This is a genomic window from Mangrovivirga cuniculi (genome assembly GCF_005166025.1).
GTDB lineage: Bacteria > Bacteroidota > Bacteroidia > Cytophagales > Cyclobacteriaceae > Mangrovivirga > Mangrovivirga cuniculi.
In genome coordinates, this window is sequence record NZ_CP028923.1 from 2102747 (window position 1) to 2160417 (window position 57671).

51 protein-coding genes and 1 pseudogene (2 of these 52 running past the window's edge) are annotated in these 57671 nt (G+C 35.9%); 33 read left to right on the forward strand and 19 right to left on the reverse strand.

What is annotated here, in order from left to right:
• The 9 genes and pseudogenes from DCC35_RS09240 to manA form a co-directional block, all read left to right on the forward strand.
• Positions 1-1031 carry the end of a T9SS type A sorting domain-containing protein gene (locus DCC35_RS09240; RefSeq protein WP_137090515.1) on the forward strand. 1594 nt of this gene lie to the left of the window's left edge, so the window shows 1031 of its 2625 coding nt (coding positions 1595-2625); its start codon lies off the left edge, out of view; it ends in the stop codon at positions 1029-1031.
• 168 nt (positions 1032-1199) lie between these two features.
• Positions 1200-2372 (forward strand): glycoside hydrolase family 130 protein, encoded by a 1173-nt coding sequence (locus DCC35_RS09245; protein ID WP_317129007.1) that lies wholly within the window; start codon positions 1200-1202, stop codon positions 2370-2372.
• Complete coding sequence (locus DCC35_RS09250; RefSeq protein ID WP_137090517.1) at positions 2356-3780, forward strand: MFS transporter; 1425 nt, start codon at positions 2356-2358, stop codon at positions 3778-3780. The genes DCC35_RS09245 and DCC35_RS09250 overlap by 17 nt, the downstream gene beginning before the upstream one ends.
• A 20-nt stretch (positions 3781-3800) precedes the next feature.
• Complete coding sequence (locus DCC35_RS09255; protein WP_137090518.1) at positions 3801-4982, forward strand: AGE family epimerase/isomerase; 1182 nt, start codon at positions 3801-3803, stop codon at positions 4980-4982.
• A 66-nt stretch (positions 4983-5048) separates the two neighbouring features.
• Entirely contained in the window at positions 5049-5297 is a 249-nt protein-coding gene (locus DCC35_RS09260; RefSeq protein WP_175402772.1) for a two-component regulator propeller domain-containing protein, read from the forward strand.
• A gap of 191 nt (positions 5298-5488) precedes the next feature.
• The gene (locus DCC35_RS09265) at positions 5489-9082 is read left to right on the forward strand and encodes a two-component regulator propeller domain-containing protein (protein WP_137090520.1); all 3594 of its coding nucleotides are present in this window, start codon (positions 5489-5491) and stop codon (positions 9080-9082) included.
• A gap of 67 nt (positions 9083-9149) precedes the next feature.
• Entirely contained in the window at positions 9150-10433 is a 1284-nt protein-coding gene (locus DCC35_RS09270) for a glycoside hydrolase 5 family protein (protein WP_175402773.1), read from the forward strand.
• Entirely contained in the window at positions 10430-10942 is a 513-nt protein-coding gene (locus DCC35_RS09275) for a peroxiredoxin family protein (protein WP_137090522.1), read from the forward strand. Before DCC35_RS09270 ends, DCC35_RS09275 begins: the two co-directional genes overlap by 4 nt.
• A gap of 1 nt (position 10943) precedes the next feature.
• Positions 10944-12145 (forward strand): annotated as a pseudogene (gene manA, locus DCC35_RS09280) (mannose-6-phosphate isomerase, class I).
• A 55-nt stretch (positions 12146-12200) separates the two neighbouring features.
• Here the strand turns inward: manA and DCC35_RS09285 are convergent.
• Positions 12201-13136, reverse strand: coding sequence for a peptidoglycan-binding domain-containing protein (locus DCC35_RS09285; protein ID WP_137090523.1), 936 nt, complete (start codon positions 13134-13136; stop codon positions 12201-12203).
• A 329-nt stretch (positions 13137-13465) separates the two neighbouring features.
• Between DCC35_RS09285 and DCC35_RS09290 the strand changes: the two genes are divergently transcribed.
• On the forward strand, positions 13466-14065 hold the full coding sequence (locus tag DCC35_RS09290) for a DUF4136 domain-containing protein (RefSeq protein WP_137090524.1): 600 nt from the start codon (positions 13466-13468) through the stop codon (positions 14063-14065).
• A gap of 82 nt (positions 14066-14147) precedes the next feature.
• A complete protein-coding gene (locus DCC35_RS09295; RefSeq protein ID WP_137090525.1) occupies positions 14148-14936 on the forward strand; it encodes a porin family protein in 789 nt (262 codons plus the stop codon).
• Between the two features lie 66 nt (positions 14937-15002).
• Here the strand turns inward: DCC35_RS09295 and DCC35_RS09300 are convergent, their stop codons facing one another.
• The 9 genes from DCC35_RS09300 to DCC35_RS09340 form a co-directional block, all read right to left on the reverse strand.
• Entirely contained in the window at positions 15003-15320 is a 318-nt protein-coding gene (locus tag DCC35_RS09300) for a rhodanese-like domain-containing protein (RefSeq protein WP_137090526.1), read from the reverse strand.
• Complete coding sequence (locus tag DCC35_RS22050) at positions 15317-15535, reverse strand: T9SS type A sorting domain-containing protein (RefSeq protein WP_137092620.1); 219 nt, start codon at positions 15533-15535, stop codon at positions 15317-15319. Before DCC35_RS22050 ends, DCC35_RS09300 begins: the two co-directional genes overlap by 4 nt.
• Positions 15445-17130 carry a hypothetical protein gene (locus DCC35_RS09310; protein ID WP_137090527.1) on the reverse strand — a complete coding sequence of 562 codons (1686 nt, stop codon included), beginning with the start codon at positions 17128-17130 and terminating at the stop codon, positions 15445-15447. The genes DCC35_RS22050 and DCC35_RS09310 overlap by 91 nt, the downstream gene beginning before the upstream one ends.
• A gap of 1 nt (position 17131) precedes the next feature.
• A complete protein-coding gene (locus tag DCC35_RS09315) occupies positions 17132-17965 on the reverse strand; it encodes a PASTA domain-containing protein (protein WP_137090528.1) in 834 nt (277 codons plus the stop codon).
• 3 nt (positions 17966-17968) lie between these two features.
• Complete coding sequence (locus tag DCC35_RS09320) at positions 17969-19045, reverse strand: D-alanine--D-alanine ligase family protein (protein ID WP_137090529.1); 1077 nt, start codon at positions 19043-19045, stop codon at positions 17969-17971.
• Positions 19046-19095: 50 nt separating this feature from the next.
• Complete coding sequence (locus DCC35_RS22055) at positions 19096-19329, reverse strand: T9SS type A sorting domain-containing protein (RefSeq protein ID WP_175402774.1); 234 nt, start codon at positions 19327-19329, stop codon at positions 19096-19098.
• 140 nt (positions 19330-19469) lie between these two features.
• Positions 19470-21215 (reverse strand): zinc metalloprotease, encoded by a 1746-nt coding sequence (locus DCC35_RS09330; RefSeq protein ID WP_137090530.1) that lies wholly within the window; start codon positions 21213-21215, stop codon positions 19470-19472.
• Position 21216: 1 nt separating this feature from the next.
• Positions 21217-21495, reverse strand: a complete 279-nt coding sequence (locus DCC35_RS09335; RefSeq protein ID WP_137090531.1) for a NifU family protein — start codon at positions 21493-21495, stop codon at positions 21217-21219.
• Between the two features lie 8 nt (positions 21496-21503).
• Complete coding sequence (locus tag DCC35_RS09340) at positions 21504-22595, reverse strand: Mrp/NBP35 family ATP-binding protein (protein ID WP_137092622.1); 1092 nt, start codon at positions 22593-22595, stop codon at positions 21504-21506.
• A gap of 185 nt (positions 22596-22780) precedes the next feature.
• On the opposite strand from DCC35_RS09340, the gene dnaG reads away from it, so the two are divergent.
• The 6 genes from dnaG (at position 22781) to DCC35_RS09370 (ending at position 28922) form a co-directional block, all read left to right on the forward strand.
• Positions 22781-24736, forward strand: a complete 1956-nt coding sequence (dnaG, locus tag DCC35_RS09345; protein ID WP_137090532.1) for a DNA primase — start codon at positions 22781-22783, stop codon at positions 24734-24736.
• 113 nt (positions 24737-24849) lie between these two features.
• Positions 24850-26055, forward strand: coding sequence for a bifunctional 3,4-dihydroxy-2-butanone-4-phosphate synthase/GTP cyclohydrolase II (locus DCC35_RS09350; RefSeq protein ID WP_137090533.1), 1206 nt, complete (start codon positions 24850-24852; stop codon positions 26053-26055).
• Complete coding sequence (locus DCC35_RS09355) at positions 25994-26665, forward strand: hypothetical protein (protein WP_137090534.1); 672 nt, start codon at positions 25994-25996, stop codon at positions 26663-26665. Before DCC35_RS09350 ends, DCC35_RS09355 begins: the two co-directional genes overlap by 62 nt.
• Positions 26658-27443: a 5'/3'-nucleotidase SurE gene (gene surE, locus DCC35_RS09360; RefSeq protein ID WP_137090535.1), complete on the forward strand. Its 786-nt coding sequence runs from the start codon at positions 26658-26660 to the stop codon at positions 27441-27443. The genes DCC35_RS09355 and surE overlap by 8 nt, the downstream gene beginning before the upstream one ends.
• A gap of 303 nt (positions 27444-27746) precedes the next feature.
• A complete protein-coding gene (locus DCC35_RS09365; protein ID WP_137090536.1) occupies positions 27747-28400 on the forward strand; it encodes a hypothetical protein in 654 nt (217 codons plus the stop codon).
• A 141-nt stretch (positions 28401-28541) separates the two neighbouring features.
• On the forward strand, positions 28542-28922 hold the full coding sequence (locus DCC35_RS09370; protein WP_246070198.1) for a DUF1987 domain-containing protein: 381 nt from the start codon (positions 28542-28544) through the stop codon (positions 28920-28922).
• A 76-nt stretch (positions 28923-28998) separates the two neighbouring features.
• Here the strand turns inward: DCC35_RS09370 and groL are convergent, their stop codons facing one another.
• Positions 28999-30639, reverse strand: coding sequence for a chaperonin GroEL (gene groL / locus DCC35_RS09375; RefSeq protein ID WP_137090537.1), 1641 nt, complete (start codon positions 30637-30639; stop codon positions 28999-29001).
• A gap of 29 nt (positions 30640-30668) precedes the next feature.
• Entirely contained in the window at positions 30669-30947 is a 279-nt protein-coding gene (locus tag DCC35_RS09380) for a co-chaperone GroES (protein WP_137090538.1), read from the reverse strand.
• A 225-nt stretch (positions 30948-31172) separates the two neighbouring features.
• Here DCC35_RS09380 and DCC35_RS09385 point away from each other — a divergent pair, with 225 nt between their 5' ends.
• Complete coding sequence (locus tag DCC35_RS09385; protein WP_137090539.1) at positions 31173-31886, forward strand: hypothetical protein; 714 nt, start codon at positions 31173-31175, stop codon at positions 31884-31886.
• A gap of 61 nt (positions 31887-31947) precedes the next feature.
• Here DCC35_RS09385 and secG read toward each other — a convergent pair whose 3' ends face one another.
• From secG to DCC35_RS09415, 6 genes are all read right to left on the reverse strand, one after another.
• Entirely contained in the window at positions 31948-32292 is a 345-nt protein-coding gene (gene secG, locus DCC35_RS09390) for a preprotein translocase subunit SecG (RefSeq protein ID WP_137090540.1), read from the reverse strand.
• A gap of 5 nt (positions 32293-32297) precedes the next feature.
• Entirely contained in the window at positions 32298-33467 is a 1170-nt protein-coding gene (locus DCC35_RS09395; RefSeq protein ID WP_137090541.1) for a tetratricopeptide repeat protein, read from the reverse strand.
• Positions 33468-33503: 36 nt separating this feature from the next.
• A complete protein-coding gene (locus DCC35_RS09400; RefSeq protein ID WP_137090542.1) occupies positions 33504-34037 on the reverse strand; it encodes an LptE family protein in 534 nt (177 codons plus the stop codon).
• Positions 34021-35319 carry a sigma-54 interaction domain-containing protein gene (locus tag DCC35_RS09405; RefSeq protein WP_137090543.1) on the reverse strand — a complete coding sequence of 433 codons (1299 nt, stop codon included), beginning with the start codon at positions 35317-35319 and terminating at the stop codon, positions 34021-34023. The genes DCC35_RS09400 and DCC35_RS09405 overlap by 17 nt, the downstream gene beginning before the upstream one ends.
• A 15-nt stretch (positions 35320-35334) precedes the next feature.
• Positions 35335-36816: a tRNA (N6-isopentenyl adenosine(37)-C2)-methylthiotransferase MiaB gene (gene miaB / locus DCC35_RS09410; RefSeq protein ID WP_137090544.1), complete on the reverse strand. Its 1482-nt coding sequence runs from the start codon at positions 36814-36816 to the stop codon at positions 35335-35337.
• 128 nt (positions 36817-36944) lie between these two features.
• Positions 36945-37718: a YceI family protein gene (locus tag DCC35_RS09415; RefSeq protein ID WP_137090545.1), complete on the reverse strand. Its 774-nt coding sequence runs from the start codon at positions 37716-37718 to the stop codon at positions 36945-36947.
• A gap of 72 nt (positions 37719-37790) precedes the next feature.
• On the opposite strand from DCC35_RS09415, the gene DCC35_RS09420 reads away from it, so the two are divergent.
• Positions 37791-38303, forward strand: coding sequence for a gamma carbonic anhydrase family protein (locus DCC35_RS09420; RefSeq protein WP_137090546.1), 513 nt, complete (start codon positions 37791-37793; stop codon positions 38301-38303).
• On the opposite strand, the gene DCC35_RS09425 is transcribed toward DCC35_RS09420, so the two are convergent.
• Positions 38293-39681: a M14 family zinc carboxypeptidase gene (locus DCC35_RS09425; protein ID WP_137090547.1), complete on the reverse strand. Its 1389-nt coding sequence runs from the start codon at positions 39679-39681 to the stop codon at positions 38293-38295. The two genes, DCC35_RS09420 and DCC35_RS09425, sit on opposite strands and share 11 nt — an antisense overlap.
• Positions 39682-39717: 36 nt before the next feature.
• On the opposite strand from DCC35_RS09425, the gene DCC35_RS09430 reads away from it, so the two are divergent.
• From DCC35_RS09430 to DCC35_RS09495, 14 genes are all read left to right on the forward strand, one after another.
• Positions 39718-40233 carry a DinB family protein gene (locus DCC35_RS09430; protein WP_137090548.1) on the forward strand — a complete coding sequence of 172 codons (516 nt, stop codon included), beginning with the start codon at positions 39718-39720 and terminating at the stop codon, positions 40231-40233.
• A gap of 27 nt (positions 40234-40260) precedes the next feature.
• Positions 40261-40599, forward strand: coding sequence for a phage holin family protein (locus DCC35_RS09435; RefSeq protein WP_137090549.1), 339 nt, complete (start codon positions 40261-40263; stop codon positions 40597-40599).
• Positions 40600-40601: 2 nt separating this feature from the next.
• Entirely contained in the window at positions 40602-41090 is a 489-nt protein-coding gene (locus DCC35_RS09440) for a hypothetical protein (protein WP_137090550.1), read from the forward strand.
• 42 nt (positions 41091-41132) lie between these two features.
• A complete protein-coding gene (locus tag DCC35_RS09445) occupies positions 41133-42038 on the forward strand; it encodes a histone deacetylase family protein (RefSeq protein WP_137090551.1) in 906 nt (301 codons plus the stop codon).
• 43 nt (positions 42039-42081) lie between these two features.
• Positions 42082-42783, forward strand: a complete 702-nt coding sequence (locus DCC35_RS09450) for a rhomboid family intramembrane serine protease (protein ID WP_137090552.1) — start codon at positions 42082-42084, stop codon at positions 42781-42783.
• 48 nt (positions 42784-42831) lie between these two features.
• On the forward strand, positions 42832-43485 hold the full coding sequence (locus DCC35_RS09455) for an OmpH family outer membrane protein (RefSeq protein ID WP_137090553.1): 654 nt from the start codon (positions 42832-42834) through the stop codon (positions 43483-43485).
• Positions 43486-43619: 134 nt separating this feature from the next.
• On the forward strand, positions 43620-44123 hold the full coding sequence (locus DCC35_RS09460) for a hypothetical protein (protein ID WP_137090554.1): 504 nt from the start codon (positions 43620-43622) through the stop codon (positions 44121-44123).
• Between the two features lie 203 nt (positions 44124-44326).
• Positions 44327-46807, forward strand: a complete 2481-nt coding sequence (locus tag DCC35_RS09465) for a HEAT repeat domain-containing protein (protein ID WP_137090555.1) — start codon at positions 44327-44329, stop codon at positions 46805-46807.
• Positions 46808-46909: 102 nt separating this feature from the next.
• The gene (locus tag DCC35_RS09470) at positions 46910-48352 is read left to right on the forward strand and encodes a DUF4062 domain-containing protein (protein WP_137090556.1); all 1443 of its coding nucleotides are present in this window, start codon (positions 46910-46912) and stop codon (positions 48350-48352) included.
• Positions 48352-49854, forward strand: a complete 1503-nt coding sequence (locus tag DCC35_RS09475) for an nSTAND1 domain-containing NTPase (protein ID WP_137090557.1) — start codon at positions 48352-48354, stop codon at positions 49852-49854. The genes DCC35_RS09470 and DCC35_RS09475 overlap by 1 nt, the downstream gene beginning before the upstream one ends.
• A gap of 62 nt (positions 49855-49916) precedes the next feature.
• Positions 49917-51476 carry a hypothetical protein gene (locus DCC35_RS09480; protein WP_137090558.1) on the forward strand — a complete coding sequence of 520 codons (1560 nt, stop codon included), beginning with the start codon at positions 49917-49919 and terminating at the stop codon, positions 51474-51476.
• 43 nt (positions 51477-51519) lie between these two features.
• Positions 51520-52512: a porin family protein gene (locus DCC35_RS09485; protein ID WP_217495941.1), complete on the forward strand. Its 993-nt coding sequence runs from the start codon at positions 51520-51522 to the stop codon at positions 52510-52512.
• Complete coding sequence (locus tag DCC35_RS09490; protein WP_137090560.1) at positions 52509-53849, forward strand: hypothetical protein; 1341 nt, start codon at positions 52509-52511, stop codon at positions 53847-53849. The genes DCC35_RS09485 and DCC35_RS09490 overlap by 4 nt, the downstream gene beginning before the upstream one ends.
• Before the next feature lie 61 nt (positions 53850-53910).
• On the forward strand, positions 53911-57671 hold the beginning of the coding sequence (locus DCC35_RS09495; protein ID WP_137090561.1) for a PKD-like domain-containing protein. The gene runs 7642 nt beyond the window's last position; the window shows 3761 of its 11403 coding nt (coding positions 1-3761); the start codon lies at positions 53911-53913; its stop codon lies off the right edge, out of view.

A 57671-nucleotide genomic window follows, 5' to 3' on the forward strand; every position in this document is an offset into this window, starting at 1 on the left:
GGGCAGAAGATAATATTGGATGGTACGCAGAAACTAAGTCAGTGGTAATGTTGGGTACTTATGAAGGGAATGAACAAAATCAAGCTTACTTTAAACCAATTTATACTTCAACAGAAGCCTTTGAAAAATTCAATGTCTATGCAAATGATGGGAATATAGGAACTGCCTGGGAGAGTAAATCCACTGATTATGATACACTCGTGATTGATCTCCAATCCAATATGAGTCAAAATTTTGTTTCTATTCAGTGGGATTACTTATCAGTTTCAACATTTGAGTTTCAAGTTTCTGAAGATAGTTTGGTATGGCAAACAATCTTTGATGAAACCTATGAGCATAGCACCGAGGTGATTTATACAACAACTGAACCTGTCACAGGACGCTATCTCAGATTATTAATGGCCAGTAATGATGAAACCAGAAATTTTAAGATAAATGAAATTGGCTCAGAGTTTATTGAACAGAATCAACCTCCAGAGGTAATTAAGCCCATTGAAGACTTAACCAGTAAGCTGAGTAATGTTAAAAACATCAACAATTACATCAGGTTTGAAGATATTTTCACAGATCTAGAGCATCCACAATATTTAACTTTTCAAATTGAAAACACTAATGATAACCTCGTCAGACCTTTGTTTTCAATTGGAGATTTAGGGCTTAGCTTGATTTTTGAAGATGACCAGACAGGTTCTTCAGTCGTAACTGTTACCGCTGTTGATCCATTTGGTGCTAGTGTTTCAACATCCTTTAATATTGAGGTAGAGGATGATTTGCTTGGAATAGAAGAGGAGTTAAACGCAACAATAATTTATCCAAATCCTGTAGAAAAAAGGCTGACTCTTGATATGAGCCGCCAAAATGAAATTCCTGATCAAATAGCTATCTATAATTCAAGAGGGCAATTAGTAGATCGATATAGTAATGATAAGCCTATCAAAACTTTAGATATAGGAGATTATACCCCTGGAATTTACATTATTCAATTAACCTCTAAAAGTGAAAAGTCATTCAAAAGATTTATTAAAAGATGAGAAAAAAGTTATACATAAAAATACCTCATGTGGTTCAAATTTCAATAATGAATCTGCCAGAATCGAATTGGATACTTTTATCCGGCTATTCAAAATATTTAAGGGAATACCTCAATCTTAGTTACCAGATTATACCTGTACAGATTTTAGAAAAAAATTGCCAATCACATGGATAAAATTAAAAGACTTTTAAAAGAATATGAAGATCTTCTTTCCAGAAAGAACGAAGTGGTACAAGATACTGGAGTTTTTAAAAGATATAAACATCCAATAATTACCTCAGAGCATGTGCCTGTTTTTTGGAAGTATGATTTGAATCCGGAATCAAATCCATTGATGCTTGAAAGGCAGGGTATTAATGCTGCATTTAATGCAGGAGCCATGCTTTATGATAATAAATTTACTCTCGTTGTCAGGACAGAAGGCAATGACAGGAAATCATTTTTTGCAGTTGCTCAAAGCGAAAATGGCATTGATAATTTCAGGTATTGGGATTATCCCATCACATTGCCTCAGACCGATGAACCTGATACCAATGTATATGATATGAGGCTCACTAAACATGAGGATGGTTGGATATACGGTCTGTTTTGCACTGAGCGCAGACCAAAAGATGCGCCAGAATATGATCAATCTGTTGCAGAAGCAAAGTGTGGAATTGCACGAACCAAAAATTTAATTGATTGGGAAAGGTTGCCCGATCTTGATTCAGGGGATAGTCAGCAAAGAAATGTCGTGCTTCATCCGGAATTTGTCAATGGAAAATATGCATTATATACAAGGCCTCAGGATGGGTTTATTGATGCAGGAAGTGGTGGTGGAATTGCCTGGGCACTGATTGACGATATTGAAACTCCAATAGTCAAAGATCAGAAAATAATAGATCCAAAAGTATATCATACTATCAAGGAAGTGAAAAATGGGCAGGGGCCGGCACCAATCAAAACTGAACAGGGTTGGCTTCATTTAGCCCATGGAGTAAGAAATACTGCCGCTGGCCTGAGATACGTATTATATATGTTTATGACTTCTCTGGATGATCCTTCAGAGGTTATCTATTCTCCTGCCGGTCATTTCATGGCCCCCCAGGGAGAGGAAAGAGTTGGCGATGTTTCCAATGTCCTATTTACTAATGGATGGATAGTGAAAAATGGAGAAGTCTATATCTATTACGCTTCCTCAGACACAAGAATGCATGTTGCAACCAGCACAGTTGAGAGATTAATTGATTATTGCAAAAATACACCTGCTGATGGATTGACTTCTTATGCTTCAGTTAAAACACGTAATAATTTGATTAAAAAGAATTTAGAATATATGAAGAATGCAAAGCTTAGATAAGAAACATATAATAGGAAAATTACCAGTTTCCGAAAAAGTAGCTTACGGACTTGGTGATTTTGCATCTTCTATGTTCTGGAAGTTGTTTTCGATGTATATGCTGTTTTTTTATACTGATGTGTTTGGAATCTCAGCAGCTGCGGTGGGAACTATGTTTTTGGTAACCAGGATATGGGATGCAGCCAATGATCCGATCATGGGTGTTATTAGTGATCGTACAACAACAAGATGGGGCAAGTTCAGACCCTATCTTCTTTGGGTGGCAGTACCATTCGGATTGATAGGTGTTTTGACTTTTACAACTCCAGAGCTGAATGAATCAGGAAAGCTGGTTTATGCATATGTTACTTATACTTTAATGATGATGGTGTATACTGCCATTAATGTGCCATATGGTTCTTTAATGGGAGTGATGTCTAATGATGGAGACCAGCGAACATCGCTGGCTTCATGGAGATTTATCGGTGCTTTTTCAGGAGGATTGTTTGTTACCGCCACGGCAAACTCATTGATTGAATATTTCAGTAAAGGTAGCAGTGAAGCAGATGGCTTTCATGTTACTATTACAATATATGCAATCGTGGCGGTTGTGCTTTTTATATTAGTATTCCTTGGTACAAGAGAACGTGTAATTCCCGAACAGGAAAAGTCCGGAACGCTTAAGGATGATGTAAAGGATCTTTGGAAAAATAAACCCTGGTTTATCATGCTGGGAGCTAATATTTCAACACTCATTTTTATTTCGATGCGTGATGGATCCATTTTATTCTACTTCAAATATGTAGTTGGTGATCAGGTCGTTAATGTTTTTGGAAATACCTATGAATGGTCATCTGCAAATTTATCTTCAGCATATATGTCTATTTGGTTAGCCACTAATATCGTTGGTGTTGTTTTAGCTAAACCACTTTCATCTCGTTTTGGAAAGAAAAATACTTTTATTCTTTCAGCATTGACCTCTGCCATATTCAGTTTTATTTTCTTTTTTGTTGACTCGAATCAGATATTCACTATTTATGGACTAAATATTCTTCTTGGGATAAGTTCAGGGATTGTATTGCCCCTTGGATGGTCTATGTATGCTGATATTGCAGATTATTCTGAATGGAAGACCGGAAGACGAGCTACCGGCCTGGTGTTTTCATCAGGGTCTATGTCTCAAAAATTTGGTTGGACAATCGGAGGAGCACTATCTGGCTGGATGCTTAGCGCCTTTGGTTTTGAACCCAATGTTGAACAGACAGAAACGGCTATCCTGGGTATTCGACTTATGATAAGTGTGATTGCTGGCCTGGGAGCGTTAATGGCATTTCTTTTTATTCGCTCATATAAGCTGGATGAGTCTACCATGTCAAAAGTAAAACAGGATTTAGTCGAAGAGAAAGAAAAGGATTTTGTAGCAGCATAGACTTGAAATGATTGATTTATATGATAGAAGACTTAAAACCTTTCGAGTTTAAGAATGAACTCATCAATATATTAGATTATTGGTCCTTTAATATGGTTGACAAAAGCCATGGAGGTTTTTATGGTAGAATCGATGGGGAAAACCAACTACAAAATAAAGCTGATAAAAGTGTAATATTAAATTCACGAATTTTATGGACATTTTCAGCTGGCTTTAACTTAATTCCTGACGGAAAATATAGAAAATTAGCGGATAGAGCCTTTCATTATATTCTTGATCACTTCATAGACCGGGATTTTGGAGGAGTTTACTGGCTTTTGGATTTTAATGGTAATCCTGTAGAATCAAAGAAGCAAATATATGCTCAGGCTTTTGCCATTTATGGATTGACTGAATATTACAAAATCACTCAGGAAGAAAAAGCATTAAGTACTTCTATAGATATTTACAATCTAATCGAAAAGCAAGCTTTTGATTCTAGCTTCAATGGATATTTGGAAGCATTAGATAGGAAATGGAATCCTATGGAAGATGTAAGATTAAGTGAAAAAGACCTCAATGCTCAAAAAACTATGAATACTCATCTTCATATTCTCGAAGCTTATACAAATTTATATCGGGTATGGAAGGATGAGGACTTAAAATATAAATTAAAGGGCCTTATTGACTTAATGATCAATTTGTTTGTATCTTCCGATTACCATTTTAATCTATTTTATGATAAAAATTGGAAGCTCCTTAGTGATGAGTTTTCTTTTGGTCATGATATTGAAGGTAGTTGGTTGTTATTTGAAGCTGCAGAAATCATTGGTGAAGAAGAGGTTATTAAAAAGGTTCATAAGATTGCTATTGATATGGTCAATGCTTCCCTGGATGGAATGGATGACGATGGCGGTCTAATGAATGAAGGAGATGAAAATGGAATCACAGATTCTGATAAACATTGGTGGCCCCAGGCAGAAGCACTGGTTGGATTAATCAATGCCTGGCAATTGTCAGGGAATAAAAAGTATTTGGAACAAGTTTCAAAATCCTGGGTTTTTATTAAAAATAACCTTATTGACAGGGAAAATGGAGAATGGTTTTGGAAAATATCCAAAGAGGGGATAATAGATAAAAGAGAGGATAAGGCCGGACCATGGAAATGTCCATATCACAACGGTAGAGCCATGATTGAATGCTATATGCGATTGAATAATTAGTTATATAAGTGTATGAGAGCCAGTTTGTTAATTTGTCTTAGTGCTTTTTTTTTCTCAGCATTAAATGTGATTTCTCAGACCGATATCAGGTTTGAAAATATGGGAATGGAACGTGGGCTTTCAAATATGAACACTTCCTGCATAATACAAGATTCACTGGGGTATATCTGGGTTGGTACTGATGATGGGTTGAATAAATTTGATGGATATGAGTTTACCACTTTTACCTATGGTTCAAATGATAAGGAGAAATTAAATATAAGTAACAACAGAATTTTTGCCTTGATCGAGGGGATTCAAGTAATCTTTGGATAGGCACTTACGATGGGCTAAATAAATACGATAGAAGATTAAACCGATTTTTTACTTTTAGACCTATTTCGCAAAAAAGTAATTCTGATGCTAATATCATTTATTCGCTTTTTATATCAGAAAATTCAATTCTTTGGGTAGGTACTGGGGCCGGATTATTTGCTTTCGACACTCGAAAAAACAGTTTTATAGATTTGCCGGATAGTTTTCAGTTATTAAATGATCAAACTATTCATAGCATATTAAATGGACCTGATGGATCATTATTTATTGGTTCAGAAAAGGGAATTTACACCATAAAAAATAATCAAATTGAGCTTTTAAATACAAAATTATATAGTTCAAAAAAGGTTATATCGCTATTATTTGACAAAGACAATAATTTATGGGCAGGACACTTTAATTCGGGAATAAGTATTATCGATTTTACCGATTCATCTAGTATTTTTCTTCGCAAAGGTCCTGAAAGCTTGCTTCCTGATAATTATATATATGATATTACTCAAAATGAAGCAGGTGAAATTTGGGTTGCCACAGATAATGGACTATCGCTATACAAGGGAGATGGAGTATTTGAAACTTATAGTAGTACAGTTGGTGATATTTATAGTCTGTCGAGTAATATAATTACAAGTATTCTTATTGATCATCAAGAAAGAATGTGGGTATCCACGCGACTTGGAGGTATCTGCATGTACGATCCTTACCGACATCAATTTAATCACATTAAAAAGAAAGGATATGAACCCGGTAGTTTATCGAGTGATAAAATTACAGGTTTTACTGAGACACAAAACGGGAAACTTGTCATAGGAACTGATGGTGGAGGGGTAAATATCTATAATGAGCAGAATCATACTTTTGAAAAATTAACCAGGAATAATAATGGATTGGCCAGTGATAAGACGTTATCCTTAAAATATGATAGCAAAGGAAATCTCTGGATTGGTACGTGGGGGAATGGCTTAAATAAGATTTCTCCTGATGGTCAAATCACTCATTACATTCACAATGAAAATGATAAGAATTCTATAACGGATAACAATGTCTATGAGATTTTCGAAGATTCCAAAAAAAATATCTGGATTGGAACATGGGGAAATGGAATAAGTAAATATGATCCGGTTAATGACTACTTTATAAATTATACACACGATCCTGAGAACGCTGAATCTTTTGCCGGATCAGCAATAAATCAGATAGCAGAAGATTACAATGGAGATTTATTAATAGTCACGGAATTTAAAGGGTTAGACAGATTTGATCCTGAATCCGGGAAATTTAAGCATTATAAAGCGGGAGATGAAAAGTCAATTGCACTGAATGCCCTCAATAGTGTTTTGGTGGATAGTAAAAACAGAATTTGGGTTGGAACAAATGGGGCCGGGCTCAATCTCTACGATAGAGAAACTGATTCATTTAAATTATTTACAACAAAAGATGGTTTACCCAATAATGTGATTGTTGGTCTACTTGAGGATAATAAAAGTAATATTTGGATTAGTACAAACAGGGGAATATGTAAATTTGACCCCGTACTAAAGACGTTTCAGAATTTTGATGTAGATGATGGATTGCAAGGCTATCAGTTTATGCCTAGAAGTTCATATAAACTTTCGGATGGGCGATTAGTATTTGGAGGGAATAACGGCTTTAATCTTTTTAATCCCTATGAAATAAAGACAGACAGTAATTCTCCGAATGTCTATCTTTCTGGAGTCAGTTTATTTCATGAACCACTTACAATAGGAGGGAATCACGATATACTTAAAAATAGCCTGCTATATACTAAAGATATAGCCCTGGAAAATAACCAGAATTTTTTTACGATCCATTTTACAGGTATAAATTTTACCTCTCAAAATGACATAGTTTACGCCTATCAAATGTCTAATTTGAATAATAATTGGGTGTTTTTAGGGAAAGAAAGATTCATATCATTTACAACCTTAAAACCCGGTGATTATACCTTTCGGGTCAGGGCTTCCATTAATGGAAGTGACTGGTCAGAAAATCCGGCAGAATTATCTATTAAAATTTTGCCTCCCTGGTGGAAAACTATCTGGGCATATATATTATTTAGTGTATGTTTTATATTGCTATTAGTCGGGTTCAGATATCTAATTATAGCCAGAACTACTTATAAGAATAATTTAAAACTTGCAAGGCTTGAAAGAGAGAGCCTTGAAAGTACTAATAAAGCCAAGCTTCAATTTTTTACTAATGTGTCTCATGAGTTCAGAACTCCTCTCACTTTGATTTTAGGTCCTGTTGAAAATCTTATTGAGGCAAGCACAGATAATTTCACGAAAAAACAACTTAAGATCGTTAGAGGAAATACTTCGAGGCTTCTTAGGCTAATAAATCAATTATTAGATTTCCGTAAAGCAGAATCGGGTAACCTAAAGATTAATGTGGCAGAAGGGAATTTTGTGAAATTTGTTAAAGAGATTAAATTATCGTTTGATTCCAGGGCTGAAGAATTAGGTATTGAATTCGATATTTACAGTTCTTCCAATATAATTGATCTTTATTTTGACAGAGATCAATTTGAAAAAATCTTATACAACTTACTTTCTAATTCTTTTAAAAATACACCCAAAGGTGGGGAGGTAACGATTAAAATAATTGAAAACCAGGAAACTGTTGACCTGATTGTAGAGGATAATGGGATTGGTATTCCAAAGGAAAATTTTGATAAGATATTCACAAGATTTTATTCTGGTGAAACAGAATTTGAAGGAACTGGTATAGGATTAGCACTGGTTAATAGCCTGGTTCGTTTGCATCATGCGGAAATTACTTTTAATAGTATACAAAATGAGCTAACGCAATTTAAAATTACCATAAAGAAAGGTCGAGGACATTTTAATGATGACCAGATAATTGACGATTTTAAAAATAGTGAAAGAATCGAAAAATACCTGGATGACGCATTGAGTTTAGAAGGAGTAGTTTCTAATGAAGTTGAAGTTAACAATGTTGATATAAAAGATCTGGATAAAATCCTTATAGTAGAAGATAATATTGATGTCAGGTCATTTATTAAATCTACGTTTTTAGGAAAGTATATTGTTTTAGAAGCATCAAATGGTGAAGAGGCTCTTGAGCTTGCAATTGATGAAGTCCCTGATTTGGTGATTAGCGATGTGATGATGCCTGTCATGGATGGGATTGCTCTATGTAAAAACCTGAAAACAAATACAAAAACCTCTCATATTCCGGTTATTTTACTTACTGCACGTACATCTTTAATCTTTGAAACTGAAGGATACGAAAGTGGAGCGGATGATTACATTTCAAAGCCTTTTTCCAGTAGTTTATTAAAAGTACGAGTGAATAATTTAATTCGGCAGAGGAAAAAGTTACGTGAAATTTTTAATGACAGAAATGACCTTCAGTTAGAACCAGGTATGGTTTCTTTTACCTCATCAGATGAAGCTTTCATACAAACAGCATTAGATAGCATAGAAAAAAATATGTCTAATTCTGACTACTCCGTTGAAGATCTTGGAAAGGACGTAGGATTAAGCAGGATGCAGTTATATAGAAAATTAAAAGCTATGTTAGGGCTTTCAGGTAATGAATTTATAAGGAATATTCGCCTGAAAAGGGCAGCTCAATTACTTAAAACAGGAGAGTACACAGTTTCTGAAACAACATATCTTTGTGGGTTTTCTGATCTTCAATATTTCAGGAAGTGTTTTAAAAAGCAATTTAAGGTCAATCCATCAAACTATAAAGAAGAAACGCATGATGGTTTAAACCAGAATGAAGACCAATTGTAAAATTCACCTATCAAATTTGGTAGATATGACCTCCTTAAAGTGCTTTAAATTTAAAGAATTTCGTGGCATGAGATTCATTGTTTTTTTAGGTCTGTTTTTAATAAACATTTCAACTTTTTCTCAGGTAACTGATTTCATAAGGGTTGATTCTGGTCACTTCTATAAAGGAAATGTAAAATATAAATTCCTAGGTGCAAATTATTGGTATGGAATGTATTTAGGAATGGAGTCAGGTCCTGGAGATCGTGATCGCTTGATTAGGGAATTAGATCATTTGCAATCCCTTGGTATCAAAAATCTTCGGATACTGGGGTCCTCAGAAGGCAGTGGGAAGTATCAAATATCTCCTCCATTATTAATTTCAAAAGGAAAATATAATGAAGAGGTTTTTAAAGGATTAGACTTTTTATTAAATGAATTAAGAAAGCGAAACATGACCGCTGTAGTGGTATTGAATAATTTCTGGATGTGGAGTGGAGGTATGCCACAATATGTATCATGGGCTGAAGGTTCAGATATTCCATTACCTGATATCGAAAATGGAGATAGCTGGGATCCGTTTATCAATTATTCCGCATCGTTTTATAAGAGTAACAAGGCTCAAAGGCTTTATAGAAAAAATTTAAGGGAGATAATTAATCGTATAAATTCAATAACAGGTGAAAGGTATAAAAATGACCCAACTATTCTTTCCTGGCAATTAGCTAATGAACCAAGAGGGTATGACTATAAGAAGGATTACAGATCATGGATTAAAAATACCTCTGAATTTTTAAACCGGATTGATAAAAATCATATGATTTCTTTGGGTGCAGAAGGCGACACCGGGTCAGATCAGGCAGGAGTTGATTTATATAAAGACAATCAATTTGAGGCTATTGATTATGCTACTATTCACCTTTGGATACAAAACTGGAGCTGGTATGATCCTAATAATCCTGAGACATTTTCCAAGGCTCTTCAAAAAGCTGAAAAATACCTTGATAGTCAATTAAAAAAAGCTAAAAAATTAAACAAGCCTGTAGTTATAGAAGAATTTGGTGTTAGCAGAGATAATGCTGATTTTTCGATTACTTCTTCTGTGCACTATAGAAATAGGTTTTATGAATATGTATTTGATTATGCCTATCAAAATATTATAGATGGAGGTTTAATTCAGGGAAGTAACTTTTGGTCGTGGGGAGGAGAGGGTAACCCTTCTAAACCTGGGCAAATGTGGGATAGGAATAGTGATTTAACAGGTGATCCACCACATGAACGACAGGGGTGGTATTCAGTTTATAACCATGATACCACTACTATTAGCATTATTAGAGAATCAGCATTTAAAATTAATGAATTATCCAGATGAAAAAGATTTTTAAAACAGCCATATTGATCTTGTTTGGTATCGCAATAATTTACCAATTCTATATTTTTATTAAACCTGATGAGTCAAATAAACCTTCTATACCGGATATTTCACTAGTTCTTTTAGATAATAAAAAAACTTCTGTTTCAAGCTTGGGAGATGATAAGCATACTATTGTATTCCTCGTAAATACACAATGCGATTACTGTAAAAAAGAGATAAACGAGCTTGAAAATTATATTGATAGGTTCGTAAATACAGAAGTCATCTTTATTTTATTCGAAGACCTGGAAGTAATAAAAGATTTTAAAAATTCTATTCTTCCTCAAGAGAATTCATTTATCACCTTCGCCCAGGCATCACGTGAAGAAGTAAAAACAGTTTTAGAGAAGGAATTAGTTTACCCATATATGTTGTGGTATGATAATAAAGGTATTCAAAAAGTTCAGCATAGAGGATTGTATCCTATTGCAAGAATAATCGAATCGATAAATAATTCGCATGATTGATATGTCTTTCAGGATACCAGATATTTTTAAAATTAAAGGTGTTATACAAAATTATCCCTGGGGAGGTGAAAGATTTATTCCTTCTTTATTGGAGATTCAGCCTAATGGTAAACCTTTTGCCGAATATTGGATGGGCACGCATATGAAAGGCCCTCAACGGTGGAGGATACTGATCAATCTCTTCTGGATTTAATTGGAAATTACCCAGTTGAATTACTGGGCGATTTGGTATTTAAGCGATTTGGCAGGCTACCATTTTTATTCAAGGTACTGGATGTAGCCGAAATGTTATCTATACAAGTTCATCCTTCTAAGAAAGCAGCTGAAAAGGGCTACAATATTGAAAATAAAAAGGGGATACCCTTAAATTCACCAAATAGAAATTTTAAGGACGACAATCATAAGCCTGAAATTATGGTTGCCCTAAGTGATTTTTGGCTGTTACATGGATTTTTGCCAGAGAAAAATTTAAGAGAGAACTTGAAACGGGTTCCTGAATTGAATCACCTGTTATCTACATTTGAAAATGGCTCTATTGAAGAATTGTACCGACAAGTGATGCATGAACCACAGTCAGTAACCGATAAAATTTTATCTGCATTAAAAAGCAGACTTTTATCAACTAATCTTGAATGGGATAAATCGAGTCCGGAATTTTGGGCGATTAAAGCTTTTAAATCTTTTTGTACTGATAATAAAATGGATAAGGGAATATATTCCATCTTCCTATTTAATATTGTACAAATCAATCCCGGTGAGGCTATATTTCAGGATGCCGGAATTCCCCATGCATATTTAGAAGGTCAGAATATGGAATTGATGGCTAATTCTGATAATGTATTACGAGGTGGCCTTACACACAAGTTTGTAGATGTACCAGAGTTATTGAATAATATTAAATTTGATTCTACTTTACCTGTTATTTTGAAAGGTGAACTACAACCAGATTCTATTGAAAAAATTTATAGAAGTACTGCAAAAGATTTTGAGCTAAGTGAGCTTCATTTACCTACGGATAAATTATATTCTTCAATTTCTATCAATTTAGAACTAATGATTGTGATCGAAGGAGAGGTGGTTTTTTCTGGTGATTCATTAATTAATCTGCAAAAGGGAGAAGTTGCTGTAGTAAAAGCAGGTACTAGCTATACAATTAAAAGTAATCATAAAGCAACTATCTATAAAGCAAAATGTCCGTTGTAATTTTATATCACCAAATTAATTGGAACTAATAATTTTCGCGAACATTTGAATAATATTAATATTTCTCTGGCCACTTTATCCCTAATGCTGAGGCCGTAATGGGGCCAACAATACCATCATCTCCATTCAAACCAAAGTTTGCCTCCTGGAATTCTAAGACGGCTCGCAGACTTCTTGATCCGAAATCCCCGTCAATTCTTCCTTCATAAAAGTTTTTGTCCTTGAGTATTTTCTGTACTTCCTTAACTAATTTCCCTTGAGATCCATATCTCAATCTGGGTGATAGCTTTTTGTTTCCTTGGGTAGCTACCTTCATAGCATCCTTCCCTGTTAATAGTAAATAACTGAAAGAATTCTGGTCAATATTATACGCATTTTGTCTAAAGTACTTCCACGGACCGGTTTCAGGGAGTAAGTCCAAATTGGGATCTACTCTTCTTCTACATTTTGGATATCCCACAATTACCTGGCAGCCCGCACTTGCGAAATTCTGATCATTAGCACTCATACACCATGCAGCGTGAATATTATCGTATGGTCTGCCGTATTCCACCCTGTCGTCATTATCATAGTCAGCATCGTCCATAGTTCTTCTTACGGGTAATTTATTGTCTTGTCTGAATGCTTCATGGCCGGTTGGCTTCCCTGCTTTATGCCAGCCTTTTCTATAGTCATTGTAAAATCCTGTAAGTAACATATTAGTTCCTAAACCTCTTCTTGAAATAGATTTCAGAACGTGATTGGAATGTGGTACAGTACTGCCTGGAAATAGAGCAATTCCCTTTTCCTGGTGGTATTGTCCTATTATACAATTGGGGTGTATATGATCATAATTGGTTATTTCAATTGAATGCTCAGATTTAAATTCCATCGAATCATCTGATACAATGGTACAACCCCTAAGCCCAAAAAATATCATTTCCTTATCTGGTAATAGAAATTGGTTAATGATAGACAATTTTTGAACATGTGAATCTTTAAAATTAAACATAGTATTTTATAGTAATAATGCGATTATAATCTGACTCAAATGGAATTCAATAAGTATTGTTTTGCAGATATTTTTAATTTCTTTAAAAACCAGCCAATATTAAATACCCAAGGTTGGGTATATTTTTTAAGATTTTTGTAGTCAAATGATTTATGAAGTGCTTTTTTATTAAGGAGTAATAGAAATTATTTTCAGTACATTTTTATGAGAATAATCTGCCGATTTGTCGTTGATTTGACATTATTTATTCTGGATTTTATGTTGTTAGTCAAACAATTAAATCTTAAATTATGTTATAGCCGTAAATAGTTCTAAACACCGAAAGTATTATGAAAAATAGATCCATCAACCTACTAGTGTTATTATTTGTCGTTTCCCTTATATTCTCGGGATGTTCAAATTATAATGAATACGTAACCGATTCAGATTATTCTTATAAGGGAGTTTTTAAGAAGTATAGAACTTTTGCTTTTGTTGACATGTATTCCGAAAATCCGGTAGATACTACACTTGATAATATGATACGTGATGAAATTTTCTACAGGATGAATGTCAGAGGTTATAATTACAAGGATAAGAACCCCAATATTCTGGTATTCTATAAGTTATACGAAGAAGATTTTAAGTATACAGGTTATAATCAACCTGAATTAGAATATTATGTAAAATATCAGCCTGAAGATGAGGAAGAGATTGAAAATAACAAGGATACGTATGATCCTGTGAAAATTCCTTTAGTCAGGGGTACAATGCTAATCCAGCTCATGGACCGTAAAAAAGGTGCTACAATCTGGCAGGGATATGCAAGTGGATTATATGCCGGGACTTATACTGATAATCAAAAAATCGTAAAAAATGCAGTTCGATCAATTTTTGATCGATATCGCTTATTCGTCGAAGAACAACAAAGAGCTTCAGGGACATATTAAATATTCGTTCTTCAGAATTTTATTACCTTAACATAAAAAAGTACAATTGATTTTATATATTTGAAATCAATTGTACTTTTTTATGGTTAGGATTTTCTACTTATTCATTGCTTTATTAATTTTTATTCCAATTAGTACTTTTGCTCAGCTATATGCAGGGCCTGAGATTGGGGTAAGTCATGGTTATACTTATATTGGAAGTAGTTCTGAAAGAGAACTCTCTACTTTTGGCTTTAAACCTGGATTTTCTGCAGGACTCTCTGTCCATTACGATATCTCAGATGTATTTGCAATTCAAAGTGGAGCCCTATTTACAGTAGAAGGCAAAAGTCAGACTCAGACTGAGTTAAATTACACAAATGAAGCAAATTATCGATATCTTGATTTTCCTTTGAATTTAAGGATTAGCATACCAACCGGTAATAGCAGATTCTTTTTTAGCGTAGGACCTTCTTTAAATGTTTTTCTGGGTGGAAGTGGAACAATAACTCCTCAGATAGGAAGTCCGTTAACCTTTGAGGAATTAAACTATAATTTTGAAGAAGGACCAACGGATGGTGATAGGACTACATTTAATCCTTCTGATTTAAATAGGGTAGGATGGAGTATGAATATTGGGCTTGGGTACTTTTATAAATTTGAGCAGGGATATATCGTCTCTATTGAAGCTCAATATAGGAGAGGGCATTCTAACATAGGAAGATATGACGAGATTTTTGTAGATCCATATGGTGAGTTTTTGAATGTGAAATATGACATCGAAAGTTCTCCTCAATCCATATACGTTGGCGTTACTTTACTTAAACAGGTTAAGTTTTTTCAAATACAGCGTAAAAGTCACAACAGAAGATCAACTGGGCCAAGAAGATAAATATAAAGGCTGTTAAGCCAATATATAACAATGGCTGGCAGTATCTGAATACTTAAACCGAATAGATTAGATGGAATTGAATTCGTAAATATCTTTCAATGCAGTAATTCCACCTTCAAGATTTTTTACGGAAGTAAAGCCATTAGCCTTTAGCAATTTCATAGCTATTAATCCTCTTTTTCCTGTTTTACAACAGACTACAATATCGTGATTTTTATACTGGCTTATTTTGTCCAGGTTTTTTGGTAATTCATATACACTAATATGCAGAGTCCCTACCGGGTCTTCCTCATGCTCCCACTGCTCTCTTACGTCAATTGTTATCAATGAAGCTTTCTTTTCTCTTAAACTCAAATATTCTTTCGATGATAAGTGGTTTTTCATTGAATTATAAATTTTAGCTGAAAAGGCTTTTTATTATTATCATATCCCTTAAATATATATAGCCCCTCAGGTAGATTATGCAAATTTATATAATTTCCTTTTACATACTTATCGTTTTCAAGTATCAACTGACCCTTAATGTTATAAATAGACCAATTATAAACCGATTTTGAAAGCTTAATATATTCTTTTGAAGGATTCGGATATATTTTAATGGTATTTGAAGGGGGGCAGGAAAACTAATTCCGGTAATTATTTCTTGTTTACCAAATACCGGTCTTATCATTATACTACCCTTGATATCTCTATTTTTTTGCCAGAACCCATCCAAATTCACATAAATTTTTTCACCATTATTTGAATTTTTATCAAGACCAATCGGTAATCCGAAATCAGCAAACTTTTGAAAGCCTACGTAAACAGTATCTTCAACAACTAATGGATCGATTTTATATCTCGCTGGAGAACCATCCTCGGGTAAAATTACTGAGGAAGATCTGCTGTTTTGGTTAGTAGTTAAGTCTGTAGAAATATAAGGAACTATTAGTTCGCCCGGATTATTCAAAAAATAAATATCTATTGCTGTTAAAGTATCAGGAAAAGGAATAATGTACTCAGCCGCAATTATTGATCCACTACCATTGGCTTGAAAACCTGATTCAGGACTGTGGTCGTCATAAGCATAATAATCGATAAAAGGATAAACTACACTTACAGTATCATTAACTCTGAAATCAACGGTATTGTAAAAAACAGAGTCATCTGGTTGAGAATAAAAGAACCCTTCAATAAAAAGACTGTCACTATCGTGATTGGCGATATATTCATTTAGTTTTGAAGATTCTTTTTCAGGAATTGAATAGAATAATTTTTGTCCGAGTCTTGAAAATATAGTGTCTTTTACTATTGGTTTTTGTAAAGAATCTATAATTGTTCCTGTTTCCCTATCTAATAGGTTCATGCCATACTCAACAACTCTTAAGCTTGAAGATAAATTTTTGCCAAATACTCCGTTTGGAGATGTGTTTTGAGGTAAATTTTCTTTAAGATGATCGATTGGGATAGAATAGTATTGATCAAATAATTGTCCGGGAAGGCTCACTAGTGTTCTGTCCGGATAATCACCTTCGTTACCATCCTGGCTACTCAGAAGAGTTACGTAATCAATATTCCAGGCATCAAAAGGTCCGGAAAGATTTCCGTAATTTCGAAATCTGAACATAAACTTCTGATGGAATAATGAATCAGGAATTTTAATTGATTTATAAAAGAAAGTATCCGTTTGGGTTATTTCTGACCCGGATATACTCAATGCATTAACCCAATTTTCAGATTGAGTTAAAAATTCAATTATTAGTGAGTCCTCACTGTCGGGTATTTCTCCAAATCCTTGTTTTTGATAGTAAAACCCAAGGTAAGTAGAATCTCTTTGAGTTTCAGGTATCACACTTAGATCAAGTATGTTTGAAGTGAGTTCGTCAGCATATCCGTTAGTATTCGCATTTGTGTATGCGCTTCCGTTTCCTCTGGTTCCATCAAGTCTAATACTCCCAATGGAAGGTATATTCTCTCCACCGGTCTCTAATAATTCGACATTTTCAGTGACTAACCACAAGTCTTGTTTAAACCCTGTTCTGTGATCAGAAAAATCATCAAAAAAAGGGATTTGATTTATTATTGTATCATTATTTTGCCGTGACCTTGATGAAATTTTTGTTTCTGCGGTACTAATAATTACTTCCTCAATCTGGGAAAATGATTCATTCCAGAAAACAATAAATATGGATATGGTCAGTAGATACTTAAACATATTATTCAAAATCAGGGGATTCTTCTCCGCCTGAATTCATGAGCCTCATTTCTTCAATAGCCGAACTGTCAACCTCAACAATCCATAGATCAATCAATGTACCAGTATATACTTTTTGACCTGCCGGAGGCATTTGTCTTAAAACAGTACCAGCGCCAGCTGAATCTGCAGGAACTGATTGCTGGAAAATCTCACCGATTTTTAATCCTGAACCTAATAGTATTGTCTCTGCTTCAAAATAATTTAACCCTTTTATATTCGGATTATCAATCGGAGCTCCCTGGTCTCCAACTACAAGATCAACAGGTGTGCCTTTATATATCATAGTTCCGGGCTCTATGGTTTTTCCATCAATTTGCTGATCCAGAACAAGATTAGCCATTCCGGGTTCGTAAATTATCTCGCCAACCTCAAGACCATAACTTTTCAATTCCTTCATTGCGCTTTTCACACCGGAATCGACCAATTTAGGCATTTTTATTTCAGGCGGATGAGAGGCATTGAGGGTTAAGGATACCACTCTTCCTTTTTTAACCTTAGTACCTGGTTCCGGATATTGTTTTAATACAACCTCGGCTGGAAAATTCTTATTGAAATCAGAATCTGGTTTGATTTCATATTCCAGGTTTCGCGATAAAAGGTCTTCCTCTAGATCCTCTATAGTTTTTAAGGTCACGTTAGGTACGGTTATAACCTCTCCATGTAGTGTGATTTTTGGTAAAACCACATGAAATACCAAATAAAGAATAAGGAACGTTGCAATAAAAATGAGCCCTATATTAAGTAACAGGCCTTGCAATGTGTTTGTCTTTGGAAAAAATTTCTTAAAATTCATATTTTACTCTAATCCTGAATTAAAGTTAGTTTTTAAACGAGTTTTTCTTTCAAATCTATATATAGCCTCAGATATAATTGTATCGATGAGACTGGTAAAAGTGTATCCATCATGTTTCCACATCATCGGAAACATAGAAGAATTTGTGAACCCGGGGATGGTATTGATCTCATTTACGTAACACATACCCTGATCTTCCTGATAAAAAACATCTACCCTGGCAAAACCCTGGCAACCGACCGCTTTAAAAGCATTAATGGATAAATGTTTGATCGTATTTTCTATGTTTTCCGGTAGTGAAGCTGGGATTTCCAGTCTTGCAGCTTTACTATCTACATATTTGGCCTGAAAAGTATAAAACTCATATTCTTTTTCAACAACAATCTCACCAGGCACTGAGGCTTTAATTTCATTGTTTTCTACGAGTACACTACATTCAAGTTCTCTTGCCTCTACAAATTCTTCAGCGATTATTTCATTATCATATTTAAACGCTTCTTTTAATGCAGTTTTAAATTCTGATTTTGATTTGACCTTTGAAACGCCAACAGAGGATCCAAGATTAATTGGTTTAATAATAAAGGGAAGACCTAATTTATCTTTAATAAATTCAAATTCAGGATCGTCCTGGTAAGTGAAATACAAATAGTCACAAACAGGAATTCCTTGCTTTTCAAGGATTTGCTTTGTAAAAAACTTGTTCATCGCTATAGAAGAACCCATTACATCAGATCCCGCATAAGCTGTTCCTGTTACCTCCAATAGTCCTTGAATATTGCCGTCTTCTCCGTCTGTTCCATGCAATGCAGGGAAGGCAACATCAAAAATTAAGTTTTCCTCTTCTGAAGTTGAAAAGGACATTTGACCATTATGAAGTTGCAGAGACAGTTTTAAGCCCTTAGTTATATCATTACTAACCTCATTTGTTAGATACCAGCCACCGTTGGTGGATATACCTATACAATAGATTTGATATTTTTCTTTATCAGCTGCTTCAAAAATATTTTTAGCAGACCTGATGGAAATATCATGTTCTACAGATTTCCCTCCGTATAAAAGTGCTACTTTCTTTTTTTGCATTGATAATTTATAACTGGATGGCTAAAATATTAAAAAATACTCTATATATATTACTGCCTGATGATTCTTTTAGTAGTCGTGAAAGTTTCTCCTTGAATTTGAATAAAATATATTCCTGAACTTAAATTTCTCAAGCTTTGACGATAATTTTGATTGAGCACATTTTCAATGCGATTTTCTTCCAGAACTTGACCTCTGCTATTTATGAGCCTTATATTGAGATCTTGTGTTTCGTCCAGATAGAACGAGATATTAGTATATTCAACTGAAGGATTTGGATACACTCTTACATCCGGTTCATTTAAAAATAAAGGATCAGGATTATTGCCCAGAAATAATTCAACGTTATCGAAATATAAATTATTACTTCCATTATTAATTCCCTGGAAGGCCAGCCTTAAATTGCTTTCACCCGTATAATTAGTCAGGTCAATATATAACCTTCTCCAATCAGAGACTGAAGATGGTTCCCATGTCCCCTGAAGGGTTCAGAATTTAATGTATTTGCTGAAATAGTAGCTAAATTCACATCAAACGTTTCACCACCATTAGTGGATAATAATACATTTAAAATATCGGTAATTGTTCCTGAAGCCGGGCGATAACTCACATCAATAAAAACTGAGGCTTCTTCAGTTTCGGAAAGATCAAATTCCGGAGTAATGATCATCGGGTTTCCAATTGTCTCAAATATATTATCAAAAGTTCCGACAAGGCTGGATTCACCAACTGGAGAAAATACTGAATTAGTAAATTGCCACTTTAATTCGTTTTCTTCATCGATATTTAACCAATTTGTGGGACCTTCAAACCGCTCTCTGAAAGGTGCAATTAATTGAAAAGGATGATAGTAGAAGGACTTGACTTTAAGGTTATTAGTTAGATTTTCATCCTCAGGGAAATTAATCTCAATTGAAATTTGTTGCTTGAAATTTTCAGACTCGAGTAATGTTAAGTCAACTCCCGACACTAAAACAGATTCACCGGCTGGAATTGGTGATGTTGGGGTAAGAGTTACCCTATTTAATCCTCCTATTATATCAATAGTGAAATTATCAACAGCTGTTTTGCCAGCATTAATAATTTCAAACTCCGGAGCCAAAGTTTCATCAGAATGTACTAATCCCGGATATAGAATATCACCCACTCTAAGATCATTATTATATTCTTCGGGCTGGATCAATCCCGGAGAATTTAACAGACTTGCTCTTCTTGGACTTTCATTTAGGATAATATGCATACGTGATGATTGATCCACAGTGAAAATATTCATGCATTCATCTCTGGTATAGTCCATGTAGTTTTCAAACATATCTTCGCTTCCACAAGTGAAGCTGTTTTCCGGACAACCATTAGTAGAAGTTAATTGATCAGGCGTATCGTTAACGTAATCACTGGCAGAACAGTCTCCATCACCCCAAACATGTCTTAATCCAAAAAAATGACCTATTTCATGGGTTAGTGTTCGTCCTTTACTGGATGGGACTGTATTAAAGCCTGTACCAAAATATTCGTAATCGATAACTACCCCGTCTGTAAGCCTGTCATCTTTTGCACTTTCTAATCCAGGCAGATCGCTGACCGGAAATTGGGCATAACCTATTAAAGTAAAACTTAATTCAGCAACCCAGATATTCAGATAATCTTCAGCTGGCCAATAACTGGCAGCCTTAAGTTCAGATTCATCAGATTGGCTTAATGAATATGAATTCTGAGGACCCTGTGTTCGTATGATTCCTGTGGTAGGAAGTCCATTTGGATCTTGCTTTGCTAGAACAAATTCAATCTGGGTATCAGCTGCAAAGGGTTTGAAAATATTCCTCGTGAAGACAGAATCAGCATTCATTCTTCTGAAATCTTCGTTCAACGTTTCAAGTTGATTAAGGATTTGTTCCTGAGGTATATTGCTTTCTATCCCCAGGGACTCTCCGTTATGTACAATGTGAATTACAACGGGAATTTGAACAACATTTTCCTCGTTGGTTTTAAATATTTCTGTTGATTCTGATTCCTTTTTATTTATCCATCGCTCAAAGTTTAAGACCTTTTTTTGATAGGAATCCCCATATTTTTGCTTTGATAATAAAACAGTTCCGCACTTTTCCTGGGAAAAGGCACGGAACTGAATCAATGTTATTATCAGAAGAGCTAAAAAATTAAATCTTACCATTTTAAATCATAGTGTCGGGTAATTTGGCTTGAGGATCTCCAGGTTTGGTAATATTAATTGCTTCCACACCGTTAATTTCAGGAACTGCTTTTTTTACAGCTTCCTCAACTCCGGCTTTGAGCGTCATTGTGCTCATCGGACAACTCCCACAAGCGCCCAATAACTCGATTTTAACAATATTATCCTGGTTGATATCCAACACCTTTACATCGCCACCATCAGCCTCTAAGTAAGGCCTTATATTATTGATAGCTTCTTCAACTTTTTGTATGAGTGTCATATATAGAATTACTTGAGTTCTACAATTTTAGTTTTATCCTGTTTAGCATTTCTGATTGCTACTTCCTGGGCCAGACTTCTTGCAAGTGCTCTGAAGTCGTCTGCAACAGGAGAATCTTTCATTGTTACAGGATAACCTGAATCACCACTTTCACGGATACCCATTACCAGAGGAATTTCTCCAATAAACGGTACGTTATTTATTTCTGCGAATTTTCTTCCTCCGCCTTCTCCAAATATATGGTATTTATTATCTGGTAATTCCTCCGGAGTAAAATAAGCCATATTTTCAACAATTCCCAATACAGGTACGTTGATTTGTGGCTGCTTAAACATTGCCAATCCTTTTTGTGCATCCGATATAGCAACCTTTTGGGGAGTAGTAACAATTACTGCTCCTGTAACAGGCACAGTTTGTACTAAGGTTAAATGAATATCACTTGTTCCTGGAGGGAGATCAATTAAAAGATAATCTAATTCACCCCATTCTGTGTCTGTAAAAAATTGCCTGAAAGCTGAAGAAGCCATAGGACCTCTCCACACAACCGCCTGATCCGGAGGAGCAAGAAAACCAATTGACATTAATTGAATCCCATATTGCTCTAATGGTTGCAATAAGTTTTTACCATTGACTTCTCTTACACTTGGTTGTTCTTTTTCACAATTAAACATTGTCGGAATCGAAGGACCAAAAATATCTGCATCGATAACTCCAACTTTCGCCCCTTCATTTTTAAGTGCAACTGCTAAATTGGCAGTAACAGTAGATTTGCCAACTCCTCCTTTTCCTGAAGCCACAGCAATTATATTTTTAACCTGAGGCAAAACAGGAGAGTTATCTCTTATAGTTGTTACTCTTGAGGTCATGTCAATATCTGCCTCAACATCAGAGCCCAAATGTTTTTCGATAGCTTTTAAACAATCATTTTTGATTATTTCTTTTAACGGGCATGCAGGCGTGGTTAAAACAACTTTGAAGCTAACTTTTTTATCTGTTATTGCAATGTCTTCAATCATGCCTAATGTAACCAGGTCTTTCTTGAGATCCGGGTCGATAACCTCTCCGAGAGCACTAAGTACTTTTTCCTTCGTTATTGCCATATTATTCAATTGAACTTCTACTTTGGTAACGTTTGACTTAATAATAAGTTTAAACAAATTTGGCGCAAGTTAATCATATTTTTTTTCACTACTACATGAAATTAATTTCAATCAAAAAACATATTGGTTAATTTTGTATTTTGCGGAAGACGCAAAGCTAATAGCGCATTTAAAAGGGAGAAATATTGAAGATCTCAGATGATTCTATAGAAAAAGTTAAATCATACGTCGATATTGTTGATGTTATTGGGGAATATGTCCAGTTGAAAAAGGTTGGGCAGAATTACCGTGGTCTTAGTCCCTTTACCAATGAAAAGACTCCATCATTTTACGTTTCACCCTCTAAAGAGATATTTAAATGCTTTAGTTCGGGTAAAGGAGGAGATGCAATAAAATTCATTACTGAATTTGAAGGTGTAGGATATCTGGAAGCAATAAAAATACTTGCTGATAAATACGGTATCGAGCTTGAGATGGAAGAACTTTCTGAGGAAGCCATCCAAAAACAATCAACCAGTGAAAGTCTTTTAATTGTTCTAAATCATGCTGCTGAATATTTTCATCAAATGCTAAAAGAAACCGACGAAGGCCGATCTGTAGGCCTTTCGTATTTCAGGGAAAGAGGGTTTAATGAAAAGATCATAAATGAGTTTGGATTAGGCTACAGTCTTGATAAATGGGACGGGCTCTATAAAGAAGCTTTGCAAAAAGGTTATCAGGAAGAATATCTGGATAAGGCAGGTCTGATAATTAAAAAAGAAGAAAAAGCTTATGATCGTTTTCGCGGCCGTGTGATGTTTCCTATTCATAACGTTAGTGGAAAGGTTATAGCCTTTGGCGGAAGGGTAATCAAGTTAGATCCTTCAAAAAAGCAACCTAAATACGTGAATTCCCCTGAAACTGAAGTCTATCATAAAAGTAAGATACTTTACGGTATTTATCAGGCTAAACAAGCTATTCGTCAATTTGATGAATGTTACCTGGTTGAAGGATATACTGATGTTATCTCCATGCATATGTCGGATGTGGCAAATGTGGTGGCTTCGAGTGGTACTTCATTGACCGATGAGCAAATCAGGCTTATATCCAGGTACACTAAAAATATTACAGTTCTTTTTGATGGAGATGCTGCCGGAATTAAAGCAGCCATGAGGGGAATAGATATGATTCTTGAGAAGGGACTGAATGTAAAAGTCCTGGTATTTCCTGAAGGTGAAGATCCGGATAGTTATAGTCAGAAGCTAGGAACGGAGGAGTTTAAGAAATTTCTGAAAGAAAATGCCACTGATTTTGTCTCCTACAAATTAAAAATATACTCTGAAGAGGCGAAGGTAAGTCCTCAGGCAAAAGCAGACTCGATTAAAGCAATAGTAGAAAGTATTGCAAAGATACCAGATCCGATTAAAAGAACTGTTTATACTCAACAAGCGGCAACACATCTCAATGTAGATGAAGATTTATTAATTGCGGAAGAGAATAAGCTTATTATTCAGAAAAGAAGAAATGAGCAGAAACAGTCCGCAAAGGATCGATTCAGGCAGGAATCGGATGAGCCTGTTCAAAAAGAAGAGAAAGCTACGGAAGAGGACAATCTTGTACTAGCTTCCCATGTAGATAACTATATCGAATCACAGGAATCGGAATTGATAAGGGTACTCATTTCTTATGGTAATCACGAAATGGATGATGAAGGGACCCTGATAAGTCATTTTATTCTGGAGGAGCTAGAGGATATCGACATGATTACTCCGGAGTTTCATGCTATTCTGACGCAATACAGAGAAATAGTCAGCGAAGGAGGAACTCCTGATATTAGTTATTTTATGACCTTTGGAGATGAGGTATTACAGCAAAAGCTGGTCAATATGTTTATTCAGCCATATGAAGTAAGTGAAAACTGGCATAAGAAACATTTGATCTTTGTACCGACTGAGGAAGAACAATTGCATAATGTTATTAACAGTGTGATATTGCGGTTGAAATTAGCTTATGTTAAAAAAATGCTTCATGAAAATAAAGAAAAATTGAAGGAGCTAAAAGGTGATGAAGAGATCATTCATAGCATGCGAATTCAGAAAGAATTAAAAGAATTAGAAAGAGAATATGCAAAAGCACTTGGTAATGTGGTGATTTTCAAGTGAAACAGTTTAAAGAAACCGTATTTTCATACAATCGTATGATATAGATGTGATTCATATTTAACTTTAAACCCAATATTTAGTTAATATATATAGTAATAAGAACTCAATAAACAATGTTAGATAAAATAGAAGATGCCATAGAGGCGATTAAAAGGGGAGAGGTTGTAATTGTTGTGGACGATGAAGACCGTGAAAATGAAGGTGACTTTGTATGCGCTGCTGAAAAAATCACTCCTGAGATAGTAAACTTTATGGCAACCCATGGACGGGGATTAATTTGTGCCCCACTTATAGAGGAAAGATGTGAAGAGTTAGGTCTTGAACTAATGGTGGGGAAAAACACTGCTGCTTACGAAACTCCATTTACAGTGTCTGTTGATTTGATCGGACACGGTTGTACAACCGGAATTTCGGCATCAGACCGTGCCAAGACCATTCAGGCCCTGGTAAATCCGGATATTGATCCTGAAGAATTAGGTAAGCCAGGCCATATTTTCCCGTTAAAAGCTAAAAAAGGCGGAGTCTTAAGAAGAGCAGGCCATACTGAAGCATCAATTGACCTTGCCAGGTTAGCAGGTCTTTCACCTGCTGGTGTGTTGGTAGAGATCCTTAATGAAGATGGTACAATGGCACGCCTTCCTGATCTTCGGAAAGTTGCAGATAAATTTGGTCTATTATTAGTGTCAATTGAAGACCTGATCAGGTATCGATTACAAAAAGATAGCCTGATTAAGAAGGAAGAAGTTGTAAGTATGCCAACAGATCATGGTGATTTTATGTTGCATCCTTATGTTCAGACTAATACCGGAGATATTCACATGGCATTAGTGAAAGGAACGTGGGAGCCAGATGAACCGGTCATGGTAAGGGTACATTCAAGTTGTGTAACCGGAGATATTTTCGGAAGTTGTCGTTGTGATTGCGGTCCTCAACTTCATAAGGCTATGGAGATCGTAGAAAAAGAAGGTAAAGGAGTAATAATTTATATGAATCAGGAAGGCCGTGGAATTGGTCTGATCAATAAGTTAAAAACTTATAAACTCCAGGAAGAAGGTATGGATACCGTTGAAGCTAACTTACATCTGGGATTTAGTATGGATGAAAGAGATTATGGTGTTGGTGCTCAAATAATCAGGGATTTAGGGATTAAAAAGATCAGACTTATAAGCAATAACCCGAAAAAAAGAACCGGTCTGATAGGGTATGGCCTGGAAATTGTGGATACTGTACCTATAGAAGTAAAACCGAATCAGCATAATGAGAAATATCTTAAAACTAAGCGAGACAAAATGGGACATTCAATCCTTAAAAACCATTAGACTTGCAGTTATAATATTTTTTGGATTTTTATTTACCAGTAATAGTTTATTTGCACAACAGTTTCCATCTGAAACTTTCCATCCCGGAACAGCAATTCTGGAAGGTGATAAAAGAGTCAGTGGAAAGCTAAAATATGATCTCGAGAATAATATAATTCAGGTTATTAATAAAGGCGTTGTACAAACTTATACATCACAAAAGGTAGTTTTTTTTATTATTGAAGATCAGATTTTGGGTATAACCCGAAAATTTTATTCTCTTCCATATGAAAAAAATAATTATCGGGCAATGATGTTTTTTGAATTATTGGTTGAAGGAGATCTGACCCTGCTTGGAAGGGAATATATAGATACCCGAACCACAACCTCTAATAATAGCTTTTATTACAGAAGTTATTGGGTTGAAAGTTATGTTCTCCGAACTAATTTTTATTTCTTGAGAAAAGGAGGAGATATTAATTTTTTCACACCCAAAAAGAGGGAGCTTTTCGATGTTATGGCCGACAAATCCGAAGAGATTAAACAATATATTAAAAAAAGAAAATTTGATATCGACCGTCCGGATGATTTGATTGATATTACAAAATTCTACAATAACCTTAATGAGTAATACGAAAGATAAAAAACCACTTATCCTGGTTTCTAATGACGATGGTATCACTGCTAATGGCATAAGAAAGCTGGTTGATTTAATGAAGCAGATAGGTGAGGTTGTTGTGGTAGCCCCCGATAGTCCTCAATCAGGTATGGGACATGCTATCACAATTGGTAATACACTCAGATTGTTCAGGGAAAGAATTTTTCCTGAAGTTGAAGCATATAAATGTAGCGGTACTCCGGCTGATTGTGTGAAATTGGGTAAACACCATGTTTTAAAAGACCGGACGATAGATCTTGTTGTCAGTGGTATAAATCACGGGGCAAATACTTCAATCAGTGTTCTTTATAGTGGAACTATGAGTGCTGCAATAGAAGGAGCGATAGAAGGTACACCTGCTATCGGTTTTTCCCTTTGTGACTACGATCCGGAAGCCGACTTTGATCATGCTGATGAGTGGATATTGAAGATCACAGAACAAACCTTAAAAAGAGGATTGCCAAAATATACTGCGCTTAATGTAAATATACCTCCTAAAAGAATTGAAAAGGTAAAAGGTGTAAAAGTGTGCAGGCAGGCAAATGCTAAATGGGAAGAGGTTTTTGATCAGCGAAGAGATCCGACAGGCAAACCATATTTTTGGTTAGGAGGAAATTTTGTTAATTTTGACAAAGGAGAAGACAACGACGAATGGGCAATTGCTAATAATTATATTTCTGTGGTTCCCTGTCAGTTTGATTTAACCGCACATCACGCAATAAATTACATGAATGAAGAGTGGGAATTGTAGTAATAAATTACATTATATTTCAGATTTTCATTTTAAATAGTATTTTTGCTAGATAATTCTAGTTGTAAATTGTTTATTAAGGGTTAGAATATAATAAACGCTAGTTTTTTTAGTTAGAGCATATAAAGGCATCGGAATTGAATGAGACCATTTAGTTTGGTTATTTTTTTTGTATTAGCAGCGTTGTTATTACAGAGTTGTCAGGAAAAGATGATTTGCCCCGCGTTTCAGAGTTATTACATACTCGATGAAGATGAACGCGCGGCGAGGTTTTCTTATTTCGCTGACAGCATATCCCCAAAAATGACTGCATCAGTCAAAAAAACTGACTATGGTCTGATTGCTCCTTCAATGTATTTTAATCTTATCAAAAGAAACGAATACAAGAAGAGAAGTGCTGATATGCGCACAATTCCAATGGAGGTAGTCTACCCAAAAGAGAAAGAAGAAGATTCTGTATTTCAGATTGATGATGGTGATATACCAAAAACTCAAAAGGAAAACAGATACGAGATGGATGCTGATATTGACAGGCAGTTAATTGATACAGCTTCTTACTACACCCCTGAAGAAGAACCTATCCTGGCTGATGAAGATCAGCAGAAAGATAAATATAATATCGATCAGATGAGTTATATGTGGCTCATCGGAAATGATATACTTGAAAAACGCCAGATGAAAATTGATTCGGTATGGACTGATCACCTTGAAAAACAAGAGGAGTTAAACGAAAAGTTCAGGGAAGATGATGCCTTTGATGAAGAGGGAGGTTTAGGAGAGCCAATGGGAGATGCTGTTGAAGAAGAGGCTCCTGAAAAGAAATGGTGGCAATTCTGGAAAAAGTCTGGCAAGAAGAAAAAGAAGAAAAGAGATGAAGAGGAGGAAACTCAGGAAACTGAAGCAATTCCATTTGATCAGGAAGAACCAGTAGAAGAAGAGGATGATGACGGGTTTTAATAAATACTGCTGCTCATTAAACTTTAAATTCCTGCCATTCGTCGGGAAAATTTCCTTGTTTACATATTAACCAAACTTATATTCTCAGCTCTTTTAGATAATTAATATCTTTCGGATTCAAAATCATTAATATTCGAATTTATGATGCTGGATCTAAATATCTTACCTTCTCAGAGAACACCTCTGATAGATTATAAGCTTGAAAATAATAAGATCACTATATCCGGTCGATCGATCCCTGAAAATGCAATTGATTTCTTTAACCCTCTGTTTAAATGGGCTGATTCCTTTTGCTCAGATCCAAACAGGAATAAATTAAGTATAGACATAAATCTTGATTACTTTAATACAAGTAGTAGTAAATGCCTAATCGAATTTTTCCGTAAAATGGAAAGGTGTAGTAAAAAAGGAAAAGAAGTAATTGTTAACTGGATTTACGATAGTCAGGATGAAAGTATGTACGAAACCGGAGAGGATTTTATGCAAATAATCAACCTTCCTTTTAATATGAAATCTATTTAATTAATATATTGTTACAATAAAAAAGGGCGATCAATTGATCGCCTTTTTTTATAAGATGTATTTTTGAATTCTCAGATTACATCATTCCTGGCATTCCGCCACCCATTCCTGCTGGAGGCATTCCGCCGCCACCTTGCTCTTCTTCAGGATCATCAGCTACGACACATTCCGTAGTTAACAGAAGTGATGCAATTGACGCCGCATTTTCAAGAGCTAACCTTGTAACTTTAGTTGGATCGATGATACCAGCAGCATAAAGGTTTTCGAATTTATTTTCTCTGGCATTGTAACCGTAGTCATCTTTACCTTCTCTTACCTTTTGAACGATTACTGAACCTTCACCACCTGCATTGAATACAATGGTTCTTAAAGGAGATTCTAAGGCAGAAAGTACAATGTTGACTCCGGTATTTTCATCTTCATTACGTCCTTTGAGATCTTTGATTGCTTCTACAGCTCTGATCAAAGCAATTCCACCACCAGGAACAATTCCTTCCTGTACAGCAGCTCTTGTCGCGTGAAGAGCATCGTCTACTCTGTCTTTCTTTTCTTTCATTTCTACTTCTGTAGCAGCTCCGATGTAAAGGATTGCTACACCACCAGAAAGCTTAGCTAATCTTTCCTGAAGCTTTTCTTTATCATAGTCTGAAGTAGTGTTATCTATTTGAGCTTTGATCTGATTGATACGAGCGTCAATCTGGTCTTTATCTCCAGCACCGTTAACGATAGTTGTGTTATCCTTATCGATGTTCACTTTTTCAGCCTGACCAAGCATGTCGATCGTAGCTGCATCAAGTTTATAACCTCTTTCTTCAGAGATTACAGTACCACCTGTTAACACAGCGATATCTTCTAGCATTGCTTTTCTTCTGTCTCCAAATCCAGGAGCCTTAACAGCAGCAATTTTCAGAGATCCTCTGATCTTGTTCACTACGAGTGTCGCAAGAGCTTCGCCTTCTACGTCCTCTGAGATTATTAATAGAGGTTTTCCTGTCTGAGCAACCTGCTCAAGAACCGGAAGTAATTCTTTCATTGAAGAGATCTTCTTATCGAAAATAAGAATGTAAGGGTTCTCCAACTCAGCTTCCATTTTCTCTGTGTTAGTTACAAAGTATGGAGAAAGATAACCTCTGTCGAACTGCATACCTTCAACAGTTTTAACCTCTGTTTCAGTACCTTTTGCTTCTTCAACAGTAATTACTCCGTCTTTTCCTACTTTGTCCATCGCATCAGCGATCATTTTACCGATCTCATCGTCGTTGTTTGCAGAGATAGTACCTACCTGAGCGATTTCGCTTGAGTCGTTAATATCCTTAGAAATTTTTCTAAGTTCTTTAACTACCTCAGAAACTGCTTTATCGATACCTCTTTTCAGATCCATCGGATTAGCTCCTGCTGCTACGTTTTTAATACCAGCGTTAAAAATTGCCTGTGCCAAAACAGTAGCTGTAGTAGTACCATCACCAGCATCATCTGCTGTTTTGGAAGCAACTTCTTTTACAAGCTGAGCTCCCATGTTTTCTACCGGATCTTTAACCTCGATCTCCCTAGCTACAGAAACACCATCTTTTGTAATTGTTGGTGCTCCGAATTTTTTGTCTAGAATTACGTTTCTACCTTTTGGTCCAAGCGTTACCTTAACCGCGTCTGCAAGTTTGTCAACTCCTTTTTTCAGAGCTTCTCTTGCAACTGTGTCAAATAATATTTCTTTAGCCATGTTTCTTAAATTTTAATAAACCCTTGATTTTATAGTATTGCGAAAATGTCAGATTCTCTCATGATGAGATAATCTCCACCATCAACAGTAATTTCGGTTCCTGCATATTTTCCATAAAGTACAGTATCACCGACCTGAACTGTCATTGGTTCATCTATTTTACCGTTACCGACCGCTACGATCTTACCTTTCTGTGGTTTTTCTTTTGCAGTGTCAGGAATGATAATTCCAGATGCTGTTTTTTCTTCCGCTGCAGCAGGTTCTACCAGAACTCTGTCTGCCAAAGGCTTAATGTTAAGTTGTGACATATGTGTATTGATTTTAAGCGTTGTTATTGCTAAATTTTACATGGTGCATTGTGCACATTATGTGCCAAATGAAATTATTCCGTTCAAACGGTCATTTTTTCACTTTTTAGTCATTTTTCATGTCATGGTTTTTATTGGTGGTATGAAAATAGTGACAAATAGACATGAATTCTGGTAGAAATTATGTCAGTATTGTAAAAACGTGTCATTGAAACTATTAAGCCCATGAAAACATTAAGCCCTAACTGGATTACCGAAAGTCCGATTGACTTTGAATTCAAAAAGTATACCCTCCTGGCATACTTACAACGCATTGAAAAATTTTTTAATGAATTTAAATTGTATCCTGCCTTTTCTGATTTGATCTTTCATTATAAAAATTTGCATACACTTAAAGAAAATAAGGAACTCCTGAAAGAGTCTTTTCCTAAGGAAATTTCTATGGAAGATTTTCTTAAACTTAAATTGGTTTATAAAGAAATACTGGACGATGATGAGATAATTAAAGCAATTGAAGATTTGATTTACTTTTCAATGCCTCAAATGAAGATCTGGCTGGAAAGGGGAGAGGAAATTTTTATATCAGTTGGAGAGGATATTAAAATAGAACCTGTTGGGATAGTTCCTTTGTACAAGGAGGAAGGATATTTAGTATTGCAAATGTTTAATGGTAGAAAAAAAGTTTTTAGATATAAAACCGGCATATTTGAACGGTCCGAGGATACTTTTCGCGGACTGAATTTAACCTTTTTAAAAGATATTGAGCTCGGGATAGGAGATACTATAGAAGGTTACAAAGTTCGTTTGGCCAGATTGAATAAAGAACTTCCAAATCCTGCAGTATATTTTATTTCAACTAGAAGGAATTTACCATTTGAGGAAACTTTAATGCCAGTTATAAAATTAAATTTCCTGAAGTATATTTCTCTTGCTTCATAAAGTAAAGGCATAAAAAAAGCCCTGATCTGATCAGGACTTTCTTAATTAAGTATTTAATTTCTTATTGAACTGTATCTGATTCAAGTTCCGCAGGAGAAGTCAATTCATCGTTCTGAGGAATGACTGCCGGAGCTGCCTCTTCCTGTACCGCTTCAACATTCGTACTTTTTACCGTGTCACCGCCTTTATCAATGAATTGAGCACTTACTAAAGCCAAAGCAACTATAAATACTAATAGAGCCCAGGTCGTTTTCTCAAGAAGGTCAGTTGTCTTTTTAACACCCATCATTTGATTAGCCTGTCCGAATGTAGATGATAAACCACCACCTTTAGAATTTTGAGCCAAGATAACCAACACCAACAATACTGCTGCGACAATAATTAAAGAAAGAATTAAAATATACATGTTTTTTATTTTTCCAGCTTACTAATTTGACTTGCAAAGTAAGCCTTTTTTTGTGGATATTTCCAAATTAATTTTTTATAAATTTCAATAGCTTTTTTAGTCTTACCTTGCTTAGCATAAATGTTAGCAAGAGTTTCTGATACAAGGTTCTCATTTACTGAGGTGCTGTCTTTGGCAAGATCTCTCAATTCCTCATCGGTAAGTTCTTCCTGATCTTCAGATTTGAATCTTTCTATATTAGGACTTCGACTAATAAAAGAATCAATAATATCCTTTTGTCTGTCTTTTTTATCCTTGTCTGATTCCTCATCAGAATATTGTTGAGATTTCTTTTTAAGGCTATCCAGAAGAGAACCTTTTGATTCGGGCTCAGGCTTTTCTTTATCTTCAGGGGTATCTTTTACCGACTCTGCTTTTTCTTCATCAGTTTTACCTGAATCTATGTTAGAATCTTCTTTGTTTGCATCGTCAGTTTCTATTGGCTTTTTTTTTTCTTCCTCTTCTCTTTCTTCTTCCTCCGATTTTTGTTCACCAGATTCACCCATGCTCTCTTTAAGTGAGGCAAGGTTAGCCATTAATTCACTGTATATGTCATCGCCATCTTCACTATCTTTAGACTCTTCTTCATCGGTTTCTTCTTCACTACTATCTTCAGTAGTTGATTCTTTACTTTTTACAGCTTCATCTTCATCCGAAGGAAAATCATATCCCGAAGTCCACTCAGAATTATCCTCTTTCTGTTGCGATTCATCTTCATTTTCTTTTTCAACATTATCGGAATCATCTATAATGGTATTTTCCTCACCTGATGCCGAATCCTCATTAGATTCAAACTGTTCTTCATTTTTTTCTATGACGATCTCAGCATCTTCTACTACATCCTCTTCTTCAAAAGTCGAGGTTGAATGATCTTCCTGTTCAGATTCAGAAGATTGAGATCCGGAGCTCTCCATATATTGTTTTAAAACATCCCTGTCATAAGTATATATTGCTGCCTTATGAAGGGCATCCTGAGAGTCATCCGCTCCTTTATGCTGTTTAATTTTAGCAACAAGTATGTGAAGAGCCTGGTAGTAAGGATACCTGGCTGCCAGATCTTGAATTTCAGAGAATTGATCGTCAGAAACTCTTTCCGGATCGTTTAAAAAGTTAATTAAGTCGTGTTTAGAAACCATGAATTTTAAAGTCTTGGCTTAAAAGAATAAAAAAAATCACCAATTAGCAACTGATGTATTGAAAATATCCAATATTATCTGTTCAATTATATTATCTACATACTGTTGTTCATTCGCATTTAGCGGTGCAGTATTAGGGTCATAGTCTTCGTAAAAACTAAAGGACCTATTAGAGAAATTCTGCGATTCGTCATAAGTATTAATGAATGTTGCAGTCACTGTTATTGTTAATCTTTCCTGAGCAGCCTGATCTATGTTGTTATTACCGGTGCCAGCGCTTACACCTCTTAATGAAGCTCTGTAGCCTGTTATTGAGCCTTCTAATTGAAGGTCACCTCCATAATCTACGATCGATAAATTGGAGTTTCTCTGAAAATATTCTTTCAATTGTTCAGTAAATTGTTGTGCAATCGTGGGAGGACCCTGTCCGGTGTCGTTAAAGAATGTGCTGATCGAAATAGTCTTTACTTCAGGACCGATGCTAATTCCGGTAAAAGAATAGTTTACAGAACAAGCGTTGAGTATGAAAAATAATATGAGAAAAAAATATTTATTATGCTTCGATTTCATACTGTTTAATTTTCCTATAAAGTGTTCTTTCGGATATTCCGAGATCTTTTGCTGCGTATTTTCTTTTGTTTTTATTTTTTCTGAGAGCCTTGATTATTAGCTCTTTTTCTTTATTTTCTAATGAAAGATTCTCTTCCTCTTCTTCAGGTTCATGATAAACATCTTCATAATATGCTTCCTCATCGTCCTCCTGGTTTTCGGAGTTCTGATTATCATGTAAAATAAATGGAGATCCACTCTCTTCAGTTGTTTCTCCAGAGCTTCCGGACCCTTTGACTTCCGGTAGGGATGACCGGTATTTTATGTCTTCAAACAACTCCTGGTTTTCCCGGATAATTTTTGCACCATCTTGTTGATCGTTGAGAATTGATACAACCAGCTTTTTCAATTCTGTCATATCTTTTCTCATATCAAATAAGATCTGATATAAAAGGTCCCTTTCATTTAGTCCCTGGGTATTTTCCTGTTGAAATATTGCTGGTACATTTCGAGTGCTGTCAGGTAGGTAGGTTGCCAGCACCTCAGCGCTGATTGACCGGTTTTCCTCAAGTAAAGAAATTTGTTCAACAAGGTTCTTAAGTTCCCTGATATTTCCAGGGAAACGATATTTTTTTATTACGGACTGGGCACTTTCATCCAGTTCTACGGGCTTTACCCTGTAATCTTCTGAAAAGTCCGAAGCAAATTTTCTGAATAATAACAAAATATCATCACCTCTATCGCGGAGTGCAGGTACATAAATAGGTAAAGTATTTAACCTGTAATAAAGGTCTTCCCTGAATTTACCTTTTTCAACAGCTTCCATTAGGTTGACATTGGTTGCTGCTACTACTCTGACATCCGTTTTTTGAACTTTTGAAGATCCGACCCGGATAAATTCCCCGTTTTCAAGAACTCTTAATAATCTTGATTGGGTTTGTAATGGCATTTCCCCAATCTCATCAAGGAAGATCGTACCTCCGGTGGTGACTTCAAAATATCCTTTTCTACTATCGTGAGCTCCTGTAAATGCACCTTTTTCATGTCCAAATAACTCAGAGTCTATTGTTCCTTCAGGAATTGCCCCGCAATTAATAGCGATAAACTGCCCGTGTTTTCGATGACTGAGAGAGTGGATTATTTTAGAAAAGGACTCTTTTCCACTACCACTTTCACCAGTAATTAACACAGTCATATCAGTCGGAGCTACCTGTATAGCCCGCTGTATGGCATGATTCAGCTCAGGGCTGTTTCCTATTATTCCGAAACGTTGTTTTACACTTAATATATCTGATTGATGCATTTTCGGCCCTTGTGTTTAATCGACTACCTCTCCAAAAAGTGTTGCCGGGGTGCAATCATTTACCAAAACATTAACGTATTGGCCTTTTTCCTGGTTTCCTCTAGGGAATATTATTACTTTATTTTCTGAATTTCGACCTTGTAACTGCTCATCACTTCTCTTGGATGTTCCTTCTACTAATACTTTATGAACTTTACCAATTGCTTTTTTATTGCGTTCAAGAGAATGTTCTTGCTGTTTATTAATGATTTCCTGCAATCTTCTTTTCTTTACTTTCAATGGAATATCATCTTCATATTTTTTAGCGGCAAGAGTACCTGGTCTCTCACTATAAAAGAACATATAAGAAAAGTCGTATTTAACATAATCCATTAAAGTGAGTGTTTCCTGGTGGTCTTCTTCTGTTTCAGTGCAAAATCCTGCAATCATATCAGAAGAGATGCCGCAATCATCACCAATGATTCTTCTTATCGCATCAACTCGGTCAATATACCATTCGCGATCATAAGTCCGGTTCATTAATTTTAAAACCCGACTATTTCCAGACTGAGCGGGAAGGTGAATATAGTTGCATATATTCTCGTACTTATTCATGGTTTCAAGAACCTCATCCGTAATATCTTTCGGGTGAGAAGTACTAAATCTAACCCTAAGATCGGGGCTGATTTTTGCAACCATTTCTATTAGGTTTGCGAAGTTTACTATTGCAACATCACTTTCCTTTCTGGCTTTCCTCTCCAGTCTTCCTTTATTATTTTCCTCTGATGACCATTTATAGGAATCTACATTCTGGCCAAGTAATGTTACTTCTCTAAAACCTTTATCAAATAATTCTTTAGCCTCAGCAACTATGGAATGAGGATCACGGCTTCTTTCGCGGCCTCTTGTGAAAGGAACAACGCAAAAAGAACACATGTTATCGCATCCTCTCATAATACTGATGAAGGCTGAAACTCCATTGCTGTCCAGTCTAACAGGACTAATGTCAGCATAGGTCTCTTCTTTTGATAAGAAAACATTTACAGCTTTATTGCCATCATCAACCTGTTTGATCAATGTAGGAAGGTCCCGGTAAGCATCAGGTCCGACAACCATATCGACAATTTTTTCTTCTTCAAGAAGTTTGTCTTTAAGTCTTTCAGCCATACAGCCCAGAACACCGATCATCATTTCAGGGCGCTCTTCTTTAACCTTATTAAATTGAGAAAGTCGGTTTCTAACTGTTTGCTCAGCTTTTTCCCTGATAGAACAGGTATTCAAAAATACAACATCAGCTTTTGAGAAATCAGAAGTCGTATCAAATCCTTCTCTTTTCATGATAGAAGAAACGATCTCACTATCGCTGAAATTCATTTGACAACCGTAACTCTCTATATAAACTTTTCTGTTTTTTCCAGTGTTTTCTTCTTCACTAACCTGTACTCCACAAGCTTCTTCAGACTGCTGCTGTTCTTCAGTTAAAATATCGATATCACTGATTAACTCTTGCTTACTCATATTTTAAAGCTATTATCCTATTATCAATATGCAAAGCTACGAAATTGGATTTAGAATTTATGACAAAATGTCAGCAAAAAAAAGGCAGTCAAACGACTGCCTTTCTTATTAATATTTTCTTGAATTAATTACTGAACCTCAGCAACCTCTTCAGCTTGAGTTGCAGTTAGTTCAATACCTACATTAACTGTATTGTAGATGAATTTATCTTTTGCTTTATCAGCAACACTTGCTTCATCACCATACATTAATCCCCAGTCAGTTCTGTCTATATTGAATTTAGCCTTAGCAGTAAGCTCATTACCTTCCATATTAACATGTGCAGGAAATGCTACGTTTTTTGTAGTTCCACGCATTGTAAGGTTTCCACTTATCCAATGTGTTGGGTTTTCTACCATAAATTCCTCAGCTGATTCAGGAGTATATTCCGTTTCGAATTGATCTTTACCTTCTACAGACATTGTTGAGGCATCATATTCTTTTACCTCAGTAATTTCGAAATTTGCTGTAGGGAAAGAATCAGCAGCGAAAAAATCCGGCGACATTAAGTGATTTGTTAATTTGTCGTGCATATCCTCCTCATCATTCGGATCATTTTCCAGATCATTGATCTCAAGACCTTTGATGTCCATTGTAAATGAACCACTTGTGATATTTCCGCCCTCTACAAATAGTTCACCTTCTGTTACCGGGATATAACCATTGTGCTTCCCGGTTGGCTTACTTCCGATCCAGGTAACCTGGCTATCATCGGTAGGAGTAAATTTTACTGCAGCTGTACCTGCTTCAGCAGCTTCTTTTTCTTCGCTAACAACAGCATCTCCTGAGTTAGAGTTTCCTCCGCAAGCAGAAAGCATAAACGCTGTAACTGTTGCGAAAGCAATTCCTTTGAAAATTTTCATAACAATAGTGCTTTATTTAATTTTATTGGTTAAACGACAAAGTTAAACTTTTGTTTAAACAAATTTAAATTTATGGGAAAATTTTTATCAGTTCACGATATATATCCAGCGGTAGGAAATGATTGCTGGTTTGCACCAAATGCCTATTTGATTGGAGATGTTAAAATGGGAGATGAGTGCACTGTCTGGTTTAATGCTGTAGTAAGGGGCGATGTGAATTCTATTTGTATTGGTAATAAGGTTAATATTCAGGATCAGGCAGTGATCCATTGCACCTACAAAAAGTTCGATGTTAAAATTGGAGATAATGTTTCAATTGGGCATGGAGCTATTGTACACGGATGTGAAATAAAAGATAATGTATTAATTGGAATGGGAGCTATAGTTATGGATGGAGCTATTATTAACGACGGGGCGGTGATAGGAGCCGGGGCTGTTGTTCTTGCGGGGACTAATGTAGAAGAAGGAGCTGTTTATGTTGGGAATCCCGCAAGAAAAATTAAAGATGGAGGAGAAAAGATGAAAGAACTGATTCAAAGAACAGCAGATAATTATCCAATGTATGCTTCCTGGTTTAAGGATTAACAGGAAAATAGACACCATTTACAATGATGAATTTTGTTTCACCGGAAATTGAATCCTCAATCAGAAATGTAGCAGGACTAAGTTTTTCCGGTGACCAATCTTCATGTATTGGTAATATATTCAAAGGCATTGATGTAGATTCTTTGGTTAGGGATAACCTGTCCATTTTTACACTTGCAATACCTTTTTTGTGAAGTTCTTTGTAGTTTAAACTTTTCACTTCATCAATATTCTGAACAGATTTATTATAAGTATTAACCGGTTTAATAATACAATTTGTGGCATCAATTTCATCGAATCCCTTTAATGTGCTTAAATCACCTAGTTCAGAGATGAATCCGAAATAATAATATTTGCTTTTTCCCTGCCATACCAATTCGCGTTTAATACCCAGATCAGCGATAAATTGCTTACCATCCTGATTTAGTGTTGCATTTCGTACAATGACATCAAAATAAAATTCAGAGATGGCGGGTAACTCATTGTATTTTTGTAGATCCTTTTTTTTATAATCAAGGTCATCCGTATACAGGCATGTGATAATAAGAGAAAGAAAATTTAGCTTTCTCAGTTTTTCTTCATTTTCATCACCGGGGACATACCCTGACTCGATCAGTACCAGGCCGGAGTTTTCTGCCTGAAAATTATCTCCAAAAGCCCTGGGTTCAAATTTGTCATCATATTTTCCCATGGGAATATGTTGATTTTCCAGAGCATTAATTTTCTCAACGATCTTATTTATTAACGAAATAGCCCGTTTCCTGCTGACGGTAAGTGATCGTTCTTTATCAGGTGCAGTTGCTAAAAAGGATAACTCCACATGCTCACCAGTACTTTCACAACCATAATATTTACTTTGATTATGCATGTTGAGAGAATACTCTGGCTGAAAATCATCAAAAACCATTTTTAATATTTTTGACTCAGGAGCAGTCAATCGAAGGGCGTCTCTGTTCAGGTCAATATCCCATGCATTTTCCCGGGTGTGGTGTTCAGCACCATCAGGATTTACCATGGGAACAAAAAGAATTGTGCATTTCTGGGAGATATAATTAATCAGGTCATCAAATTCTTCAGGATGATTCTGAATAAAATAAAAAAAATCTAGAATAGCTCTTGTAGCAGTAGGTTCATCGCCATGCATTTGAGACCAGGCCATAATTTTAATTGGCCCTTTACCGAATTTTATTCCATATATATCTCGTAGCTCTACAGATTTTCCAAGTTTCTCAATGCGAAATATATTTTTATCCAATGAGGTTATTTTCTGAATAAGGAAATCATAAGAAGGAAATCTAAAATAATTATCTGTATCCTGTAGATTAAGGAAGTTGTTACAGATTGTTTTTAAAAATTTTTCTTTAGTATCTTTCTCCATTCAAAAAATATTTAGAATTCTTTCAGTGAAAATTAAATGAATATCAAAAAACCATCACCAGAAAATTACCCTTCTTTTTACAAATCTTATATCGATTTAGTTCCCGATCAAATAGAACCTTTTTTGGAAAATCAATGGCATGAAATTAAAACTTTTATTTTAAATACAACTAAAAATAAACTTGATTATAGGTATGAGCCTGAGAAATGGACAATTGCTGAGGTGTTCGGGCATATAATTGATGTGGAAAAAGTAATGGGATACAGGCTGCTGGCATTTTCAAGGAAAGATGAAAACTCGATTCCGGGATTTAGTGAAGATAATTATGTTCAAAATTCAGTTTATAACGAAATGAATAAAGAAGATATAGCCGAATGGTGGAAACATGAACGGGGAGCTAATCTTAAAATGCTTAATGCTATTAATCAGGATGCTTTTGAATTTATGGGAAATGCGAATGGATCACCTATTAAAACCAGTGCATTACCTTATATTTTAGCTGGTCATGTTCAACATCATGTTAATATATTAAAGAATCGTTATAAAATTTAATTAAATTAACACAAAGGACAGATTTATATGAAATTCTTACTTAAGATTTTAGTAACTACTCTGGCGGTATTCGCAGGGGCCTATCTGATTCCGGGTGTAGAAACAGAATCATTTACGGTTGCACTTATTCTTGCTGTAGTTTTAACAATTCTAAATGTGACTATTAAACCATTGTTAGTCATACTTACAATTCCGATTACTGTAGTTACCCTGGGGTTATTTCTTTTGGTAATCAATGCGCTTATCATTTTACTTGCCGATTACCTCGTTGGCGGTTTTTATGTTAGTGGTTTCTGGACAGCATTATTATTTTCCATTGTGGTTTCGATTATGGTGAGTATTTTTGAATCGTTTGACAAAGACTAAATATGAAAGATATAATTGAAAGAATCAAAAAGGAGAAGAAAGCTTATTTGATGAATGAGGAGGAGGATAATTCTCCTGAATATGCTAACTTTTTTTTTATTACCGAAAAAAATGGAGAAGAGGAATTAGTCAATGCAGTTTTATATACTTTGGAAATGTATTATCAATCTGAAGTTTTTGCCAAAGCGGAAGATGAAACCTTAAAACGTCATCCTGAATACGCCAAAATTCAAAAAGGAAAAGAGCTTCCTGAACACAAAACTGAAGAGATCGAACTGTTTCTGACTGAGGTTATGGATCAAATTGAAGAAGATGGTGAGATCCAGGTGAGTGAGCATGTTTATGAGGAACATGAAGATGGTGTTCTTATGGTAGAGGCAGGCTTGAATATTCCTGAGGTGAATGAAACAGAAATCGTTAATTTTATTAATAAATTCAATAATGATGAAATTTCACTAGACGACAGTTTGTATTCATTCGAGCTCGATTAAAAAATCCCCGAACAATTTTTTATTTAGTTCAGTTAAGAAAATATGTTAAAAGTAGCCTGGGCTGATTCTTATTGTCATTCATTACCGGAGGGGCATAGATTCCCAATGGAAAAATACACATTGCTTCCTGAACAATTATTGTATGAAGGTACACTGGAAAATGATAATTTCTTTAGACCAGATGTGCCTGAGGACGATTTGATTTTTTCTACCGTCCATTCTGAAGAGTATATAAAAAAACTAAATGAACTTACTTTATCACGTTCTGAAGAGAGGAAAACCGGATTTCCCTTGTCTGAAGAGCTGGTTATACGAGAAAAGCAAATAATTCAGGGTTCTGTGGATGCCACCATGTATGCATTGAAATATGGGTGTGCGATGAATATTGCAGGTGGTACCCATCATGCATTCACTGATAGAGGAGAGGGTTTTTGCTTGTTAAATGATATAGCTGTTTCTGCTCAATACCTTATCGATCAGCATCATTTTGAAAAAATACTTATCGTCGACCTGGATGTTCACCAGGGAAATGGAACTGCTGAGATTTTTAGAGGAAATAAAGATGTCTTTACTTTTTCGATGCATGGTAAAAACAATTATCCATTGCATAAAGAAAAATCAGATCTGGATATCGAATTAGCTGATGGAACTGGTGACAATATTTACCTTGATATTCTCGATAATTATTTAGGTCAATTGATCGAAAAACACGAGCCTCAATTCATATTTTTTCAAAGTGGGGTAGATGTCCTTAAAACTGATAAGCTGGGACGGTTGGGACTTTCAGTAAACGGTTGCAAAGAAAGAGATAGAAAAGTACTGGAAAGCTGTAAAATAAATGATATTCCGGTGATGATTAGCATGGGAGGGGGATATTCTGAAGATATTAAATTAATAATTGAAGCACACGCAAATACTTATAGACTGGCACAAGAGCTTTTTTTCTGATAAATTATGTAACAAACCTCTTTTTACATGAGTTTTTAGTTATATGAAAGATCAGGTGGCCTTGCGGATGAGTGCTCTTTATGCAGTCCTTTTTGTAACACTATTATGGTGTATAAAGGCCCTGGAAATAGCTATGAACTTAAGTCTGGGATTTCTGGGAGTTTTTCCCGGTAATGGTAAAGGTATGCTGGGAATATTTACCGGTCCATTAATTCATGGAAATTTCGATCACCTAATCAGCAATAGTCTGCCTTTGCTGGTCCTAATCACAGGAACATTCTTTTTCTACAGGAAAGTTGCAGTACACGTATTTCTTGTAATATATATGCTGAGTGGCTTTTTGGTTTGGCTATTCGCCCGCGAAGCGTATCATATAGGTTCGTCTGGAATTGTATATGGGTTAGTTTTCTTTTTGTTTTTTAGTGGTTTATTCAGACGAGAATATCGATCCCTGATTATTTCCTCAGCTGTCTTTTTATTATATGGAACAACCTTTCCTGGTATTTTGCCCGGAGATCCTTTTATCTCTTTTGAATCACATCTTGCCGGAGCCTTTTCAGGCTTAATAGGAGCGTATATTTATAGGGGTCACCCATTGTTAGGATTGCCGGATATTCCAGATGACAATGCCGTTGAAAGTAAAGAATCTATCGAAAAGATTGAGCTACCAGATTACACCAAGTCTCACACTGGAAAGGAGTCGGATAGAATAAATTATACTTTTAAAGAAAAAGATAGCAAATAGAATTTCTTGAAATCAAATGTATTTATATCTTTGCAGGCGATATAAAACATGAAAAGTAGAGATTTTATGAAAAACATTTTTAAGTATAGTTCTGTTCTAACAGTTGCATTGCTGTTTTTTGTTTCATGTAACCAGCAAGGAACTTCAGAAACTGCGGAGGATAAGGAGAGTGAGTCAACTACTTCAGATGTAATTGCATCGGATTTAAAAGTTGGATATGTTAATTCCGACACCCTTACAAAAAACTATAAATTCTATCAAGATGTTCTTGAAGAGCTTGAATCTGAGAGAACAAGACTAGAGAGACAGTTGGAAAGCAGAGCTCAGGGATTGCAAAAAGAATTTGAAGATTATCAAAAATCTGCTCAGAACTTAACAATGGGTCAGGCAAGAAACATTGAAGAGAACTTACAGAGAAAGCAACAAAATCTGATGATGCAAAGAGAAAACTTTGCTCAGACATTGAGAAAAACCGAAGCTGATAAGACGAAGGAAGTGGTAGACAAGATCAACGAATTTATCGAATCTTACAGTAAAGAAAACGGATATCACATTATATTAAAATACGAAAGCGTTTGGTATTCTGACGAAAGAATGAATATTACCAACGATGTTGTAGAAGGATTAAATGCTTCTTACGATGCTGAGAAAAATGCTCCTGAAGAGGCAGAAAGCACTTCTGAGCAAGATTCTATTAAATAAAATTTTTGAGAAATAAAATATAAAAAGAGTGGCATGTAATAACTGCCTCTCTTTTTTTTATTAATTTTTATTGATTTGCTATCAATTTTTTATATTTAGATCATGATTTTTTGATATTTTTTTAATGTAAATCAATGATAGACAAGCTGATTGGTCTGATTGGTGCCCGGCCGGATGAGAAGGAGAAGGTGATGTTATTGCTGGCAAAGGGTTTTTTTATGGGGATATTCCTTGCTGGATATACAGTTACCGCCCAGACCTTATTTATTAACCGAATAGGAGCAGATAAACTTGATACAGCTTTTGTATTAACAGGATTTCTGGGTGTGATTGTTACCTGGATTTATTCAAAAATACAGCATAATCTACATTATTCTAAACTGGTTATTGGCAATATAGTCCTGGTGACATTCCTGATTCTGGGAATAAGGATTTGTTTTCATTTTTATGGTAGCCAGGATTGGTTGATCTATTTACTATATATTCTTTATGGACCAATAAATGCCTTGGTTATACTCGGTTTCTGGGGTGTTTTCCTGAGATTATTTAACCTTCGTCAGTCAAAAAGAATTATAGGAGGGATCGATAGTGGTCAGTTGAGTGCTTCAATTTTGACCTTTTTACTTTACCCTTTATAAATAAATTCACAGACCCTTCGGATATATTGATTCTTACCAATGGATCACTGATAATATCCCTGGCTTTTCTGATAATAATCGTAAAAAAATACGATATCGATTTTACCAAAATCAAAACGAAAGCAGAAAAGAAAAGCCTAAGATTCAAAAATCTATTCAAACGAAAATATATCGTTTTGCTATCGGTCTTTTTGATCGTGTCAATGATTGCATTTAAGTTTATCGAGTTTATTTATTCCAATGCACTTGAACAACGTTATATTAATGACGAACAAAGTTTATTTGCCTTTATTGGTATTGCCAATGGTACGATAATGATATTGAGCTTTCTGATCCAGACGTTTGTTAATGACCGGATCATTGCTGATTATGGAGTTAAAACTGCCGTGCTTGTCATGCCTGTCATTTTAGGTGTGCTGAGTATTGTAGCTATTTTTATAACAACTGCATTTGGCTTTTCTGGTGTCGAATCTGCTGGATTTGCAGCATATTTCATCGTAATTGTAGGGGCATATGTATTTACTAATTCCCTGAGGGATGCAATGGAAAACCCTGCATTCAAGTTGTATTTCCTTCCTCTGGAGGATAACATCAGGTTTGATATTCAAACTAAAATTGAAGGAGTTATCGGTCAGGTTGCAACACTCGTTGCCGGAGGTTTTATGTTATTACTTTCATTTGTGAATCTTGAAAGGGCTTATTTCTTATTATCGTTACTTTTTATTGTAGTATTAATGGTGTTTGTGGTGAATGCATTACACAAACAGTATAACGACGTTCTTCACAAGAAACTTTCTACATTAAAAAAGAATGTTAATAATGCTGATGCAAAATTACCTTTTAATTCAGTGGTTTTAAATCATGATGTTATTCTCGGCTTATTGAAATCAGATTTAAATACTGTTAAATTAAATCTCGACCTGGTTAAAAAAATCGAGCCCGGGCAATACTATGAGCTCCTGTATTATTTACTAAATAGTGATAAGGAAGAAGTGGTGATGTATGTGTTGAAATTAATAACAGAGATAAAACCCCTGTCTTCTCTACAACCACTCAATAAAGTTATTGAAAATACGAAACACGGCCAGGTTAAAATGATGGCTGAGAATGCAAGGTCAATGATCTACCATTTTAAAGGCATAATGGATGAAGGATTTTTGTTAGATCAAATGGCCAGGTCAACAAACATTAATGAAAGAGAGTTTGTAGCACACTATCTTTCTAATCATGAATCAAGTAATAAAAATGATAATCTGTTGCATCTCTTATTAAGAGATCCAAATAATCAGGTTCGAAAATCTGCTATAATTGCTGTTGGAAAAATAAAGAGACCTGAATTCTGGCCAATGCTTTTGGAATTGATTCAATCCAACACATTTGGTTCATTAGCTCAAAAGTCACTTTCTCTAATTGGAGATCCGGTTATTGGCAGGCTTGAAGCAGTTTTTTATAAGTCAGGTCAGTCTTTGCAAACCATGCGGAGGGTTTTAAAAACCTATGGTAGAATAGGTTCTGAAAAAGCAAAGGAAGCGCTATGGAATAAAATGGATTATCCGGATAAGCAGATTCAGCAAGAAGTGTTGAGTAATTTGTCAGGGATAGGACTAGTGGTCAATGCTGAAAGAGCATCGAAAATCAAAGACATAATTAAGAGTGATTTAATTAATATAGTATGGAATAATCTTGCGATACGCACAGTTCGTATCGATATGGATAATCAGCTTATAGAATCTCTTAAGGAAGAAAATAAAAAGACATTCGATCATATTTATACCTTACTTGCAATGATATATGATAAATCTTCCATTGCTATTGTTAAGGAAAATATTGAAAGCAATAATCCTGATAACATAACTTTTGCTATTGAATTACTGGATGTTTTTCTGGATGAGGATCTCAAAGAATATATCATTCCGGTTTTGGATGATATACCGATTGAAGATAAACTGTCTAAGCTTAATATCTATGATCCTTTTGTGGATGCTTCAGATGCGGATCTTTTTAAAAGCATTATTAACAGGGATTATAATCAGATCAGCCGCTGGACAAAAGCATGTGCCTTATTTAATATGGCATTTTTAGATGAAGATGATATTGTGTCAGATGATTTGATAGCACAGCTTTTTAACCCAGACCAATTGCTTTGCGAAACTGCAGCATGGGTAATATATTCTCATTCACCTTATGATTTTCAAATATTAAGTAAAAGAATTCCGGAACATTCGAAAAGGTATATTACCAAGCTTATTCCGGAAATAGATAATCACAATATCAATGATATTTTCAAACTAAAGTTTGGAAAAGCAAGATTTCTTAAGAAAATAGAGTTATTCAATACGTTAAGTACCAGTGTTTTAAATGAGGTGCTTGAAATTTGTGAAGAAACCTATTATCCTGAAGGAACTACTTTGAATTTAAAAGGTAATTATAGTGTCAGTGATCTGATATTAATATTCAAAGGGAAGCTCTCGCTAGTTAATAATACAGGAGAGACATTTAAATTCGGAAATGGTCATGTGATCGGAGGCGGAATTCACCTTTCTGGTGATGACTATTTTTCTGTAATTGAAGAAGATATAATTGGGTTAAAGATTAAATATGATGATTATCTCGAATTATTGAATAATCATAAGGAAGTACTTGAGAAAGTATTAAAGTTGAATAACAGACAATTCGTTTTATAATATTGTTAAAATTATATTTTTCTGTCTATTGTTTGACTCTTTTTAATATTTACCTATATTAGTGATAATTTTTTAAAAAGAAAGAGCCAATTTTTTTTAAAAGTGAAAGAAACCTGTGAAATCATATTATGTTATTCAGAGGTTGATAACTCCAACTTTGAATCTGGAAATAAAGGTTGGATTGATCAATTTGTATTAATATTTCAGAAATTTCTTGATCGTATTTCTGAGAGAAAATGCATAATTCATAAATTGTCCGATGATGAGGATGCTTATGAAGACGTTGACATATTCATTCCCGTTATCAGCCCTAATTTTCTTCAATCAGAAACTTGTCAGGAGTATTTGAGAAAACATCTCAAAAGGATTTCGGATGATCCATTAAAAAACAGTGATAGTGTTTATGCATTAGTTTATTTACCTGTTTTTGAAGAAGAACTGAATAATGTAGTAAAGGAAGCTCCCAAAGTTGATTTTTTCGAATTAGAATCTTTCTCAGATGTACCGGTAGTTTATGAATCTGAGAACGAAGAAGGTATTAATCAAAAATACTGGTCGCGTGTTTCTGATCTCAGCTCTATGGTTATCAATCATATTAGAAATGAAATTAGTATGATAGATAGCGGAGATCGTTCTTATTTTAAGAATGAAACAAAGAATATTTATGTTGCGAATGTTGTAAATGAATGCCTTGAAGCCAGGGAGGCTTTAATCAGGGATCTGAAAAGACATGGATATAATGTTTATCCTAAAGGCAGTATGCCTGATAATAAAATAGAGCTTAGTGCAAAGATTAAAGAGGAGTTGTCTTATTGTTCTGTTTCAGTTCATATGCTGGGAGGGGAATATGGCCATGTATCTGAAAAATTTAGAACCAGCATTTCTGAACTTGAACATGATCTATCACTTGAACGAGCAAACCAGGGAAACAATAAATTTAAAAGAATTGTCTGGTTGTCCACTCATTTGACTGAGATGTCTGACAGACAAAGATTTTTTGCAGAAAGAGTTATACAGCAATCTGAAGATAAATTGCTGACGGAAATTGTGGATTTACCCCTTGCTGAATTTAAATCACTCGTGCGAAAATTTATTAACAGTGATCAATTTCAGGAAGATATAAATCTGGATTATAGTGCTGGAGATAGTGAAGGAACATATTTAATGTATAGTGATTACGATAAACAGAATGTAGTCAAATTAAAGAATAAGTTAAATAAACTAGGAGTCAGGTACTCAGTTTGTGAAAATGAAGGGAACGCATTTGATACCTTTGAAAGACACAAATATCTACTTAACAATTGTTCTTCCACAATAATTTTTAATTCCAATCAAAACAAAGATTGGATTACATCTAAGTTAAGGGATGTACTTAAGTCAAAAGGCTTAGGCAGATCGCACAGTTACGATTTTAATGTGATCTACACGCCTGAATGTGATATTAACACTGATTTAATTGATAAGCTTGAATTTCCTATCATACTGCAAAGTGATGATTTTGAGAGAAAGTTGGAGGGGTTTTTAGCAAAAACAGCTAATAATTAATGAGCGATAATAAAGATCATATAAAATTTTTGACTGAAGAAAAGTTATTTATTCCTTTTCCCGGATTAAGACCTTTTAGTCCGGATGAAAGTCATTTGTTCTTTGGTCGTGAGGGGCAGAGTTCTGATATAATTACCAAACTTGAAAAGCATAACTTTGTTGCTGTAGTTGGAGATTCAGGAAGTGGTAAATCATCATTGATGTATTGCGGGTTGCTCCCAATGCTACAAGGTGGATTTATAAACAGTGCCGGTAGTAAATGGGAAGTTATTACTCTGAGACCCGGGATTTCCCCAATAAGTAATCTTGCAGAAGCTGTATTAAAGGTATCTGGTATTGATATTAATGAAGAAGAAAACTTCGAGATAAACAAAGCAATAAACTCTACTATCTTAAGAGGATCTTCACTGGGTTTAGTTGATCTAATCAGGCAATACAGGAGAGAGCAAGATAAAAGTTATCTGATACTGATTGACCAATTTGAAGAATTATTCAGATACCGGGCCAGTACAGAACACAATAGCGATGCAATAAATGAATCTATAGCTTTTGTGGATTTGTTTTTAGAAGCTATTAATCAATCAGAGCAGCCAATTTATGTAGCTCTGACAATGAGATCAGACTTTATTGGTGAATGTGCTCAGTTTCCCGAATTAACAAAAAAGATTAATAATAGTCATTACCTCATACCTCAACTCAGCCGTGGGCAAAAGCAACTTGCGATTGAAGGTCCTATTGCTGTAGGTGGAGGGAAAATATCAAAAAGATTAACTCAGCAATTACTTAATGATATTGGTGATACCCAGGATCAGTTACCATTAATGCAGCATGCGTTAATGAGAACGTGGCAATATTGGGAAGAAAATAGAGAAGAAGAGGAATCTTTAGATATAAAGCATTACAATGCAGTAGGTACAATTCGTGAAGCACTGAGTCTACACGCTAATGAAGCTTATGACGAATTGAATGCAGAACAGAAACAAATCTGTGAAACTTTATTTAAAACGATCACTGAAAAAAAAGGAAGTGACAATTTTGGAATACGTCGACCCGAAAAAGTCTCTTACATTGCTGCTGTATGCGGTTGTTCTGTAGCTGAGCTTATCGAGGTTGTAGATAAGTTTCGTGAGCCAGGCAGATCATTATTAATGCCTCCTTATAATAAAGAACTCGATGGGGAATCAGTTATAGATATATCTCATGAGTCCTTGATGAGGATCTGGATAAGACTTAGAAACTGGGTTGAAGAGGAATCTGAAGCTGCCCAAATGTATCTTAGATTATCTGATGCTGCAGAGAAATATCAAATGGGAAAAGCTTCATTGCTTCGTCCGCCTGATCTTCAGCTGGCTTTAAACTGGCAGGAAAAATATAAACCGACTTTACAGTGGGCGCAGCGATACGACCCCTCGTTTGAGCGAGCAATGGTCTTTCTGAAAACTTCAAAAGAGGAATATGAAAGAGAGCTTCTGTTAAAAGAGCAATTACAAAAAGAAAATTAAGAAGAACCAGACTTGCGGCTATTCTATTCTCTGCAATTGCAGTGATTTGTACTATTTTCTTATTGTTTGCACTTCAACAGAGGGAAGCCGCAATTTATTCTGCTCAGGTGGCTAAGGAAGAGTCTGATAGAGCTGAAAGAAAAGAAATAGAAGCTAATTATCAAGCAGAAAAAGCCAGGAATAACCTGATAATTGCTGAAAGGCAAACCAGACTGGCCCAGGAAAGTGAAGAGAGGGCTAAAGCTGAAGCTGCCCGAAACGAATTATTGAGAATAGAGGCTCAGGAAGCTAATTTGAGACTTCAAATAAGTGAGGCTGAAGCCAGAAATGAAAAACAAAAAGCTGACTCTTTAAGGAAATTAGCTGATCAGAAAAGAGAAGAGGCTATTCAACAAAGACTCAAGGCTAATATTTATGCCCAGGATGCAGAGTTTGCCAGGTACAGAGCTATTGCACAGAGTATGGCTGTAAAATCTGTACAGACTGATGAGAAAGACTTAAAAGGATTGTTAGCTCAACAGGCATATTTATTTAACCTTAATTATGGAGGAAGTATTTATGATCCATATATATATGATGGATTATATTATGCATCGAAGGAATTAAATGAAAATCCTTTAAATAAAATTAAAGGTCATAAGGATGCTATTCGGTCAATTGCACATTATCATAATTCAGAAGCATTTGTATCTGCAGGATCAGATGGGAAGTTGATGCTGTGGGAATGGAATGACGGGGAGTTGGAAGAAAAAGAGATCTATCAAAATGATGGAGTTGAAAACAGAACTTTGACAATAAGCAGTGATGATAAATGGCTGGTTAATGGTACCGGAGCGAATGCGATGCAGATTTTCGATCTTGAGAAATTAAGGAGAAAACCTCAGGTTGTTAACGGACATTTTGAACCTATTGTGGAAGTAGATTTTTATAAAGGTAATAAAGGAATCGTATCAATTGGTTTAGATAGTATCATTGGATACTATGATTTTGAAGTCTTCCATGTATTATACAAGGCCAAAAGCAGACCAAATGCACTTTCGGTAAATCCTGTTACAGGTGAAATTTATGTAGGTCTGGAAAATGGCCAGATTTTAAGAATGGCCGATGTATCCAAAAAACCTGTCGCATGGAAGAAATATGAAGGTCCTATTACAGCTCTGGAATTTAATGAAGCCGGAACTCTATTGGCAATTGGTATAACGTTAAATAATAACAGAAGTGACGTGGTTTTAATACAGCCTCAGATCAAAAAACAGTATGCTCGATTGAGAGGTCATAAGTCAGCAATTACAACATTACAATTTGGGCAAAATGATGAATTGTTAGCATCAGCTTCATTCGATCGCAGTGTGTTAGTCTGGCCAATGACTGATGTTAACCAGCTACCAATTGTAATGGATGACCATGATGGCTGGGTGACTTCACTGAAGTTTACTCAAAATGGTGATTATTTAATTGCGGGTACTTCAAGAGATTATTTACGCTTAAGGCCGATTTCAGCTACGATTATGGCTAATGATATGTGTGAGTATCTGAAAAGGAATTTTACAAAAGAAGAATGGTATCAATATGTAGCGCCTGATATTGATTATGAAACAACGTGTGGTGAAATTGGACAATAAATTTATTATACCGATCCTATTTATCTTGTGCTTTTCTTTAGAAGTGAAAGCACAGGAAACAACCTGCAGCCAGCAACTTCGCAGGGCTCAGGAATTATATGACATCGGTCATTTTAAAGATATCCCTCTGCTTCTTGAAGATTGTATGAATGGTGGTTTTACTAAGGAAGAAAAAGTTCAGGCATTAAAATTATTAGTCCTTACCGATATATTTAAAGATGACTGGTATGAAGCAGATACTTCTATGATGAAGTTTCTTCATGCTAAACCTGATTATGAGATCAATGAAGATTTTGACCCTTCGGAATTTATAAACCTTTATAATTCTTTTAAAACCTGGCCTGCTTTTAGCATTGGTTTTAAGGGTGGTTCGAATATTAGCACGATTAATATCACCGAATTATATGGTGTTGATAATACCATTGCAGACTCATCAAATTCAAGTATCAATTTAGGATTTCAATTTGGTGTAGTAGGTGAATATATGATTAATGAGTCATTCCAGGCGTTTGCTGAAATTCAGTTTATACAGAACAGATTCACCAAGACCAGTAGTCTGTTTGATTTTAATGTTCAGGAGGTTAAAGAAAACCAGTCCTGGATCGGATTACCCATTGGGGTGAGATATACATTGAAAGGTAAAAAAGTAAGGCCATTCCTATACCTTGGGGGTGATATTTCATATCTCCTTTCTTCTGTTGGAAATGTTACTAGAGTAGGGTCGTTTGAAACAAGACCAATTATAAGCCCCAATTTTGATTATGTCGAATCCGGAGTTAGAAATCGCCTGAATATTAGTGCGATTGGAGGCTTTGGAGTTAAGATCAAAACAGGTATACACAATATTTTAATTGATGTTCGCGGTCAAAAAGGATTCCCTAATCTTTCTACTGTTGATAATAGGTATGGAGACCGGGAATTGCTTTATCGATTTGGGTATGTAGATGATGATTTTCAATTAAATGTATTCAGCGTAAGTGTGGGATATATTTACTCAATTTATAAGGTTAAAAAGATCAAGGATAAGAAGCTGTGATTAGGAAGTATTTTTACATATTGATAATATTATTCATTGCCTTTGTCAGCGGATGTGACAGTGTTAACGTTGAGCCTGAAAAAGAGCGTATCTTCGTTAAGATGTATGGTGGTGAACAGAGAGATGAGGGAGTTGATGTTAAACAGCTATCTGACGGAGGATATGTTATTTTGGGTAATAGCTACTCTAATTACGGAGGCCAGTTTGGAGGCCAGGATATTATTGTGATCCGTACTGATGCTCAGGGAAATGAATTATGGAGAAAAAGACTTGGAGGTCCTGGTTTTGATGAAGGAAAGGATATCATAATTGATGCTTCGGGTAATATTCTTGTTGTTGGAAGCAGAGGGCTTAATAACGGTGTTAAATTAGGATATATTTCTAAAATTTCTTTAACCGGTGAATTATTGGTTGAAGATATATTTGGTGATAGCACTAATTCATATGTCTATAATTCAGCTAACTATTATGAAGACTTTTTATTTGTTACAGGCAAAACTAGTTGCACGCAATGTAAAAAAGATGGGAAACTAGATAATGGCGATACTGTAGATATTGTAATAAGTGCTTATCAGCTTTCTAGTTTCGCTTTTTTAGATACCCTTTTTGATGGATTTGAGGGAGTTGATGAAGGAAAATTCCTTCTAAATTTTGATGATTCTGACTTAGGAATTAATCAATTAAACCTGGCTATATTGGCTGATGCTTCTAATGGAATTAATGGTCAAAGTTCTCAAACTGGTGACTTTATATTTTTAACTGACGCTAAATATTTTAGTGAAACACAATCCACATTTAATAAGGCTTCTGATAACCAAGATGGTTACTTAAAAACCACTGATATAATTTCAAGACCAGGTAATAATTTAATATACTATTTTGCAGCAAATTATTATTCGAGTCTTTCTGACCCAACTCCAGAGCAAAGAATTATTTCCTTTAGAAAGGAGCCTTTAGAAGCTCCTGAATTTATTTCCAGAAGTATTTATAATCTTGGAGATAGTGAAATTAGTGGATTAGCCTATTTTTCTACAGAGGATGGAGCTCGTATAATTACAGCTTCTTCAACTAATTTTTACAGTGATGCTCAAAGTAATACAGATATTGTTTTACCAGCGTATCAAATTAATGCTGCAAATAGTTTTATTGAAGACGAAAATTGGAATTTAATTCCTCGTCTTCATGGTTACAATAGCAACGATAGAGCCGGTAATATAATTCAAACTTCAGATAATGGTTTAGCATTAGTGGGTACGATTGGTTTTGATGATCAGATCGAAAGTAGTAATACAATGATTTGCCTGATAAAAACAAATTCTGAAGGCTTTGTGGAATAATTACAAATATTAAGATACAGATATAAAAGACTTTTATACACGATATTAGAGCCATTTTTTAATGAACAGCTTAAATAGAATTTTTAATAAAAATCAAAAGAAAGCTAAAAATAATTGCTTACAGTTTTTACTGTTTGCTTTCGTGTTTTTAACATCTTTTTCGGGTTTTTCACAGGTAAGTGTTACCCCTGCAACTGGTGGTACAAATATCTGTGGTGATGGAAGTTTTATTCCTTTAGGTGATATTATAATTACTGAAAATAACAATGGGGATTTTAGTGCAGGAACCTACGATATTGACCTGGTTCTACCTGCAGGTTTTGAGTTTAATACCGGGGTTGGAAATATTATTGTTTCTAGTGGGAATAAAATAACCATCAATACAGCTACTTATATTTCCATCAATACCGCTCGAATTAATATAACTGTTTCTTCTGCAACAGGAGGACCGGCAGATGAGCTTACTTATACCAATTTAGAAGTACGATTAACTGGTGCGGCAGCATCAGGTAATATTACGTTTAATGATGCTGGAAATAATGTATTGGGATTAAATGGAGCTAATGCTGGATCTCTTAATTTTAAGAATGTTGAAGGTGTTATTTCTGGAAATGCTTCTATTTGTCCTGGAACGAGTACCTTATTAATGTTTAATTTAACCGGAGGTACAGCACCATATGATGTAGTTTATTCCGATGGCACATCTAGCTTTACGGTAAACAATATTACCGATGGTTCTACTGTTAGTGTATCTCCTTCCACATCTACGACTTATACTTTATTAAGTGTTACTGATGACACAGGGTGTATCGATCAGGATCCTGCCGGTTCAGCAACTGTCACCATCGAATCGCCTGTTTCAGGATTATTATCAACTGTTCCTACTGAAATTTGTGCAGGGGAGAGCGTAAACTTAAGCTTTGCTTTAGCAGGCTCGTCAACTACCTATGATGTTACCTATACTGATGGCACGACACCGGTAACTTTAACCGGAATTAGTGATGGTCATGTTGAAACGATCACGCCAAGTGCAACAGCAACGTATAGCATTACCAGCATCACAGCAAACTCATCGACTTGCTCGACTACGACAAATGTGAGTGGCACGCCAACGGTAAGCGTGAATCCACAGCCGGACGGCAGTCTGTCAGGTGGGGCAACGATCTGTGCAGGAGGCTCAACGAACTTAACCTTTAACTTTGCCGCTGGCACCGCACCATTTGATGTGGTGTATACCGATGGCACAACTAACTTTACAGTAAACAATATTACCGATGGAGCGACAGTGAGTGTATCTCCATCAACGACAACGACTTATACCTTAGTCAGCATCACCGATGATAACGGTTGTACTGATCCGACACCAACGGGCAGTGCAACGGTTACGGTATCACCACAAGTAAGTGGAAACTTATCTGCTGATGCATCCGCAATCTGTGCAGGGGAGAGCGTAAACTTAAGCTTTGCTTTAGCAGGCTCGTCAACTACCTATGATGTTACCTATACTGATGGCACGACACCGGTAACTTTAACCGGAATTAGTGATGGTCATGTTGAAACGATCACGCCAAGTGCAACAGCAACGTATAGCATTACCAGCATCACAGCAAACTCATCGACTTGCTCGACTACGACAAATGTGAGTGGCACGCCAACGGTAAGCGTGAATCCACAGCCGGACGGCAGTCTGTCAGGTGGGGCAACGATCTGTGCAGGAGGCTCAACGAACTTAACCTTTAACTTTGCCGCTGGCACCGCACCATTTGATGTGGTGTATACCGATGGCACAACTAACTTTACAGTAAACAATATTACCGATGGAGCGACAGTGAGTGTATCTCCATCAACGACAACGACTTATACCTTAGTCAGCATCACCGATGATAACGGTTGTACTGATCCGACACCAACGGGCAGTGCAACGGTTACGGTATCACCACAAGTAAGTGGGAACTTATCTGCTGATGCATCCGCAATCTGTGCAGGGGAGAGCGTAAACTTAAGCTTTGCTTTAGCAGGCTCGTCAACTACCTATGATGTTACCTATACTGATGGCACGACACCGGTAACTTTAACCGGAATTAGTGATGGTCATGTTGAAACGATCACGCCAAGTGCAACAGCAACGTATAGCATTACCAGCATCACGGCAAACTCATCGACTTGCTCGACTACGACAAATGTGAGTGGCACGCCAACGGTAAGCGTGAATCCACAGCCGGACGGCAGTCTGTCAGGTGGGGCAACGATCTGTGAAGGAGGCTCAACGAACTTAACCTTTAACTTTGCCACTGGCACCGCACCATTTGATGTGGTGTATACCGATGGCACATCTAGCTTTACAGTAAACAATATTACCGATGGAGCGACAGTGAGTGTATCTCCATCAACGACAACGACTTATACCTTAGTCAGCATCACCGATGATAACGGTTGTACTGATCCGACACCAACCGGCAGTGCAACGGTTACGGTATCACCACAAGTAAGTGGAAACTTATCTGCTGATGCATCCGCAATCTGTGCAGGGGAGAGCGTAAACTTAAGCTTTGCTTTAGCAGGCTCGTCAACTACCTATGATGTTACCTATACTGATGGCACGACACCGGTAACTTTAACCGGAATTAGTGATGGTCATGTTGAAACGATCACGCCAAGTGCAACAGCAACGTATAGCATTACCAGCATCACGGCAAACTCATCGACTTGCTCGACTACGACAAATGTGAGTGGCACGCCAACGGTAAGCGTGAATCCACAGCCGGACGGCAGTCTGTCAGGTGGGGCAACGATCTGTGCAGGAGGCTCAACGAACTTAACCTTTAACTTTGCCGCTGGCACCGCACCATTTGATGTGGTGTATACCGATGGCACAACTAACTTTACAGTAAACAATATTACCGATGGAGCGACAGTGAGTGTATCTCCATCAACGACAACGACTTATACCTTAGTCAGCATCACCGATGATAACGGCTGTACTGATCCGACACCAACGGGCAGTGCAACGGTTACGGTATCACCACAAGTAAGTGGAAACTTATCTGCTGATGCATCCGCAATCTGTGCAGGGGAGAGCGTAAACTTAAGCTTTGCTTTAGCAGGCTCGTCAACTACCTATGATGTTACTTATACTGATGGCACGACACCGGTAACTTTAACCGGAATTAGTGATGGTCATGTTGAAACGATCACGCCAAGTGCAACAGCAACGTATAGCATTACCAGCATCACAGCAAACTCATCGACTTGCTCGACTACGACAAATGTGAGTGGCACGCCAACGGTAAGCGTGAATCCACAGCCGGACGGCAGTCTGTCAGGTGGGGCAACGATCTGTGCAGGAGGCTCAACGAACTTAACCTTTAACTTTGCCGCTGGCACCGCACCATTTGATGTGGTGTATAGTGATGGCACAACTAACTTTACAGTAAACAATATTACCGATGGAGCGACAGTGAGTGTATCTCCATCAACGACAACGACTTATACCTTAGTCAGCATCACCGATGATAACGGCTGTACTGATCCGACACCAACGGGCAGTGCAACGGTTACGGTATCACCACAAGTAAGTGGAAACTTATCTGCTGATGCATCCGCAATCTGTGCAGGGGAGAGCGTAAACTTAAGCTTTGCTTTAGCAGGCTCGTCAACTACCTATGATGTTACCTATACTGATGGCACGACACCGGTAACTTTAACCGGAATTAGTGATGGTCATGTTGAAACGATCACGCCAAGTGCAACAGCAACGTATAGCATTACCAGCATCACAGCAAACTCATCGACTTGCTCGACTACGACAAATGTGAGTGGTAC

What these genes read in the sequence shown, in the direction of transcription:
- DCC35_RS09310 (WP_137090527.1), bottom strand. Translation starts at nt 17,130, where the DNA reads ATGTTTAAGTATCTACTGACCATATCCATATTTATTGTTTTCTGGAAT.
- secG (WP_137090540.1), bottom strand. Translation starts at nt 32,292, where the DNA reads ATGTATATTTTAATTCTTTCTTTAATTATTGTCGCAGCAGTATTGTTG.
- DCC35_RS09450 (WP_137090552.1), top strand. Translation starts at nt 42,082, where the DNA reads ATGAAAGATCAGGTGGCCTTGCGGATGAGTGCTCTTTATGCAGTCCTT.
- DCC35_RS09435 (WP_137090549.1), top strand. Translation starts at nt 40,261, where the DNA reads ATGAAATTCTTACTTAAGATTTTAGTAACTACTCTGGCGGTATTCGCA.
- DCC35_RS09350 (WP_137090533.1), top strand. Translation starts at nt 24,850, where the DNA reads ATGTTAGATAAAATAGAAGATGCCATAGAGGCGATTAAAAGGGGAGAG.
- DCC35_RS09455 (WP_137090553.1), top strand. Translation starts at nt 42,832, where the DNA reads ATGAAAAGTAGAGATTTTATGAAAAACATTTTTAAGTATAGTTCTGTT.
- DCC35_RS09275 (WP_137090522.1), top strand. Translation starts at nt 10,430, where the DNA reads ATGAAAAAGATTTTTAAAACAGCCATATTGATCTTGTTTGGTATCGCA.
- DCC35_RS09250 (WP_137090517.1), top strand. Translation starts at nt 2,356, where the DNA reads ATGCAAAGCTTAGATAAGAAACATATAATAGGAAAATTACCAGTTTCC.
- groL (WP_137090537.1), bottom strand. Translation starts at nt 30,639, where the DNA reads ATGGCTAAAGAAATATTATTTGACACAGTTGCAAGAGAAGCTCTGAAA.
- DCC35_RS09395 (WP_137090541.1), bottom strand. Translation starts at nt 33,467, where the DNA reads ATGGTTTCTAAACACGACTTAATTAACTTTTTAAACGATCCGGAAAGA.
- DCC35_RS09245 (WP_317129007.1), top strand. Translation starts at nt 1,200, where the DNA reads ATGGATAAAATTAAAAGACTTTTAAAAGAATATGAAGATCTTCTTTCC.
- DCC35_RS09475 (WP_137090557.1), top strand. Translation starts at nt 48,352, where the DNA reads ATGAGCGATAATAAAGATCATATAAAATTTTTGACTGAAGAAAAGTTA.
- DCC35_RS09285 (WP_137090523.1), bottom strand. Translation starts at nt 13,136, where the DNA reads ATGTTTAATTTTAAAGATTCACATGTTCAAAAATTGTCTATCATTAAC.
- DCC35_RS09355 (WP_137090534.1), top strand. Translation starts at nt 25,994, where the DNA reads ATGAGAAATATCTTAAAACTAAGCGAGACAAAATGGGACATTCAATCC.
- DCC35_RS09420 (WP_137090546.1), top strand. Translation starts at nt 37,791, where the DNA reads ATGGGAAAATTTTTATCAGTTCACGATATATATCCAGCGGTAGGAAAT.
- DCC35_RS09300 (WP_137090526.1), bottom strand. Translation starts at nt 15,320, where the DNA reads ATGAAAAACCACTTATCATCGAAAGAATATTTGAGTTTAAGAGAAAAG.
- DCC35_RS09405 (WP_137090543.1), bottom strand. Translation starts at nt 35,319, where the DNA reads ATGCATCAATCAGATATATTAAGTGTAAAACAACGTTTCGGAATAATA.
- DCC35_RS09385 (WP_137090539.1), top strand. Translation starts at nt 31,173, where the DNA reads ATGAAAACATTAAGCCCTAACTGGATTACCGAAAGTCCGATTGACTTT.
- DCC35_RS09400 (WP_137090542.1), bottom strand. Translation starts at nt 34,037, where the DNA reads ATGAAATCGAAGCATAATAAATATTTTTTTCTCATATTATTTTTCATA.
- DCC35_RS09380 (WP_137090538.1), bottom strand. Translation starts at nt 30,947, where the DNA reads ATGTCACAACTTAACATTAAGCCTTTGGCAGACAGAGTTCTGGTAGAA.
- DCC35_RS09460 (WP_137090554.1), top strand. Translation starts at nt 43,620, where the DNA reads ATGATAGACAAGCTGATTGGTCTGATTGGTGCCCGGCCGGATGAGAAG.
- DCC35_RS09290 (WP_137090524.1), top strand. Translation starts at nt 13,466, where the DNA reads ATGAAAAATAGATCCATCAACCTACTAGTGTTATTATTTGTCGTTTCC.
- DCC35_RS09335 (WP_137090531.1), bottom strand. Translation starts at nt 21,495, where the DNA reads ATGACACTCATACAAAAAGTTGAAGAAGCTATCAATAATATAAGGCCT.
- DCC35_RS09445 (WP_137090551.1), top strand. Translation starts at nt 41,133, where the DNA reads ATGTTAAAAGTAGCCTGGGCTGATTCTTATTGTCATTCATTACCGGAG.
- DCC35_RS09465 (WP_137090555.1), top strand. Translation starts at nt 44,327, where the DNA reads ATGATTGCATTTAAGTTTATCGAGTTTATTTATTCCAATGCACTTGAA.
- DCC35_RS09365 (WP_137090536.1), top strand. Translation starts at nt 27,747, where the DNA reads ATGACTGCATCAGTCAAAAAAACTGACTATGGTCTGATTGCTCCTTCA.
- DCC35_RS09440 (WP_137090550.1), top strand. Translation starts at nt 40,602, where the DNA reads ATGAAAGATATAATTGAAAGAATCAAAAAGGAGAAGAAAGCTTATTTG.
- DCC35_RS09430 (WP_137090548.1), top strand. Translation starts at nt 39,718, where the DNA reads ATGAATATCAAAAAACCATCACCAGAAAATTACCCTTCTTTTTACAAA.
- miaB (WP_137090544.1), bottom strand. Translation starts at nt 36,816, where the DNA reads ATGAGTAAGCAAGAGTTAATCAGTGATATCGATATTTTAACTGAAGAA.
- DCC35_RS09320 (WP_137090529.1), bottom strand. Translation starts at nt 19,045, where the DNA reads ATGCAAAAAAAGAAAGTAGCACTTTTATACGGAGGGAAATCTGTAGAA.
- DCC35_RS09425 (WP_137090547.1), bottom strand. Translation starts at nt 39,681, where the DNA reads ATGGAGAAAGATACTAAAGAAAAATTTTTAAAAACAATCTGTAACAAC.
- DCC35_RS09255 (WP_137090518.1), top strand. Translation starts at nt 3,801, where the DNA reads ATGATAGAAGACTTAAAACCTTTCGAGTTTAAGAATGAACTCATCAAT.
- surE (WP_137090535.1), top strand. Translation starts at nt 26,658, where the DNA reads ATGAGTAATACGAAAGATAAAAAACCACTTATCCTGGTTTCTAATGAC.
- DCC35_RS09270 (WP_175402773.1), top strand. Translation starts at nt 9,150, where the DNA reads ATGAGATTCATTGTTTTTTTAGGTCTGTTTTTAATAAACATTTCAACT.
- DCC35_RS09315 (WP_137090528.1), bottom strand. Translation starts at nt 17,965, where the DNA reads ATGAATTTTAAGAAATTTTTTCCAAAGACAAACACATTGCAAGGCCTG.
- DCC35_RS09295 (WP_137090525.1), top strand. Translation starts at nt 14,148, where the DNA reads ATGGTTAGGATTTTCTACTTATTCATTGCTTTATTAATTTTTATTCCA.
- DCC35_RS09415 (WP_137090545.1), bottom strand. Translation starts at nt 37,718, where the DNA reads ATGAAAATTTTCAAAGGAATTGCTTTCGCAACAGTTACAGCGTTTATG.
- DCC35_RS09340 (WP_137092622.1), bottom strand. Translation starts at nt 22,595, where the DNA reads ATGGCAATAACGAAGGAAAAAGTACTTAGTGCTCTCGGAGAGGTTATC.
- DCC35_RS09370 (WP_246070198.1), top strand. Translation starts at nt 28,542, where the DNA reads ATGATGCTGGATCTAAATATCTTACCTTCTCAGAGAACACCTCTGATA.
- DCC35_RS09330 (WP_137090530.1), bottom strand. Translation starts at nt 21,215, where the DNA reads ATGGTAAGATTTAATTTTTTAGCTCTTCTGATAATAACATTGATTCAG.